At 64.2% G+C, this 53,595-nt stretch carries 47 protein-coding genes and 1 pseudogene (1 of these 48 running past the window's edge); 26 read left to right on the top strand and 22 right to left on the bottom strand.

Features of this window, described 5'->3' with window-relative positions; all coding sequences use genetic code 11:
* On the bottom strand, positions 1–1,372 hold the beginning of the coding sequence (locus PHS32_RS03265) for a YDG domain-containing protein (protein WP_301077368.1). The gene continues 5,375 nt to the left of window position 1, outside the view; only the first 1,372 of its 6,747 coding nucleotides appear in the window; the start codon lies at positions 1,370–1,372; its stop codon lies beyond the left edge, outside the window.
* 55 nt (positions 1,373–1,427) lie between these two features.
* Between PHS32_RS03265 and PHS32_RS03270 the strand changes: the two genes are divergently transcribed.
* Positions 1,428–2,369 (top strand): response regulator transcription factor, encoded by a 942-nt coding sequence (locus PHS32_RS03270; RefSeq protein ID WP_301077369.1) that lies wholly within the window; start codon positions 1,428–1,430, stop codon positions 2,367–2,369.
* A complete protein-coding gene (locus PHS32_RS03275) occupies positions 2,369–4,234 on the top strand; it encodes a sensor histidine kinase (protein WP_301077427.1) in 1,866 nt (621 codons plus the stop codon). The genes PHS32_RS03270 and PHS32_RS03275 overlap by 1 nt, the downstream gene beginning before the upstream one ends.
* Positions 4,235–4,281: 47 nt before the next feature.
* On the opposite strand, the pseudogene PHS32_RS03280 reads toward PHS32_RS03275, so the two are convergent.
* From PHS32_RS03280 to xylA, 9 genes and pseudogenes are all read right to left on the bottom strand, one after another.
* Positions 4,282–4,581 (bottom strand): annotated as a pseudogene (locus tag PHS32_RS03280) (transposase); the annotation flags it as partial.
* A gap of 94 nt (positions 4,582–4,675) precedes the next feature.
* A complete protein-coding gene (locus tag PHS32_RS03285; RefSeq protein ID WP_301077370.1) occupies positions 4,676–5,092 on the bottom strand; it encodes a hypothetical protein in 417 nt (138 codons plus the stop codon).
* Between the two features lie 153 nt (positions 5,093–5,245).
* Entirely contained in the window at positions 5,246–6,718 is a 1,473-nt protein-coding gene (gene xylB, locus PHS32_RS03290; RefSeq protein WP_301077371.1) for a xylulokinase, read from the bottom strand.
* Positions 6,719–6,725: 7 nt separating this feature from the next.
* Positions 6,726–8,789, bottom strand: coding sequence for a TIM-barrel domain-containing protein (locus tag PHS32_RS03295; protein WP_301077372.1), 2,064 nt, complete (start codon positions 8,787–8,789; stop codon positions 6,726–6,728).
* Between the two features lie 25 nt (positions 8,790–8,814).
* Positions 8,815–9,669: a carbohydrate ABC transporter permease gene (locus PHS32_RS03300; protein WP_301077374.1), complete on the bottom strand. Its 855-nt coding sequence runs from the start codon at positions 9,667–9,669 to the stop codon at positions 8,815–8,817.
* A 7-nt stretch (positions 9,670–9,676) separates the two neighbouring features.
* Positions 9,677–10,675: a sugar ABC transporter permease gene (locus tag PHS32_RS03305; protein ID WP_301077375.1), complete on the bottom strand. Its 999-nt coding sequence runs from the start codon at positions 10,673–10,675 to the stop codon at positions 9,677–9,679.
* Between the two features lie 30 nt (positions 10,676–10,705).
* Positions 10,706–11,953 carry an ABC transporter substrate-binding protein gene (locus PHS32_RS03310; protein WP_301077376.1) on the bottom strand — a complete coding sequence of 416 codons (1,248 nt, stop codon included), beginning with the start codon at positions 11,951–11,953 and terminating at the stop codon, positions 10,706–10,708.
* Between the two features lie 50 nt (positions 11,954–12,003).
* Complete coding sequence (ugpC, locus tag PHS32_RS03315) at positions 12,004–13,071, bottom strand: sn-glycerol-3-phosphate ABC transporter ATP-binding protein UgpC (RefSeq protein WP_301077377.1); 1,068 nt, start codon at positions 13,069–13,071, stop codon at positions 12,004–12,006.
* 46 nt (positions 13,072–13,117) lie between these two features.
* Positions 13,118–14,431, bottom strand: a complete 1,314-nt coding sequence (gene xylA, locus PHS32_RS03320) for a xylose isomerase (RefSeq protein WP_301077378.1) — start codon at positions 14,429–14,431, stop codon at positions 13,118–13,120.
* A gap of 185 nt (positions 14,432–14,616) precedes the next feature.
* Between xylA and PHS32_RS03325 the strand changes: the two genes are divergently transcribed.
* Positions 14,617–15,825, top strand: coding sequence for a DNA-binding transcriptional regulator (locus PHS32_RS03325; protein ID WP_301077380.1), 1,209 nt, complete (start codon positions 14,617–14,619; stop codon positions 15,823–15,825).
* 36 nt (positions 15,826–15,861) lie between these two features.
* On the opposite strand, the gene PHS32_RS03330 is transcribed toward PHS32_RS03325, so the two are convergent.
* The gene (locus PHS32_RS03330; protein ID WP_301077381.1) at positions 15,862–16,383 is read right to left on the bottom strand and encodes a GNAT family N-acetyltransferase; all 522 of its coding nucleotides are present in this window, start codon (positions 16,381–16,383) and stop codon (positions 15,862–15,864) included.
* 130 nt (positions 16,384–16,513) lie between these two features.
* On the opposite strand from PHS32_RS03330, the gene PHS32_RS03335 reads away from it, so the two are divergent.
* Positions 16,514–17,992, top strand: coding sequence for an RNB domain-containing ribonuclease (locus PHS32_RS03335; RefSeq protein ID WP_301077383.1), 1,479 nt, complete (start codon positions 16,514–16,516; stop codon positions 17,990–17,992).
* Positions 17,993–18,029: 37 nt separating this feature from the next.
* Here the strand turns inward: PHS32_RS03335 and PHS32_RS03340 are convergent, their stop codons facing one another.
* Entirely contained in the window at positions 18,030–18,932 is a 903-nt protein-coding gene (locus PHS32_RS03340; RefSeq protein ID WP_301077384.1) for a hypothetical protein, read from the bottom strand.
* Between the two features lie 182 nt (positions 18,933–19,114).
* Between PHS32_RS03340 and PHS32_RS03345 the strand changes: the two genes are divergently transcribed.
* Positions 19,115–19,933: a hypothetical protein gene (locus tag PHS32_RS03345; RefSeq protein WP_301077385.1), complete on the top strand. Its 819-nt coding sequence runs from the start codon at positions 19,115–19,117 to the stop codon at positions 19,931–19,933.
* Between the two features lie 42 nt (positions 19,934–19,975).
* Positions 19,976–20,548: a cytochrome b/b6 domain-containing protein gene (locus tag PHS32_RS03350; RefSeq protein WP_301077386.1), complete on the top strand. Its 573-nt coding sequence runs from the start codon at positions 19,976–19,978 to the stop codon at positions 20,546–20,548.
* On the opposite strand, the gene PHS32_RS03355 is transcribed toward PHS32_RS03350, so the two are convergent.
* Together PHS32_RS03355 and PHS32_RS03360 are read right to left on the bottom strand one after the other, a co-directional pair.
* Positions 20,538–21,209, bottom strand: a complete 672-nt coding sequence (locus PHS32_RS03355) for a class I SAM-dependent methyltransferase (RefSeq protein WP_301077387.1) — start codon at positions 21,207–21,209, stop codon at positions 20,538–20,540. The two genes, PHS32_RS03350 and PHS32_RS03355, sit on opposite strands and share 11 nt — an antisense overlap.
* A 103-nt stretch (positions 21,210–21,312) precedes the next feature.
* Positions 21,313–22,767 carry a PLP-dependent aminotransferase family protein gene (locus PHS32_RS03360; protein ID WP_301077388.1) on the bottom strand — a complete coding sequence of 485 codons (1,455 nt, stop codon included), beginning with the start codon at positions 22,765–22,767 and terminating at the stop codon, positions 21,313–21,315.
* A 95-nt stretch (positions 22,768–22,862) separates the two neighbouring features.
* Between PHS32_RS03360 and PHS32_RS03365 the strand changes: the two genes are divergently transcribed.
* From PHS32_RS03365 to PHS32_RS03420, 12 genes are all read left to right on the top strand, one after another.
* Positions 22,863–23,351 carry an OsmC family protein gene (locus tag PHS32_RS03365; protein ID WP_301077389.1) on the top strand — a complete coding sequence of 163 codons (489 nt, stop codon included), beginning with the start codon at positions 22,863–22,865 and terminating at the stop codon, positions 23,349–23,351.
* On the top strand, positions 23,348–23,989 hold the full coding sequence (locus tag PHS32_RS03370) for an FMN-binding negative transcriptional regulator (RefSeq protein WP_301077390.1): 642 nt from the start codon (positions 23,348–23,350) through the stop codon (positions 23,987–23,989). Before PHS32_RS03365 ends, PHS32_RS03370 begins: the two co-directional genes overlap by 4 nt.
* Positions 23,986–24,456 (top strand): GNAT family N-acetyltransferase, encoded by a 471-nt coding sequence (locus PHS32_RS03375; protein WP_366143458.1) that lies wholly within the window; start codon positions 23,986–23,988, stop codon positions 24,454–24,456. Before PHS32_RS03370 ends, PHS32_RS03375 begins: the two co-directional genes overlap by 4 nt.
* A 174-nt stretch (positions 24,457–24,630) precedes the next feature.
* The gene (locus PHS32_RS03380) at positions 24,631–25,050 is read left to right on the top strand and encodes an MAPEG family protein (RefSeq protein ID WP_301077391.1); all 420 of its coding nucleotides are present in this window, start codon (positions 24,631–24,633) and stop codon (positions 25,048–25,050) included.
* 140 nt (positions 25,051–25,190) lie between these two features.
* Positions 25,191–26,198, top strand: a complete 1,008-nt coding sequence (locus tag PHS32_RS03385; RefSeq protein WP_301077392.1) for an AraC family transcriptional regulator — start codon at positions 25,191–25,193, stop codon at positions 26,196–26,198.
* Between the two features lie 210 nt (positions 26,199–26,408).
* A complete protein-coding gene (locus PHS32_RS03390) occupies positions 26,409–27,635 on the top strand; it encodes an ATP-binding protein (protein ID WP_301077394.1) in 1,227 nt (408 codons plus the stop codon).
* 306 nt (positions 27,636–27,941) lie between these two features.
* Positions 27,942–28,550: an HD domain-containing phosphohydrolase gene (locus tag PHS32_RS03395; RefSeq protein WP_301077395.1), complete on the top strand. Its 609-nt coding sequence runs from the start codon at positions 27,942–27,944 to the stop codon at positions 28,548–28,550.
* Between the two features lie 68 nt (positions 28,551–28,618).
* Positions 28,619–29,842, top strand: coding sequence for an efflux RND transporter periplasmic adaptor subunit (locus PHS32_RS03400; RefSeq protein WP_301077397.1), 1,224 nt, complete (start codon positions 28,619–28,621; stop codon positions 29,840–29,842).
* 26 nt (positions 29,843–29,868) lie between these two features.
* Positions 29,869–30,558, top strand: a complete 690-nt coding sequence (locus PHS32_RS03405; protein WP_301077398.1) for an ABC transporter ATP-binding protein — start codon at positions 29,869–29,871, stop codon at positions 30,556–30,558.
* A 21-nt stretch (positions 30,559–30,579) separates the two neighbouring features.
* Positions 30,580–31,746 (top strand): ABC transporter permease, encoded by a 1,167-nt coding sequence (locus tag PHS32_RS03410; protein WP_301077399.1) that lies wholly within the window; start codon positions 30,580–30,582, stop codon positions 31,744–31,746.
* 22 nt (positions 31,747–31,768) lie between these two features.
* On the top strand, positions 31,769–33,085 hold the full coding sequence (locus PHS32_RS03415) for an ABC transporter permease (RefSeq protein WP_301077400.1): 1,317 nt from the start codon (positions 31,769–31,771) through the stop codon (positions 33,083–33,085).
* 23 nt (positions 33,086–33,108) lie between these two features.
* Entirely contained in the window at positions 33,109–33,381 is a 273-nt protein-coding gene (locus PHS32_RS03420; protein WP_301077401.1) for a KTSC domain-containing protein, read from the top strand.
* Here the strand turns inward: PHS32_RS03420 and PHS32_RS03425 are convergent.
* Positions 33,353–34,093: a Crp/Fnr family transcriptional regulator gene (locus PHS32_RS03425; protein WP_301077402.1), complete on the bottom strand. Its 741-nt coding sequence runs from the start codon at positions 34,091–34,093 to the stop codon at positions 33,353–33,355. The two genes, PHS32_RS03420 and PHS32_RS03425, sit on opposite strands and share 29 nt — an antisense overlap.
* A gap of 185 nt (positions 34,094–34,278) precedes the next feature.
* On the opposite strand from PHS32_RS03425, the gene PHS32_RS03430 reads away from it, so the two are divergent.
* Entirely contained in the window at positions 34,279–35,904 is a 1,626-nt protein-coding gene (locus PHS32_RS03430) for an FAD-dependent oxidoreductase (RefSeq protein ID WP_301077403.1), read from the top strand.
* Between the two features lie 40 nt (positions 35,905–35,944).
* Positions 35,945–37,678, top strand: coding sequence for a thiamine pyrophosphate-binding protein (locus PHS32_RS03435; protein ID WP_301077404.1), 1,734 nt, complete (start codon positions 35,945–35,947; stop codon positions 37,676–37,678).
* A gap of 95 nt (positions 37,679–37,773) precedes the next feature.
* On the opposite strand, the gene PHS32_RS03440 is transcribed toward PHS32_RS03435, so the two are convergent.
* The 5 genes from PHS32_RS03440 to PHS32_RS03460 all read right to left on the bottom strand — a co-directional run bounded on the left by PHS32_RS03440 (position 37,774) and on the right by PHS32_RS03460 (position 41,181).
* Positions 37,774–38,640 (bottom strand): alpha/beta fold hydrolase, encoded by an 867-nt coding sequence (locus tag PHS32_RS03440; RefSeq protein ID WP_301077405.1) that lies wholly within the window; start codon positions 38,638–38,640, stop codon positions 37,774–37,776.
* Between the two features lie 137 nt (positions 38,641–38,777).
* Entirely contained in the window at positions 38,778–39,401 is a 624-nt protein-coding gene (locus PHS32_RS03445; protein WP_301077406.1) for a class I SAM-dependent methyltransferase, read from the bottom strand.
* 31 nt (positions 39,402–39,432) lie between these two features.
* Entirely contained in the window at positions 39,433–39,945 is a 513-nt protein-coding gene (locus tag PHS32_RS03450) for a hypothetical protein (RefSeq protein WP_301077407.1), read from the bottom strand.
* 8 nt (positions 39,946–39,953) lie between these two features.
* On the bottom strand, positions 39,954–40,706 hold the full coding sequence (locus PHS32_RS03455; RefSeq protein ID WP_301077408.1) for a hypothetical protein: 753 nt from the start codon (positions 40,704–40,706) through the stop codon (positions 39,954–39,956).
* 145 nt (positions 40,707–40,851) lie between these two features.
* Complete coding sequence (locus tag PHS32_RS03460; protein ID WP_301077409.1) at positions 40,852–41,181, bottom strand: hypothetical protein; 330 nt, start codon at positions 41,179–41,181, stop codon at positions 40,852–40,854.
* A 153-nt stretch (positions 41,182–41,334) separates the two neighbouring features.
* On the opposite strand from PHS32_RS03460, the gene PHS32_RS03465 reads away from it, so the two are divergent.
* The 6 genes from PHS32_RS03465 to PHS32_RS03490 all read left to right on the top strand — a co-directional run bounded on the left by PHS32_RS03465 (position 41,335) and on the right by PHS32_RS03490 (position 50,570).
* A complete protein-coding gene (locus PHS32_RS03465) occupies positions 41,335–43,113 on the top strand; it encodes a winged helix-turn-helix domain-containing protein (RefSeq protein WP_301077410.1) in 1,779 nt (592 codons plus the stop codon).
* Positions 43,114–43,262: 149 nt separating this feature from the next.
* Positions 43,263–43,712, top strand: coding sequence for an RcnB family protein (locus PHS32_RS03470; protein ID WP_301077411.1), 450 nt, complete (start codon positions 43,263–43,265; stop codon positions 43,710–43,712).
* 280 nt (positions 43,713–43,992) lie between these two features.
* Positions 43,993–45,198 (top strand): efflux RND transporter periplasmic adaptor subunit, encoded by a 1,206-nt coding sequence (locus PHS32_RS03475; protein WP_301077412.1) that lies wholly within the window; start codon positions 43,993–43,995, stop codon positions 45,196–45,198.
* 10 nt (positions 45,199–45,208) lie between these two features.
* A complete protein-coding gene (locus PHS32_RS03480; protein ID WP_301077413.1) occupies positions 45,209–48,382 on the top strand; it encodes an efflux RND transporter permease subunit in 3,174 nt (1,057 codons plus the stop codon).
* 8 nt (positions 48,383–48,390) lie between these two features.
* Positions 48,391–49,803 (top strand): efflux transporter outer membrane subunit, encoded by a 1,413-nt coding sequence (locus PHS32_RS03485; RefSeq protein WP_301077414.1) that lies wholly within the window; start codon positions 48,391–48,393, stop codon positions 49,801–49,803.
* A gap of 182 nt (positions 49,804–49,985) precedes the next feature.
* The gene (locus PHS32_RS03490) at positions 49,986–50,570 is read left to right on the top strand and encodes a DUF2087 domain-containing protein (protein WP_301077415.1); all 585 of its coding nucleotides are present in this window, start codon (positions 49,986–49,988) and stop codon (positions 50,568–50,570) included.
* 3 nt (positions 50,571–50,573) lie between these two features.
* On the opposite strand, the gene PHS32_RS03495 is transcribed toward PHS32_RS03490, so the two are convergent.
* Both PHS32_RS03495 and recQ read right to left on the bottom strand, forming a co-directional pair.
* Positions 50,574–51,434 (bottom strand): SDR family oxidoreductase, encoded by an 861-nt coding sequence (locus PHS32_RS03495; RefSeq protein ID WP_301077416.1) that lies wholly within the window; start codon positions 51,432–51,434, stop codon positions 50,574–50,576.
* An 81-nt stretch (positions 51,435–51,515) separates the two neighbouring features.
* A complete protein-coding gene (recQ, locus tag PHS32_RS03500; RefSeq protein WP_301077418.1) occupies positions 51,516–53,360 on the bottom strand; it encodes a DNA helicase RecQ in 1,845 nt (614 codons plus the stop codon).
* Between the last annotated feature and the right edge of the window lie 235 nt (positions 53,361–53,595).

Here is a 53,595-nt window from a genome sequence, read left to right on the forward strand (position 1 = left end):
TGGTGCTGAAGCTGCCGGTGGCGGCGAGGTTCACCGGGGCGTTGACCTTGTAGGTGGCGGTATTGCCGGCGGCCACCGCGCCCTGGCCGTATTCCAGCGCCAGACCGGCGGTGCCGCTGCCCATCATGGCGGTGTTGATGTTGATGTTGTTCTGCGCGTTCAGCGTCAGGGTATTGGCCGACCAGGTGACGACGTCGTTGACGTTCACGTCGCCCGCCGTGCCCGCCGCGCCGGTGGTGCTTTGAATCGTAACGGGGCCGCCGCCGAGGTTGGCGGAGAGGGTGGCTCCCGTCATGTCGCCGCCGCTTGCTGCGATGGTGAAGTCCACCGGGTCGATCAGCCAGGTGCCGGATTTGCCACTGGCCGCGAGGGTGGTGACCTTGGCGCCGTCGGCCACCTTGACGTGAGCCGCAGAGGTTTCGATGAAGCCGCCCTTGCCCGCCGTGGGGGCGGAGGCATCCAGCACCCCGCCCACATGGACCGTGCCGCTTTGCATGTCAGCCAGCAACATGATCTTGCCGTCTTTGCTTGCCAGCGTGCGGGCTTGTATGACCCCGCTGTTGTTGACCGCCGATTGGGTCAATGCATCGGCCGACTTGGCGCTAAGTTGCACCAGACCGCCATCGGCCTGGATGCTGCCGCTGTTCTCGGCCAGGGCGTTGAGTGCGCCTTTGTCCACCGTGATGCCGATCAGGCCGTCGCCCGTGAAATCCAGGCTGACCTTGTCGCCCGCAGCCAGAACCGCAGCGCCGTTGGTGGCCTGGATGCTGCCGCTGTTTTGAACCGCCGGGCCGATCAGGGCGACAACTTTGCCCTTGAGGCTGCCCTGGTTGAGCACAGTGCCAGCGAGACCATTTTGGGCAAACCGGAACTTGCCCGCAAGAAAATCTTCGTTGCTCAAGCTCAGCGAAGAGGCCACCAGCCCCCCCACATCGACCTGCGCGGTTTGGCCAAAAATGATGCCTGCGGAATTGAGCAGCCAGACTTGGCCGTTGGCTTTGAGACGGCCCAGGATTTCGCTGGGGGCGGTGGCGGCAATGCGGTTGAGGGCGATGGCCGAGCTGCCGGGTTGCACGTAGGTCACGCTGGCGTTTTGCCCGATGTTGTAGCTGCTCCAGTCGGCCACCAGGCGTTGGCTGTTCTGGGTGACGGTCATCTGCGTACCGGTGCTGGCAATGCTGGCGCTGCCCGCGTTGATTTTTCCGCCAGTGGGCAGGGCAGTGGCATCCAGCGCGAAGGCCGGGGCGCTCAACAGCGCTGCGGCGGCCACCAGCACGCTGCCACTGCGTTTGCCGTGGGACTTGATGTGTTCGGCCACGGCAACCCAAGCTTGGGTGAGGTGGTTCCAGACGAGGCGGTAGGTGTGGTTCATGGCTGTGTGGTTTGATGGGTAAAGTGGCTAACAGCGGGATTTGTTCGCCTTAGATATGCATGAACTGAACCTGGATGTTGGCAATGACAGTGCTGCGAAGTTTGAGCAGGATCATTGTAAAAATCACCTCAACGCATTTGATTCATTAATTTCTGTCATTTGCTGTCAAATGCTGTCAAGGAGAATGCAAGCTACTAAACTTGATCTGATTGAATTTCATGGCCGCCATATGATTTCCCGTCATCTCTTTCCTTCACCGCCTTCTTTGCCTTTGACCCCTTCCCTCATTGCTGTGGTAGAAGATGATCCGGGGCTGTGCGCCGACTTGGTGGAGTTTTTGCAACTTCGGGGGTTCGAGGCGCAAGGCTTCAGAAGTGCCGAGGCGTTTTATCGGGCCTGGCCGAAGAAGCGGTTTGATCTGCTGCTGTTGGATGTGTCCCTGCCGGGCGACAGTGGCCTGGAGGTGGCACACCGGGTGCGAGAGACGGACACCACCGGTATCGTGATGCTGACCGCGCTGGACACCGATAACGACCAAGTGGCAGGCCTTGGAGCGGGAGCAGATGCCTATTTGTCCAAGCGCAGTTCACTGGAGGTGATTGAAGCGGCTTGCCGCAGTGTGCTGCGCCGACTGGGTATGGCAAAGGTGGCGCACATGGCGGGCATCGGGACACCCACACCACAGCCAAAAACCCGGTGGTGTCTATCCAGCCAGCAGTGGAAGCTGGAAGCCCCCAATGGTCACACCATTGATTTGACACACGCTGAACTGATTTTTCTCGGCGCATTGTTTGGCAAACCCAGCGAAGCAGTTGAGCGCGAACAGTTGCTGGGCCTGTTGGGCAAGCCGGACTCCTTGTCGAACTTGCGCAATCTGGACAATGCAGCGAGCCGGTTGCGGCGCAAGGTGCAGCAGGCCTGCGGCATGGAGTTGCCGGTGCGCCCGAGTTATGGCAAGGGCTATACCTTTGGAGCGGCGTGCGAGGTGAGCGCGTGATGCGACTGCTGCTGACGCTGGTGGTGGCGCTGCTGATGGCATCGACGCCGCACGCAGCGCCCCTGGCGCTGACGGCGGACATGCGCCACGCCTCGCTGGAGGGGCGGCTGGAGCACTTCGCGGATGCCTCCAACACGCTGGCGTTCGAGGCGGTGCGCCAGCGGGAGTTCACCCTGCTGCCCACTTTTCGCGGTCAGGGCTACGACGCGCAGGCCCATTGGTACCGCCTGCGGCTGGATCATGCCGCCGGGGCACCAACCCGGTGGATTCTGGCCATTGGCAGGCCCACGCTGGACGAGCTGGATGTGTGGGTGGAACAACCGGGCGGCGGGTTTCGCGCCTACGCGCTGGGTGACCACCGGCCCTATGAGGCCCGTCCGCTGCAAACCCGCCTGTTCACGGTGCCCGTCGATGTGGGTGGCCCCATCGGCATCTACATGCGGGTGCGGACAACCAGCTCGGTCACGGTCAATGCCGAGGTCTGGCAGCCGGAGGCCTTCGTTGCCGACGAGACCCGCAGCAATCTGTACCACGGCATGTATTTCGGCACCCTGCTGATCGTCGTCGTGTTCTATTTGATGCTGGGCGCATGGCTGCGCGATGCCGCCATGGGGGCGTATACCGGCTACGTGGCCTCGCTGGTGGTGATGCACCTGGGGCTCAACGGTTATCTGCCGGTGCTGTTTGTGTCTGACGGAGGCTGGCTCAACGATGCGCTGTCGCGCATTGGCTTCCTAGCGGGTACGGCGTTTTTCGTGCTGATGTGGGCCCGGCTGCTGGAATTGCAGCGGGGTTTTCCGCGCATCAACCGCCTGTACCAGCTCTTCGGCTGGGTCAACGTGGCGGTGCTGCCGTTTGCTTTCCTGGAGGCGTACCGGACTATCGCGCCGTCGATCAATCTGGTGTCCGTGCTGGCCGGGGTCGCCAACCCGATTCTGCTGGGCATTCTCTGGCGGCGCGACCGCCGGGCCGAGTTGCTGGTGTACTTCATCGCCTTCATCATTCCCATGGTGGGTGGCCTGACCCACATCGCCATGGAGATGGCCTGGCTGCCCCAGAATGGGGTGACATCCAATATCTACCAGGCCGCATCATTGGTGCACGTGCTGGTGATGAGCTTCGGCCTGGCGCTGCGCCTGCGCCAGATGCAGCACGACAAGGCGGCGGCGGAACAGGGGGTGTTGGTCGCCGCGCAACGCACGCAGGAGCAGCGCCGCTTCGTGGCCATGCTGTCGCATGAGTTTCGCAACCCGCTGGCCGCCATTGACCGCTCGGCGCAGATGATAGCGATCAAGACACCGGACATTGCGACACCCGAAGCCAAGCGCCTGGCGCAGATACGCGGCAATGTTGCTACGCTCTCTGGTTTGGTGGACAACTTCTTGCTCACGGAAGCACTTGACCATCAGGCCATGGCATTGACGCGCGAATCGTGCGCCATTCATTCCCTGCTGGATGGCGCGGTAAGCATGCAGAGAGAAACCGTCGGTGAGCGCCTCGTGCTAATCGTGGTTCCGCCCGATGCACGATTCAATCTCGATCCGACTCTGACCGGCATGGCGGTGGGCAACCTTGTGACCAACGCCTTGCGCTATTCCCCATCCGATAGCACCGTAGAAATTGCTGCAACGGTGGACTCCACAGGGCTGTGTATCCGCGTTGCCGACCGGGGGTCAGGTATGCGCGAGGAAGAGTTGGCGTTGCTGGGCCAACCCTACTATCGTGCCGGCTCATCCTTGGGCAAGAAAGGCAGCGGACTGGGCTACTACTTCACCCGGCGCATCGTGGAGGCGCACGGTGGCAGCCTGCACGCCAGCTCCCGACCCGGCGGGGGGATGGAAGTGACCCTGCGCCTGCCAGCCTAAGCCGGACGAGCCGGAGCAGGAGTCAGTTTGGAGTTGTTGGCTTGACACCGGGTATTGCGCGTCACCACCGCAGCGAGCTTGAGCAGCATGCGTAGCTGATTACCTTGGAAATGCTGGCAACTCGTGCGCGTGGCAAACAAGCCTGCTTGCGCCTCCTTGATGCGGTTCTCGGCTTCGCCGCGCTGGCAGTACAGATCTTTGTACAGCTCTTTGGCCTGGCCCGTGAGGTTGGTCACCACGTAGAGCGGGTTGTTACCTTGGGCGCCATGTTCCAGACGTGTGATCACCCGGCGCGATCATGCCCAGGACTCCGCGGCATAGACAAACTCGCCTACCTCTGGCCGCCGCTGGAGCCCGAACTGAAGCAGCAGGCCTTGCAATACCCGCAACTTGTGGCCTACTGTGATCACATGCGCCAGCAGTTTTACCGTTGAGAAGTCCTTAGTAGGAGCGCAGGGCGACACCCCATTTACCGGCAACTCGGGTCACGATCCAGAGGTTCTTGTGCAGGCTCAGCAAGTCGCCATTTTTGTTGCGCCGGGAATAGGTGACGACGAAGTGCACCTTGTCCCGACTCACAAGTACCGCCTGCTTCGCTTCATACCGCGTGTCAAGCCAGCCAGAGGCCCGCAGTATTTCAAAGAAGTCGCCGGGGTGTTGCCCCGGTGCAGGCCAATCGAGGCGCTGTGCGCCGGACAGCATGAGATGGGGAAAGTGAAGTTCCCGGTCCATGCCGTCGGCGTCGCACGCATTGAAGCAGGACGTGAAGCGATCAAGGCAGTCGGACGCAGCGCGGATCAGCTCTGCTTCGGTTTCCTCTGATGGCTGTGGTTTGACGAAGCTGGCAAAGTCGCTCATTTGATTTCACTTGAGGTTGGCAAAGTTTGATGATCGCAGAACTCAAGCACCGAATCCGGGCCGCGGCGCAGGCCAGTACACCGCGGCCCCGCCGCTGCCACCGGCCAGCGTTGCGCGCACGGCTTCAAAACAGGCCACGCTTGGGCAAGCGCTTCAAGTGCTTGAGTACAAGGGCTCCAATTGCCGATAGAGGCGGTGAAAAACCTTCCGGCGCTGCGCATGACGCGCGTGCTGCTCGGGGGCCGGCAGGAACTCGCCCAGTGACGTCGGGACCGGACACGACTCGGCAACCGATCCGCCATCGACGCCCAGCCGCGCCAGCCGTGCGGCGCCGAGCGCCGGGCCAAAATCACCGCCTTCACGCCGGATCAGCGGTCGGTTGACGATGTTGCTCAGCATTTGCGCCCAATAGTCGCTGCGCGAGCCGCCGCCCACCAGCACGATCTGATTGGCGCGCACGCCGCTGGCCTCGACCGCCTCGATACCGTCCAGCAGGCCTTGGCCGACGCCCTCCAGCGTGGCATTGCCGAGGTCGGCTCCTTCGGTAGCGCTATCCAGCCCGAAGAACACGGCCTTGGCCGCCGGGTTGTTGTGCGGGGTGCGCTCGCCACTCAAATAGGGCAGGTAGTAGGGCGTCGCGTCGCTGATGCCACGCCGCTGGGCGGCAGCCAGCAGGCTGGGCACATCGGCCTGGCCGGTGAGGCGCTGCGTATGGTCCAGGCAGGACGCGGCCGACAGCATGACGGACATCAGGTGCCAGGTGCGTGGCAGCGCATGGCAAAAGCTGTGCACGCCTTGCGCCGGGTTGGCCAGAAAACCGTCGGTGGCGACGAAAAACACCCCCGACGTGCCCAGCGACAGCATGGCCTGGCCGGGTTGCACGATGCCCATGCCGATGGCGCCCGCCGCGTTGTCGCCAGCACCCGCCACCACCGGAATGCGGCGCAGGCCAAACTTCTGGGCCACCTCGGCGCGCAAGTGACCGGTGATCTCCGGGCCTTCATGCAGCGTCGGCATCTGTTGCCTGGCCAATCCGGTGGCGGCCAGCAGTTCGTCGCTCCAGTCGCGCCCGGCCATGTCCAGCCACAGCGTGCCGGCGGCGTCGGAGAGGTCGCTGGCATGCTGGCCGGTCAGGCGCAGGCGCAGGTAGTCCTTGGGCAGCAACACCTTGGCGATCCGTTCGAATACCTGCGGCTCATGCCGCGCGACCCACAGCAGCTTGGGTGCCGTGAACCCCGGCATCATCTGGTTGCCGGTGATCTGCCGCGAGGCTGGCACGCGCCGCTCCAGCTCGGCACACTCACCGTGCGAGCGGCCGTCGTTCCACAGGATCGCCGGACGCAACACCTGGTCGCCTGCGTCCAGCAAGGTCGCGCCGTGCATCTGGCCCGACAAGCCGATCGCCTCGATCTGCCGGGCCGCAATGCCCTGGGCCGCCGCGTCGCGCAGCACGCCGGCCAGCGCCTCTTCGCAGGCCTGCCACCAGTCGGCCGGCTGCTGCTCGCGCCACAGCGGCTGTGGCTGCTGCACCGTCAGCGGCGCGGTCGCGCTGGCGCGCACCTGGTGCGCGCGGTCCAGCAGCACGGCCTTCAGGCCGGAGGTGCCCAGATCAATGCCGAGGAACATCGCCGGCTCAGCCCACTACCGGCAGTTTCACGTCGTCCCGGCTGAAGACCGGGATGCGCTCCAGCGGCGCCGCCACCTCGATGCGCTGGCCGCCCGCGTAAGACTGGCCGCTCCAGACATCGGTCCAGCGACTGCCCGCCGGCAGGTAGACCGAGCGCGTGCGTGCCAGGTACTGCAAGACCGGCGCCACCAGCAGGTCGGGGCCGAACAAATGCTGGTCTTCCACCGTCCAGGCTTGCGGGTCGTCGGGGAATTCGAAGAACAGTGGTCGCAACGGCGGCGCGCCGGTCTCGCTGTAGGTCTTCATCTGCTGCATGGCGTAGGGGCGCAGGCGCTCGCGCATGAACATGTAGCTGGTGAGAATCTTGTAGATTTCCTCGCCCCAGGCCCAGACTTCGTTGTCGCCGCCGGTGTCGGTGAAGACCAGCACCGAATCCTTGCCATAGGGTTTGTCGGGCGCGTGCTCCAGTTGGGCCACGTCGTTCGGGATGCGAAAGCCGTGCAACCGGAACACCGGGCAGAACACGGCCCACTGGAACCAGCGCACCAGCAGTTCACGGAATTCGGGCTTGGTGCCGTTGCCGTCGTAAAAACCGCCGATGTCGGTGGTCCACCAGCCAATGCCCGACAAGCCGGCGTTCAGGCCGCCGCGAATCTGGTCGCGAAAAGCCTGGAAGCTGGAGCGGATGTCGCCCGACCACAGCAGGCAGCCGTAGCGCTGGCTGCCGGCCCAGGCCGAGCGGCACAGGAACATGGCCTGGGTCTCGCCAATCTTTTGCATGCCTTCAAAAAAGGCGCGCGTGTGAAACAGCGGGTAGGCGTTCAGCAGTTCCGAGCCGGTGCCCAGGTGCAGACGCATCAGCTCGGGATTGACCGGACGCACCTCTGGCTCGCACGAGTCCAGCCAGTAACCCTTGATGCCGTAAGCGTGGTAGTTCTGGCGCACCTGCTCGAAGACGAACTCGCGCGCCTGCGGATGCGTCGGGTCGTAATAGGTCACCGGCACCTTGTACAGCGGTCCGGTGTCGGTATCGATGAAGGGTTTGAACACCGGCATGCCGCGCGCTGCCTGGATCAGCCAGCCCTCGTCGTTCATCTTGGTGTAGGTGTCGGCATTCGGGTTCACCGTGGGCCAGATCGAGACCATGACTTCGACCCCCATGGCCTTCAGCTCGGCCACCATCGCCGCCGGGTCGGGCCAAGCCACCGGGTCGAACTTCCACTCGCCTTGTTTGGTCCAATGGAAAAAGTCGATCACGATGCAGGCCAGCGGGATCTTGCGCCGCTGGTGCTCGCGCGCCACGGCCAGCAGCTCTTGCTGGTTGCGGTAGCGCAGCCGGCACTGCCAGAAGCCGCTGGCCCAGTAGGGAAAGTCGGGGGCATGGCCGGTGACTTCGGCGTAGTTGCGCAGCAGCTCGGCCGGGTTGCCGGCGCTGATCCAGTAATCGAGTTGCTGCGCCGCGTCAGCCACCCAACGTGTCAGGGAATGGCCGAACTCGACGCGCCCGACCGCCGGGCTGTTCCACAGGAAGCCATAGCCCAGACTGCTGACGGCAAACGGAATGCTGACCTCGGCATTGCGTTGCAGCAGTTCCAGCACGCAGCCCTTCTGGTCGAGCCGGCCATGCTGGCGCTGGCCCATGCCGTAGATGCGCTCATCGGGTGCCGACTTGAAGGTCGCCTCGATGCGCCAGCTTTCATAGGCGTTGGCGCTGAAAGCCCGGGGCCCCGGCCAGGCGAAATGGCTGCGCTGTTCGGACAGCAACTCACGGCCGGTCCGCACATCGATGAAACGCAGATGCAGTTCCTGGCGCGGTTCGCCGTGCGGGTAGACCATGGTGACCTCGGCACGCACCTCGCCTTGTGTGACGCTTGCGTTCAGGCCCACCACTTCGACCACCGGGTTGGCCGCCGGGCGCGGCAGCAGCGCCGACAACTGGTCGTCACGAAACTCACGCGCCGGCGTGGCGCGCACGCGCAGTCCCTGGCCCCAGCCCTGGATCAGCAAAGTCTCGCGGTTCATGCGGCACTCAAGGCCATCGGGCCTGACGGTAAACAGAGGGGTTGTCATGGAATATTGCTCCTGATAGGGTGGGTTACTTCAGCGCGCCCGAGGTCAAGCCGCTGACGATGCGTTTTTGCAGCGCGACGAAAATGATCAAAACCGGCAGCACCATGACTGTGGCGAAGGCCATCGCATTGCCCCAGTCGGAATAATCGGCACCGACGAAACCGTACAGACCGACGGTGGCCGGTTGCATGGACTGCTTGTTCATCAGCGATACCGGGTAGACAAACTCGCCGTAGGCTTGCAGGAACACCAGCGAGCCGACCACGATGTAGCCGACCCGTGCCAGCGGCAGTGTCACGCGCAGAAAAGCCATCAAGCGCGAGCAGCCGTCGACCCGCGCCGCCTCTTCGATCTCGATCGGGATCTGCGCGAAGGTGGTGCGCAACATGATCACGGCAAACGGCAAGGTCTTCGAGGTGGTCGCCAGGATCACGGCGCTGTAGGTGTTGACCAGGTCGAGCTGGCGCAGGATGACGAACATGGGGGTCACCAGCAAGGGCGGCGGCAGCACCTGCGACAGCATCACGCCGACCAGTACGGCATCCATCCAGATCGAGCGCACGCGCGACAAGGCGTAGGCCGATCCGGTGGCCAGCAGCAGCGTCAAGGTGGTCGCGCCGCCGGCAATCAGGAAGCTGTTGGCGAGGTAGCGCCCGACGTTCTCGCGCTCGAAGATCCAGCGGAAGGCGGCCAGCGTCGGTTCGTGCGGAAACAGCGTCGGCGTTGCGGCGTTCACTTCGCCGGCCGTCTTCAGCGCCGAGACCACCATCCAATAGACCGGAAACAGATAGGTCGAGGCGATCAGCAAGCCCAAGCCCAGCAGCAGCCACTGGCGTAGCGGAATGGGATCGCGCTGCGGGGTGGGAAGAATCTTTTCCATGCTCGCCTCAGAACCTGGTTTCGGCGCGCACGCTGCGCACGAACACCAGCGCCACCAGGAAAACGATCGCCAGCATGGCAGTCGAGATCGCGGCGCCGGTGCCGAAATCAAAAACCTCGAACGACAGCCGGTACGACCAAACCGGGAAGATGTTGCTGGCGTCGACCGGGCCACCGTGCGTCATGGTCCAGATCAGGTCGAAGGCGCGCATGGTGTAGACCGTGGTCAGCGCCACCAGTGCGTACAGCGTAGGCGCCAGCAAGGGCAAGGTGATCGAGAAAAAACGGCGCACCGGTCCGGCGCCATCGAGCGCGGCGGCCTCCAGGATGTCCTGGGGAATGCCGGCCAGGCCGGCCGCGATCAGGATCATGTTGAAAGGCAGGCCGAACCAGATGTTGGCCGCCATCACCGAGACCAGCGCCATCTCCGGGTCCGACAGCCAGTAGATCTTGCCGGCCACCAGTCCCAGCGACTGCAGCATGAAATTGACGATGCCGTTGTCGGATATCAGCATCCATTTCCAGACCGCGCCTATCACCAGGGGCGGCAGCATCCAGCCGGCCAGAATGACGCCGCGCAGCCAGCCGGCACCGGGAAAACGCTGCGCGAAGTAGAGGGCCAGTCCGAGTCCACCCAGGCATTGCAGCACGACGTTGCCGATCACGAAGTTGGCCGTGTTGCGGGCGACTACCCAGAACAGCGGGTCGTCCAGCAGCTTGGCGTAGTTGGCCAGGCCGACGAAGGGCCGGTCCATGCTGCGCAGGTTGCCGACGTTGACTTCCTGAAAGCTCATCACCAGGTTGTAGACAACCGGGTAGCCGATAAAGAGCGCCAGGAACGCGACCGTGGCGCCCACCAGTACCGGCCAGATCCAGCGCGAGTCGAGCGCACGGTCGATCCGCCGCCGCAGCGACGCGCGATCAAGCGCTGGAGCAGGTGCGCGGGAAATGGATTGCACGGATGGAGGACGGGTGGGGTTCAGGCCAACGGCCGGCACGCGGCCCATGATGGGCGCGTGCTTGGGCCTACAGAAGCGTTAGTGGGTGGCGGTCGGCAACGGGCTCTTTTGCAGCAAGGGTGCAATCACCTTGGAGGCTTTTTCCAGCGCTTGCGCGGGCTTGGAGCGGCCGGTCAGAGCTTCCTGAATGGCGGTCTGCACGGCGGCCGAAATGGCGGGCCAATCGGGGTGCGGACCACGTGGACGGGCAAACTCCATCTGTTTCTTGAAGGCGGCATAGGCGGCCGGAAATTGCGGGTTGTCAATCACCACGTTGGGCGACGGCGGCAACCGGCCACCGAGCCAGGCCTGCGCCATCTGCGGCTGCATCGACATGAACTCGATCACCTTGAAAGCACCGGCCTTGTTTTTTGCACCCTTCGGAATGCCCCAGACAAAGCCACCCAGTGCCGAGGCCTGGATGTTCTTGCCGTCACGCACCGGCAGCGGCGCGACGCGCCAGTCGAACTTGGCGTCCTTGGTGCGCTGCAGTTCCCACGGACCGCTGATGACCATGGCCGAGCCGCCGCCGATCCAGGCGCTGGTCATCTCGAATTGGCGTTTGATCAAGGCATCTTTCGAGACCTGCTCTTTCGCCACCAGGTCGGTCCACACCTGTAGTGCCGCCACCGCCTCGGGCGAGTTCAGGTTGTTCAGACTGCCGCCGGCCTGTTCCAGCCAGGGCAGCCACTGGAAAGTGCCTTCCTCGCTCTGCACTGCCGAGAACCCCAGGCCATAGACATTCTTGCTCTTGTCGGTCAGCTTGGCCGTGGCGGCCAGCAGCTCGGACCAGGTCTTGGGCGGTTTGTCGGGGTCCAGTCCCTTGGCCTTGAACATGTCGGCGTTGTAGTACAGCGCGATGGTGTTGGCCTCGCCCGGTACCGCCCACTGGCGGCCCTTCCACTGGGACACGCCCCAACTGCCCTTGTAGAAATTGTCGGCTTTGATGACGCTCGACTTGGCCACCAGATCGGTCAGATCTTCCAGCGCGCCCTGGCTGGCGAAGCTTGCCGTCGTCGGATTGTCGATCGTGATCAGGTCAGGCACGTCGCCAGTTGCGATGCCCTTGACCAGCTGCTGCGACAGTTGCCCGAACGGTATGAACTTGTGATCGATCTGGGCGCCCGGGTTGGCGTCGTTCCAGCGCTTGATGTTGATCAGGCCGGTCTCGGTCGGCTGGCCGAAGATGTGCCACATCGTGACGGTCTGTGCGCTGGCTGGCACGGCGACAAAAGCGGCGGTAGCGATACCGAGCCCAAGTGCGGTTCTGCGGGTCCAGGGGGTCATGATCTTGTCTCCTTTGGTTGAACGGTTAACTGGGAACAGGGGTAGGGGCTTCAACGGCGAAGCGCGGCGCCGGTGTCGGCGTCGAAGTAATGCAGGTGGTCCGGGTCCAGCGCCAGGCGCAAGCTGTCGCCCGGGACCGGACGGGCGCGTTCGCGCACACTGACGGTGAGCGGCGTGCCGCTCACTTCACAAACAATGTGGGTGTCCATGCCGGTCGGCTCGACCGACACCACGCGGGCCTCAAAGGCCAGCGCTTCGGCGGCGCCGGCCAGGCGCGCATGCTCGGGCCGTACCCCCAGGGTGATTCGGCGGCCCGGCGCAACCGGACACGGCAGCGGCAGGCGCAGCCCACCATCGACCATCAGGGTGGCGTCCGCTTGCGCGCTGCCGGTCAGGAAATTCATGGCTGGCGAGCCGATGAAGCCGGCCACAAACAGATTGGCCGGCCGGTCGTACAAGTCCTCGGGGCTGCCGACCTGCTCGATACGGCCGGCGTTCATGACAACGATGCGGTCGGCCATGGTCATGGCTTCGATCTGGTCGTGCGTGACATAGATGCTGGTGCTGGCAAGTCGATGGTGCAGCGCCTTGATCTCGGTGCGCATCTGCACCCGCAGCTTGGCGTCCAGATTGGACAGCGGCTCGTCGAACAGAAACACGCGCGGCTGGCGCACCATGGCCCGGCCCATCGCAACACGCTGGCGCTGGCCGCCCGAGAGCTGGCCCGGCAGACGCGCCAGCAAGGCGCCGAGGTTGAGCATGGCGGCTGCCTGCTGCACCTTCTCGGTGATCACGCTGGCGGCCAGACGGTGCAGGCGCAAGCCGAAGCTCATGTTTTGCTGCACGTTCATGTGGGGATAGAGCGCGTAGCTCTGAAACACCATGGCCACATCGCGGTGCATGGGCGGCATGTCGTTGACCCGTTCGCCGCCAATCGCGATATCGCCGGCAGTGACGCTTTCCAGCCCGGCGATCATGCGCAGCAGCGTCGATTTGCCGCAGCCCGACGGTCCCACCAGCGTGACGAACTCGCGGTCGGCAATTTCCAGGTCCACGCCCGGCAACACCGATACGCTGCCGTAGCGTTTGTGGACCCCGCGAATCGAAACTGATGCCATCTGGTCGGATTTCCCGTTGTTTCTTCTTGCGCAATACCGGCGGCACTCAGCCAAACAAGGCCTGATTGACACTGGCCTCCAGCATTTCCTGGCGCCCACTCACCGGTTGCGGTGCCAGACCTCGCTCGGTGGCCAGGCCGGCCAGAGTGGCCAGGGTGTGATCGCCGGCGAGGATCGCACGTCCCAGCTCGGAGCTCCAGTTGGCATAGCGTTGACTGCGGAAGTCGCCAAGAAAGTCGCGCTGGACCAATTGGGCTGCTTTTTCCAGCGCCAGGGCGAGTGTATCGATGGCGCCGATGTGGGCGTGAAAAAGATCCTCCAGGCCCAGACTCTGGCGTCGCACCTTGGCGTCGAAGTTGAAACCGCCCTGACCCAGGCCGCCGCCCTTGAGGATTTCGTAGAGCACCAGGGAAAGTTCCTCGACGCTGTTGGGGAACTGGTCGGTGTCCCAGCCGTTCTGTGGGTCGCCGCGGTTGGCATCGACGCTGCCGAAGATGCCCAGCGCTATCGCGGTTGCCACTTCGTGGTGAAAACTGTGGCCGGCCAGGGTGGCATGATTGGCTTCGATGTTGAGCTTGATCTCGCCCTCCAGTCCGAACTCCTGCAGAAAGCCGTGCACCGTGGCGACGTCGCGGTCGTACTGGTACTTGGTCGGTTCATGCGGTTTGGGCTCGATCAGCAACTGCCCCTGGAAGCCTATGCTGTGCTTGTGTTCAACCACCATCTGCATGAAACGCCCGAGTTGCTTGCGCTCGCGCAGCAGGTCGGTGTTGAGCAGCGTGTCGTAGCCCTCGCGGCCGCCCCACAGCACGTAGTTGGCGCCACCCAGCCTCTGCGTGGCGTTCATGGCACTGAACACCTGCGTTGCCGCGCAGGCAAAGACTTCGGGGTCCGGGTTGGTGGCTGCGCCGGCGGCGTAGCGCGGGTGGCCGAACAGGTTGGCGGTACCCCACAGCAACTTGACGCCGGTGCGTTCCTGGTGCTGGCCCATCAGGTCGACGATTTGGTCCTGGTTACTGCGGTATTCGTTCAAGGTCGCACCGTCCGGCGCGGCGTCGGTATCGTGAAAAGTGTAGTAGGGCAGACCCAGCTTCTGGAAGAATTCGAACGCCGCTTCGGCTTTGCGTTGGGCCTGTAGCATCGGCTCGGCGGCAAACCAGGGCCGCAGGAAGACGGCGTCGCCAAACACATCGGCACCGGGCGAGCAGAAGCTGTGCCAATAGCAAACCGCCATGCGCAAATGTTCCTGCATGGTTTTGCCCAGCAGCACGCGCTGGGCGTCGTAATGACGAAAGGCAAAGGCCGAGCGGCTGGCAGGCCCTTCGTAGCCGACGCGGTCAACGAAATCGAATACGCTCATCGTGAATGTCTCCTGGTCCCCGTTGCCGTTTCCGGCGGCAGCGAGGCGCTGGTGGGTGAAGGCGCCGGAGCACCGGCTGGCACCTCGACAACTTGCCTGATCTTAGGGTTGGCAGGGTCGTCTGCCTATTGTGAAATCCGCCGACTATGGTATCGTTTCTGGCGCAATCCACCTCGGAAAAACCCTTGTCCACCCAGCCTGTCAAGCAAGCCCCATCGGCACGCCGGCCACAACGCCGACCGCACCGCATTGCCCTGCTGTTCAATGCCAACAAGATCTACGATCGCGAGATCATCGCGGGCATAGGCGGCTACTTGCGTTCAACCCGCGAAGAGTGGGATTTGCTGGTCGAGGAGGACTTCCGGGCCCGCTTGGCCGGCATCGCCCAATGGCAGGGAGATGGATTTATCGCCGACTACGATGACCCCAGCATTGGCGAGGCTTTGGCCGGTACCACGCTGCCGGTGGTGGCGGTGGGCGGCTCCTATGCCGATGCTTCCAGCTATCCCAAGGGCATGCCTTACGTGGCCACCGACAACTTCCTGCTGGTGAAGCTGGCGCATGACCATCTGGTCGAAGCCGGTCTGCCGCGGATCGCGCTGTACAGCGTGCCGCCAGCGGCCGGCAACCGCTGGGCCCAGGAGCGGGAAAAAGCCTTCGCCCAGTTGGCGCCGCAAGGTCGCATCTACTGTGGCATACAAACCAGCGTGGTTCAGTGGAACAGCGCGATCAAACATCTGGTCGAATGGATCTTGTCACTGCCCAAACCGGTAGGCATCATCGCCATCACCGACGCGCGTGCTCGGCACCTGATGCATGCCTGCATGGTCGCCGACGTGGCGGTTCCAGAGCAAGTGGCCATTGTCGGTATCGACAACGACCCTCTGACCCAGTCGCTGACCCGCATCGGACTGAGTTCGGTGCGCCAGGGCACCCACGAGATGGGTCGCACGGCGGCTCGGCTCTTGCACCAGATGCTGCATGGCACACCAATGGCCGGCAAGCGTGTGCTGGTGCCGCCCGCGGGCTTGAATGCGCAAGCTTCCAGCCGGCACACCCGGCCGTTCAGCGCCCATGTAATGAAGGCGCGCTATTACATTCGCCAGTACGGTTGCCAGGGCATCAAGAATGAGCAGGTGGCCGAGTATGTGGGTGTCTCGCGCTCGACGCTGGAACAATGCTTCCGCGTGGAGCTCGGGTCGACGGTGCATGCGGCATTGCTGGCGCACCGGCTGGAACTGGCGCAACAGCTGCTGCGCGACACCGACCTGCGCGCCGCCGAGGTGGCTCAACGCGCCGGATTTACGACGCTGCAGTACATGTACGCGGTATTCAAGCGAGAGCTTGGCGTCACTCCCGCCGCCTACCGGCGGGGCGCTTTCCCCCTGCCTTGACACCTGATGAAGGCGCGCGCTTTGCGCGCTAACGAATCAGCCGTCAACCGGATGTTCTGGCGTTGCCAGCACCAGTTGGTAGAAGCCAAGGTCCAGCCAGCGGCCGAACTTGAAGGCGGCTTGTTTGATGGTGCCGGCGTGCTCGAATCCCAGTTTCTGGTGCAGCGCAATGCTGGCGCTGTTGGCGACATCGATGCCGCCCACCATGACATGCAGTTGCTGTTCCCGGGCGCGCGCAATCAGCGCCTTCATCAGCGTTTCCCCGAGGCCCCGGCCGCGCTGGTTCTTGTGCACGTAGACCGAATGTTCCACCGAATACTTGTAGGCCGGCCAGGCCCGAAACGTGCCATAGCTGGCGAAGCCCAGCAGCTCACCGCTGTCGTCAACCAGGCCGATGACCGGGAATCGCCCGGCCTCCTTGGCCTTGAACCAGCCGACCATGCTGTCCGGCGCGCGCGGCTTGTAGTCGTACAAGGCGGTCGAGTTGACGATCGCTTCATTGAAAATTTCAAGCATGGCGCCGGCGTGCGCCGCATGGCTACAGTCGATAAGTTGCATCAGGCTTGCCTTTCAAAGAATGGGTGGCAGCAGGTGGTCGAGGCGACCGAGCATTGTATTTTGGCGCGGCGTGCCGCAGGTGCCAGCGCCGGCAGCGCACCGGCACCCGGCTTGCAGGTATATTGACCCCATGCACAACCCTCATGACAGCCACCACCATCACCGCTCGGACCTGGTCCGCATCGCCATCGGCGCCATGACCGAGCGCGGGCTGGAGCCCGAGTTCTCCCAGCGGGTCGAGCAGCAACTGGCCAGCATCGGCGGCCCCGCCAGCGAGACCGGCGCCCAGATTCACGATCTCACCGACCTGCTCTGGTGCTCTATCGACAACGACGATTCACTGGACCTGGACCAGCTCACCGTCTGCGAGCCGCTGGCGCAGGGCAGCATCCGGCTCTGGGTCGCCATCGCCGATGTCGACGCGCTGGTGAAGAAGGGCAGCGCCATCGACGAGCACGCCCTCATCAACACCAGCTCGGTCTACACCTCGGCGCGCATTTTTCCGATGCTGCCCGAGCGCCTGTCGACCGACCTGAGCTCGCTCAACTTTGGTCAGGACCGCTTGGCGCTGGTGACCGAGATGGTGTTCAATGCCGACGCCTCGCTGGCCGGCGCCACCGTATACCGGGCCCGGGTGCGCAACAAGGCCAAGCTGGCCTATGACGCGGTCAGCGCCTGGATCGACGGTGCCGGCGCGCTGCCTGCGGCCGCTGCAAAGGTGCCCGGCATGGAGGCGCAATTGCGTACGCAGGACAGCCTGGCCCAGCAACTGCGCGCGCGCCGGCATGCCGAAGGCTCGCTGGAACTGGAAACCTTCCAGCCGCGCGCCGTGTTCGACGGCGAGCAGGTGGTGGACATTCGCCAGCAGGTGCAAAACCGCGCCCGCCAGTTGATCGAGGAAGTGATGATCGCCACCAACGGCTGCACCGCGCGCTACCTGGCCGGCCGCGGCGACGCCTCCCTGCGGCGCGTGGTGCGCTCGCCCGAGCGCTGGCTGCGCATCGTGGCGCTGGCCAAGGAATACGGCGAGGCCCTGCCCGAGCTACCCGACTCCAAGGCACTGGAAGCTTTTCTGGCGAAACGCCACAAGGCCGACCCGCTGCGCTTTCCGGACCTGTCGTTGGTCGTCGTCAAGCTGATGGGCCGCGGCGAGTACGTGGTCGAGACGCCCGGCGGTCCGCCGATCGGCCACTTCGGCCTGGCGGTGCGCGACTACACCCACTCCACGGCACCGAACCGGCGCTTCCCCGATCTGGTGACCTCGCGCCTGCTGAAAGCCGCGCTGGCGGGCGAGGCGCCGCCTTACTCCAATGCCGAACTGGGCGAGCTGGCCCAGCATTGCACGCGGCAGGAAGACGCGGCCCAGAAAGTGGAGCGGCGCATGCGCAAGTCGGAAGCGGCGCTGCTGCTGGAGTCGCGCATCGGCCAGCGCTTTGATGGCATCGTCACCGGCAGCGGCGCCGACGGCGTCTGGGTCCGGCTGTTCACCCCGCCGGCCGAGGGCAAGCTGGTGAGCGGCGAGAATCACTTCAAGGTCGGCGCCCAGGTCCGCGTCAAGCTGGTAGCTACCAATGTGGAGCGCGGCTTCATCGACTTCGTGAGCGCCTGAGAAGCGCACGCAACGCGGGGCCGATTCGATTGCAGGATCACTGGACCGTCCGCTGGCGCAGATCCTCGGCACGCTTCATTTCAAGGTAGGCCGCCCGGTCGATCTCGTGCAGCTGGCGCGGATAGCGCTCGGTCGCCGTAAACCAGGCCTGCAGACGTTGCTCCAGCTGGACTGGCGGCGCGGCGCTGGTGGCATCCAGATAGGTATCGATGGCCAGGTAGTAGCGCATCGTATTGCGCTCCAGCAGGCCACGCATGCCACCGATATATTCCGCTTGTCCATCGGGGAGTTGGCCAACCACGGTAAACCCGACCTTGGCGCTGGCCAATGTTGCCAGATAGGTCTGCAGGGCCAACCGGCCGGCAAAATTGAAGGCATAGGAATAGGTCAGATGCAAAAACGTTTTGCCATTCGGTAGCGCCACCGCTTCCAGCTCGATCAGGTAGTCGCTGGTGCCTAGCGGACCGTCCTTGGCCTTCAGCACGATGTCGAGATACTCCGGGCTCAGGCTCGCCAGGCGGTAGCTGAAATCGAAACGCGGCGCAATCGACAGCGCCTCGGGCGTCTTCTTGCCGATGTGGACGTGCAGCGTGGTGCCGGCGGGCGCCACCAGCGCGCGGCAGTATTTGGAATTGATGTGCAGCAGCATCACGTCGCACCAATGGTCCGGACTGTTCAGGCCGCTGCTCACCGCGTCAAACGGGTGGGCGACGACGGCGTAGATGTCGCCGGTCAGGCGGTTGGGCGTCTCAACCGAATCGAGAACCAGCGGCTGCCTGAATTGATTTTGCCGCAGTTGCGGCTCCAGTGCCGTGTACTTGGCGCGCAGAGTTGCCACCGGGTCGACCGTCGCCATGGCCGCGCCGCCGACGGCCACCGCGCAGAGCAGCAACAGCCAGCGCAAGCCGCTCAGCGCGCTGGAGCAGAATGAGGTTTGCAAGGCTGCGCCAGCAAGGCGCTTGCGGCTGGTCAAGCTGCGGGACTCGATTGGTTTCATGGACGTGAAGTGGGGGCGGCTCGCAAGATATCCAGAGCCGGCCAGCCGGACCGTGCGGCAGCGCACGGAACGCGCCAGCGTGAGTTCGGACAATCAAGGACCAACCGTTTTTTGGAGGACAGAAGATGCGCTACCTTTTGATTGTGTTTTGCCTGCTGTGGGGGTCGGTCACTTCGGCCCTGGCTCAGTTGAGCGTCGGTATCGGGCTGCCCGGCGTCAGTATCGGCATCAACCTGCCGGTCTACCCGCAACTGGTCCGGGTACCGGGTTATCCGGTCTACTACGCACCGCAACTGGACTCGAACTTTTTCTTTTACGACGGCATGTACTGGGTCTACCAGGGCGACAACTGGTACGCCAGTTCCTGGTACAACGGACCCTGGGGACTGGTGAACCCCGACTTGGTGCCGCTCTATGTGCTGCGCATCCCGGTGCGCTACTACCGTAACCCGCCGATGTATTTCGGCGGCTGGCGCGCCGATGCGCCGCCGCGCTGGGGCGAGCATTGGGGCAATGACTGGGAGCACCAGCGCAGGGGCTGGGACCAGTGGAACCGGCGCGCCGCGCCGGCGCCGGCCCCGCTGCCGACCTACCAGCGCCGCTATTCGGGCGAGCGCTATCCCGAGGCGCCGCAGCAGCACTCGATTCAAGGCCAGAATTACCGTTACCAGCCGCGTGACGCGGTAGTGCAACAGCATTACCAGGAGCAAGGCCTGCAAAGAGCGCCGGCGCAGCGGGCTCCGCAGGCCGCCCCCGTCGCACCCCGCGCGCAGCCGCCGCAACAACGCAGAGCCGACGAGGCTCAGCGCGCTGCGCCGCCCCAAGCGCCGGCGCAACAGAGAGAACCGGCCGCCCAGGATCAAAGGCAACGACCGCAACAAGGTTCGCAGAAAGATCGCGAGAAAGGCGATGGGCGAGGTGAGGACCGCACCAAGCAGCCTTGAATGGGCGCTACCATTCCCTGAATCAATTTTTGGGGAAATAAATTGGAACAGCGCTCGCTCACCCGCTTCGGCAATGTGGCCCAGGCCTTTCACTGGCTGACGGCGATTCTGGTTTTGCTGGCGTTCGTCTTCGGTCCGGAGGGCTCCGAGCAGCGCGTCTACCTGCCGGCCGGCGATTTCGAACGGCAATTGCACGAGACGCTGGGCTTGTGCGTACTGGCGCTGGCCGTGCTGCGCCTGCTGTGGCGCATGCTGGACAGGCGGCCCGAGCCCGAGCCGCTGGCGCGCTGGATGGAGCTCTCGTCCAAGGCGGTGCAGGTGGCGCTTTATGGGCTGCTTTTTGCCGTCCCCTTGACGGCCATCACCGGCGCCTGGCTCGAAGGCCACCCCTTGACGCTGCTGGGCGGCCTGCAAATTGCATCGCTGATCGGCCTGTCGCACGGCATCGGCGTGACGATTGCCGAGATCCACGCTTGGCTGGGCGACGCCATCTTGTGGCTGGCCGGCCTGCACGCAGCGGCCGCCATCTACCATCACCTGGTGCTCAAAGACGGCGTGCTGCTTTCCATGCTGCCGCGCTGGGTTCCGCTGGGCAAACTGACCGCTACCCGGTAGCGCAGGGCGCTTGCCGCGGCAAGTCCATTTTGCGCCAGACGCTGGCCAGCCAGGGCTGCTGCGCAAGGGGTAAACCGGGGGGACGGTAGAAATGCAGCAGCTCGACAAAGCCGGCCGCCGTCATGTGGCTGCGCCAGCTTGCCAGGTCATGGTAGACGCCGTAGCGCTCCCGACTCCAGCCCTCGTCGTTGTTGCCCCTGGGGTTGGAACTGAACAGCACACCGCCGGGTTTGAGGGTGGCGTGCAGTTCCGACAAGACCCGCGGCAGCGCCTGACCCGGCACGTGAAACAAGGAGGCGTTGGCAAAGATACCGTCGAAGCGACCGGCCGGCAAATCAAGCGCCAGAAAGTCCTGCTGCCATACCTCGCAACCGCTGTAGGCGCGCGCCATGTCGGCAAAACGCGCGGCACCTTCCAGCCCCACGGCAATATGCCCCTGCTGCCGGAAGACCTTGAGATCGCGGCCCGGTCCGCAGCCAAAGTCCAGCAGCGTGAACGGTGCCGCGCCTTCGATAAATTGCAGCAAGGCCGCCATGTTCTGGCTGACGTCGTGCTCGCGGGTACCGGCAAAAAAGTCTTCGGCATGCTGGTTGTAATAGGCCAAAGTGCCATCGGCGATGGCACCCAGCTCCTGCGTCGTCAAATTTGTCGGGCGGGTCATGGCCGGGAGGATAGTCTGCGGCCGGACAACATGACGTCCACACCCTGGAACATCCCGCCCGGGATCAGGGTCGGACAGGCAGGGCCTTGATCCAGGCGGTGTCTCACAGCAAGTTCCCCAGCGTCGCGGCGGCCGCGCGCAGCGCAGCCGTGTCATAGCCGGCGTAGCCGAAGAGCCAGCCGCGGCGCGGCGATTCGATGCAGTAACGTGACAGCGGCGCCACAAAAACACCGGCGGCCTGGGCTCGTGCCGGCAGCGTCAGGTCGTTCCGGCCGATGGGCAGTTCGTGCAGCAAGTGCAGGCCTTGCTCGCTCGGCCGCAGCAGCAGCTTGCCCCGGCTGGCTTTTGCCAGTGCCGCTATCAGCACCGCCTGACGCTGCGGGTACAGCTCGCGCATGCGGCGCAAGTGGCGCAGCAAGTGGCCTTCGGTGATGAAGCGCGCCAGCACCTGCTGGGTGGCGCCGGGGGCGTGGCGGTCGCTCAGTGCGCGGGCCATGGCAAAAGCACTGGCCAGCACCTGCGGCAGCACGATGAAGCCCAGGCGCAGACCCGGATGCAGGGTTTTCGAAAACGTGCCCACGTACAGCACCCGATCCGCCCGCGGCAGGCTGCACAGGGCCGGCAGCCGGTGCGTGCCGTACTGAAACTCGCCGTCGTAGTCGTCCTCCACCAGCCAAGCGCGCCGGCTGTTGGCCCAGTCCAGCAGCGCCAACCGGCGCTTCAGGCTCATGCGCACGCCGGTCGGGAACTGCGAGGTCGGCGTCACCACCGCCAGCCGGGCGGCGCTCCAGCGCGCGGCGGCCTGCTCGACCACGAAGCCCTCGCCGTCCACCGGCACCGGGCGCACGGCGACGCCATGGCCGGTCAGGCTGGCCCGGATGCCGGGGTAGCCGGGGTCTTCCACCAGGGCCTCGTCACCGACGTCCAGCAACAGGCGGCCGATCAGGTCGATGGCTTGTTGCGAACCGGAACACACCAGGACCTGAGCCGCCTCGCAGCGGATGCCACGCGAGGCCCACAGCCACTGGGCAATGGCTTCGCGCAGCGCCGGCGCACCGGCCGGGTCCTGGTACTGCGCCTGCGCCATCTGCTCGGCTTTGGACGACTGGCGCGCCAGCCGGTCCCACACGGCAAAGGGAAAACTGGCAACCTCCGGCACACCGATGCGAAACGGCTGCGCCGGCTCTAACGGCGGGTTCCAGCGCAGCGCGGTGTCGGCAATCAACTGCCCGCGGTGCGACAGACCGGCGACGATGGCCGGACGCAGCGCCGGGCCTTTGCCGGAGCGCTGATTTCGAGTTTTCCCCAGGGTTCCCAGGTCCGGCGCCACGTAGCTGCCGTCGCCGACGCGGGCCACCAGGTAGCCCTCGGCCTGCAGCCGCTCCAGCGCCCACAGCACGGTGTTGCGTGACACGGCCAGGGTGCGGGCCTGCTCGCGCGAGGCCGGCAGGCGCGCGCCGGCCTTGAAGAGGCCTTGTTCGATGGCGCGGCGCAGTTCCAGGTAAACCTGCTGGCGCAAGGTCTCGCCGCGCGGCTTGGCTGCATTGGCTCTTTTCATCGTCGTCAATTGGCCCTTCACAAAACGGTAGAGTTTTATAAACTGAAGAACCATTGTAGAAACCCTTGCCACCGCAAGCCAACTGAAAGTTCACCATGGCCCAGCACCTCTGCACCGTTACCTGGCAGCGCGACGCGCAAGCCTTTGTCGACCAGCGCTACAGCCGCCGCCACACTTGGCACTTCGATGGCGGCGCCCAGGTGCCGGCCTCGGCGTCGCCGCACGTTGTGCCCTTGCCGTATTCCGACCCGGCGGCGGTAGATCCGGAAGAGGCTTTTGTCGCCTCCTTGTCGAGCTGCCACATGCTCTGGTTTCTAGGCTTGGCCGCCAAGGACGGCTGGCTGGTGGACAGCTACCGCGACGAGGCCGTGGGCGTGATGGCGCGCAACGCCGAAGGCCGCCTCGCCATGACCCGCGTCACGCTGCGCCCGGCCGTGCAGTTTGGCGCCGGGCGCAGTCCCACGCCGGACGAGTTACGGGCCTTGCACCACCAGGCCCACGAGGCGTGCTTTATCGCCAACTCGGTCAAGACCGAGGTGCTGTGCGAACCCGTGTTGGAAGCTCAAACCAGGCCTGCGCCATGACTTACCTGCCACCCCACTTTGAAGAGACCGACACGGCCACGCTGCAGGCGCTGGTGCGCGCGTACCCGCTGGCCACCTGGGTGGTGCAGCAGCAAGGTGAGCTGCTGGTCAATCAGATTCCGTTTCTGCTGGACACCCACCGTGGAGAACACGGGACCTTGCTGGGTCACGTGGCGCGCGCCAACCCGGTCTGGCAGGCGCTGGCAGAAGGGGCTTCGTCGGTCGCCCTGTTCACCGGACCGCAAGCCTATGTGTCGCCCAACTGGTACCCCAGCAAGCACGCCCACGGCAAGGCCGTGCCAACCTGGAACTACGCCACCGTGCATGCCCATGGCGTGCCCCAGGCAGTTGACGACCCGGCACGGGTACTCGATATCGTTACCCGCCTGACCCAGGTGCATGAGGCCGGGCAAGCCCTGCCCTGGCAGGTGTCCGACGCGCCGGCCGACTACATCACCAGCCTGCTCAAGGTCATCATTGGCATCGAGATCCCGGTGCAGCGCTGGGTCGGTAAATGGAAAGTCAGCCAGAACCGCCCGGCCGCTGACCAGCAAGGTGTTGCCGCCGGGCTGAGCGGCCAAGGCAGCGAGGCAGCGGCGCAGATGGCGGCCCTGGTACAGCAAAGGAGCAAGCTATGAGCATGAGCACGACAACGCAAGCCGGCGGGCCTATCACGGTGGATACCCTGAGGCCCGAAGACTATGCGGCCTGGCTGCGCCTGGCGCGGGGCTACAAGACTTTCTACGAAACGGAACTACCCGAGTCAAGCTACCAGCAGACCTGGCAGCGCTTGCGGCAGGGGGACGGCGTCTTTGCCTTCGCGGCCCGGGTCGACGGGCAGATGCTGGGCATCACGCACTACCTGTTCCACCCCAGCACCTGGTCGGCCGACGTCTGCTATTTGCAGGATTTGTTCGTCGACCAGGCGGCGCGCGGCCAGGGCGTGGCGCGGGCCTTGATAGAGCAGGTGGCGCGTACGGCCCGCCAGCGCGGTGCACCCCGGCTGTATTGGCTGACGCAGCAAAACAACCAGCGTGCGCGCCGGCTCTACGACCGCGTCGCCAGCCACCACGGTTTTATCCGCTACGACTATCCCGTGGCCTGAGGCCGCCAAGCCGGACCCGGTCGTGCGTCGAACGGATGCGAGAGGCGCCAGGACGCCAAAACATCCAAACATTTCCTTGAAGCGATGGTTTGTGCAAACAAACAAGTTGTTTCAGTGATTTTCACAACTGCGGCAAAGACCTAAATTACCTCCAACTTCCGTGAAAGGTAATCAATGTCCACACCGCTGCTACCCCTGTCCCCCGAGCTGAGTTCTGTCGCCATGTCGGCGCTGTTGACCAGCATCCTCTGGATTCCCATCATCGTCAACCGCCTGCTTGAAATGGGGCCGTGGAAGGCGCTGAAGAACCCCCAGCCCGATGTGCGTCCCCACGCCGACTGGGCCTACCGCCTCGCTTGCGCGCACCGCAATGCGATCGAAAACCTGGCGGTGTTCGCGCCCCTGGCGATCCTGGTTCATTTACTGGGCGCGGGCAACGCCCTGACGGCCACCGCCGCCAGCGTATTCTTCCTGAGCCGCCTGGCGCATGCCTTGATCTATACCTTGGGCATCCCCTTGCTGCGCACCATTGCTTTCGTCCTTGGTTTTGGGGCTCAGGCCGTGATGGCCTGTCGCATCTTCGGCTGGCTCTAGCGCGAACTGTAGCGCCGCCGTTCCTGCAAAACACCGTGACACCGCGCTGATGTTGACCCGGCAACAGCGTTGCGCCTGGACATTTGAACTGGAAGTGCGCCCCTGGGCGGAGAAGTGGTGAGGCAGAATCGAGCCCATTGATGAAAACTGCCGAGTCCTCAGCAAATTCAAGCCCCCTCCATCGCGGCGACGATCTGCTGAGCAATGCCTTGCGCTCGCTGCACATCAGTGGGACGTTGTTGCTGCGCGAGGTCTATTCATCGCCCTGGGCGGTGGCCATTGCCAGCGCTGACGCCTTGATGCCGCTGCTGGACGTCAAACCCGGGACACGCGTCGTCGCCTTTCACCTGGTTGAGTTCGGTCATTGCGAAGTGCAGACCGCCAGCGGGGCCAATGAAGTCCTGCAAGCCGGTGAAATGGTGATTTGCTTTGGCGGCGAAGAGCACCGGATTGGCCAGGGCAAGCCCTCGCGTGTCGATACCGTTCAAGCCCTGCTGGCAGGCGGGCCGAATCTGCAGCACCCCGATGCCACCGGCAGTCCTGCCAGCGCGTCGCTGATCTGCGGCGTCTTCCTGCTCCAGCACACCGCCTTCAACCCCTTGTTTGCCGCATTGCCGGCGCTCATGCGGGCGAGCTTGTCGCGCCCGGGCGAATTGAACAACCTGTCGGGCATTGCCCGCTTGATGCTGGAGGAAATCGAGAGAGGAGGATTGGGCGGCGGCTATGTCATCGAGCGCCTGCTGGAAGTGCTTTGCGCGCAAGCGGTGCGCGCCTATCTGCAAACGGCGCCGCGTCACCCGGCGGGGTGGGTGCGCGCCATCCAGGACCCGGTGGTCGGGCGCGCCATGGCGGCGATTCATTCGCGGCCCGGCAGCGACTGGTCGGTGCCGCGACTGGCCCGCGAGGTCGCCATGTCGCCGTCACGCTTCGCGGCCCGGTTTACCGATTCACTGGGGGACAGTCCCATGGCCTACCTTGCCAAATTGCGCATGAATGTGGCGTGCCGGCTGCTGAGCACATCGCAGACCGGAATCGACCAGATTGCCGCCGACGTCGGGTACGAAAGCGCGGCGGCATTCAACCGCGCTTTCAAGAATCACCTGGGGTTGGCGCCCGGTGCCTGGCGGGCTCACGCGGCTGCGACATAAGCACGCTGGGCAGCGCGGGTGGCGCGGGGTGGCTCGCCAGCACGGCTTCATCCGCTGCGACTGCCCGATGGCTTGGGGGATGGAAGCGTGCATCGTGCCAGTTCAATTTCAATTGGCGAACATAAAAGGTTTCAATTAGCCGAACCCTAAGATTACAATTAGCCGATGCTCACTTTGCCACTCTCACCCGCTGCCCCAGCGCTGCTTCGCATGACGCAAGCGAGCTTGCAAGCCAGTTTGGCGGATACCCCGGTGGTGCTGATTCAAGGCCCTCGGCAATGTGGCAAAACCACTCTGGCGCGTACCGTGGCAGAACCTGCCGGCTACGGATACATCAGTTTTGACGATGACAACCTGGTGCGCGCGGCGCAGGCCGATCCATTGGGCTTTGTGACCGACCTGCCGCCCAGGATGGTGCTGGACGAAGTTCAGCGCGTGCCCGAGATTTTTACGTCCCTCAAGCTGGTTGTCGACCGCGATCGCCAGCCGGGCAGGTTTTTGCTGACCGGTTCGGCAGACGTGCTTTTGCTGCCCAAGCTGGCTGATTCTCTCGCTGGGCGGCTCGAAGTGATCCGCTTGCATCCCTTGGCGCAAGTCGAATTGCGTAAGCAGGAAGCCTGTTTTTTAGGGCAACTCTTTAGTGCGGATTTCAAATCCACTGCGTCCGAACGCATGGGCCTGGCGCTGGCCGAGTTGGTGGTTGCGGGGGGCTTTCCGGCGGCACTGACGCGTCCTGCGGTACGTCGACGGGCTTGGTACCAGGCCTATGTGCAAACTCTGATCCAACGCGACGTGCGCGACCTGGCACGCATAGCAGCGTTGGATGTGATGCCACGTTTGCTGGAATTGGCGGCAGGTCAAACCGCGCACCTGTTCAACGTCAGCGAGTTGGCGGGCCCCTTTGGCCTCAGCCGCCCCACGGTGCGAGATTACCTGACCCTGCTGGAGCGGGTGTTTCTGGTTGATGTCTTGCCGCCTTGGCACGTGCGACACATCAACCGCCTCGTCAAGACGCCGAAATTGCATTTGGGCGATACCGGGATTGCAGCCGCGTTGTTGCGACTCGATGCCGGGGCCTTGCATGTCAACCGGGCGTTGCTGGGGCAGTTGCTGGAGACCTTTGTTTTTCAGGAGTTGCGCCGCCAAGCCAGCGCCCACGCCGAGGTCATTGCCTTCTATCATTTTCGCAATCGCGATGACCATGAAGTGGACATCGTGCTGGAGCAAGGGGCGGTGTTGGCCGGTGTCGAGGTCAAGGCCTCTGGCACGGTGCGAACGGAAGATTTTCGTGGCCTGCGAAAACTCCAGGAAATTGCCGGACAACGTTTCGCCTGTGGCGTGGTGTTGTATGACGGTGAGGCCAGCCTGCGTTTTGGGCCACGTCTGTTTGCACTGCCGATGCGGACTTTGTGGGCGGATCGGTCTGGACATGGGTGAGGATGTCCGGGTTTTGTCAGTCATTTTGGTCCTGGCCCTGGGCGGACTTATGTGCTTCAGCAAGCCCCCCGTGAGGCGGCATACGCAGCATGCCCTGAAGGCCTTGGGCGTGCAGCTTCCGATCGACGACTTCGGGAAATTCGGACGTCGCCCGCAGTCGCAAGCTGTGATGGGGTGCGGCGTCAAAGCGACGTTTCGCCAATAACCCTTGTCGGCAAAGGCTTTTTGGCGCGGGTACAGTCCCGGAGATCAGCCCGCAAGAAGGCCAGGCGATAACAAAATCATATTCTCCTGGAGGTGGATAAATTGGACCAGGAAGACCCTGTCTACGTCGTTCTCCACAAGTACACCAAAGCCTTGACCTCGGCGCTGGGTTACCGCGATACCTTGACACGGCTTCATTCCGAGCGTGTGCTGGGTCTGGCCACTCAAATCGGGCTGGGCTGTGGCCTGCGTGGCGCGGAGCTGGGACGGTTGAAGATTTCCGCCTCGTTTCACGATATCGGCAAGATTGGCATACCGGACCGCATCCTGCTGAAGACGTCGCCGCTCGACGAAGCCGAGTGGGTCATGATGAAACAGCACTCCGAAATGGGTCAGCGAATCCTGGCCGCAACGGAAATCGAAGGAGCGCAAGCAGCCTCGCTGGTCATCCGGCACCACCACGAGCATTACAACGGGGGTGGCTATCCCGACGGCCTGGCCGGAGAGCAAATTTCAATTTGCTCGCGCATCATCAGCATCGCCGATAGCTATGACGCGATGGCTGCCACCAGGTCCTACCATCGCGCGAAGACGCACACCGAGATCATGGCCATCCTGCAGGCCGAAACCGGCGAACGACACGACCCGGAACTGATGCGTGTCTTTTGCGGGATCATCGAATCCAGCGAATTCAGGACGGCCTCAAACTAGAATGACGGTGCCTGCACTCGTCGCGCTGTTGCAGCATCAAGGAGGGAACTGAAATCGACGCAAATTTGTTGAACGACTTGCGCATTGACGGCCGGCAACGCGAAGATGAGGGCGGATCGCCACGCTGGTTGTGGCCGGTCGTGGGCGTTGCCGTGGTCCTGGCGCTGCTGGCCGGCGCGCTCTGGTGGTTCCTGTCGGTGCGATCCATCGCGGTACAGACGGCCACTGCCGTGGCAGCGGGCGCGGGCGGGTCCAACGCCGCGGTGCTGCAAGCCACCGGCTACGTCACGGCGCGGCGTCAGGCGACGGTCTCGACGCAGATCACCGGCACGCTGACCCAGGTCTTGATCGAAGAAGGCGACCACGTTCAGAAGGGCCAGGTGATCGCCCGCCTGGAAGACAGCAGCCTGCGCGCCGGCCTGAACGTGGCGCGGGCCAATATCCTTTCGGCACAAGCCCAGATAAGCCAGGCGCAAGCCCAATTGAGCCAGGCCGAGGCCGATGCGCGCAGGCAGAACGAGCTGGCTGCCAGCGGCATGCTCTCCAGGCAGGCGGCCGAGCAGGCGCGCACCGCGGTCGCCACCTTCGCCGCCCAGCTCGAAGCGCGCCGGCGCGAGGCCGATGCGGCACGCGCACAACTGGCACAGGCACAGGTCAACTTCGATTACACCGTGGTGCGCGCGCCGTTCTCCGGCGTGGTCACCGTGAAAGCGGCGCAGGTCGGCGAGATCGTCTCGCCGCTGTCGGCCGGCGGCGGCTTCACGCGCACCGGCGTTGGCACCATCGTCGACATGGATTCGCTGGAAGTCGACGTCGACGTCAGCGAGGCCTATATCGGCCAGGTGAAACCCGACATGCCGGCCGAATCGGTGCTCGATGCCTACCCCGACTGGAAAGTGCCCTCGCACGTGATTGCCATCGTGCCGACGGCCGACCGCGGCAAGGCGACCATCAAGGTGCGCGTGGCGCTGGAGCAGAAGGACCCGCGGCTGGTGCCCGACATCGGCGTGCGCGTCTCCTTTCTCGGCTCCAAGCCCGCCGCCACGGCAACGCCGGCGCCCAAGGGCGTGCTGGTGCCGCCGCAGGCGCTGGCGCAGCGCGACGGACAGAGCGTCGTCTTCGTGGTGATCGACGGCAAGGCGCAACAACGCATTGTGAAGCCGGCGCCGCGGGACCTCGGCGCCATGAAATTGCTGCCCGACGCGGTGAAACCGGGTGAGCAGGTGGTGCTTTCACCGCCGGCCGCACTGCACGACGGCTCCGACGTTAGAATCGCCGGCGAGACCCGCTGACCACTGTCACATCAAGAGGACGACTCATGGGAAAACTCATCGAAATCCGCGACCTCTCGAAAGTCTACGAACGTAGCAAACAAAAGGTTGAGGTGCTGCACCACATCAACCTCGACGTCGACGAAGGCGACTTCATTGCCCTGATGGGCCCGTCGGGGTCCGGCAAGACCACGCTGCTCAACCTGATCGGCGGGCTGGATCTGCCGTCCGGCGGCAGCATCAGCGTCGGCGGCCAGCGCATCGACCAGCTTGGCGCGGCGGCGCTGGCGAAATGGCGCGCCGCCAAGGTCGGCTTCGTGTTCCAGTTCTACAACCTGATGCCCATGCTGTCGGCGCAGCGCAACGTTGAACTGCCACTGCTGCTGACCAAGCTGTCGGGCGCCGAGCGCAAGAAGCGCGCCGCGATCGCGCTGCAACTGGTGGGCCTGGCGGACCGCGCCGTCCACAAGCCGACCGAGTTGTCGGGTGGCCAGCAACAGCGCGTGTCGATCGCCCGCGCCATCGTCTCCGACCCGTCGCTGCTGGTCTGCGACGAGCCCACCGGCGACCTCGACCGCCAGTCGGCCGAGGACGTTCTGGGCCTGCTGCGCGCCTTGAACCGCGAGCATGGCAAGACCGTCGTGATGGTCACGCACGATCCCAAGGCCGCCGAGTACGCCAACCACACGCTGCATCTGGACAAGGGCAGTCTGGTCGAGTCGGCGACAACGCACTGACACCTCTTCCAGGAGGCCGCGATGAAGTACCTGCACCTGATCTGGGCTTCCCTGTTCCGGCGCAAGACGCGCACCTTGCTGACGCTGGTGTCCATCGTCACCGCTTTCCTGCTGTTCGGCATGCTCGATGCGGTGCGCAGCTCTTTCAGCCAGGCCGGGCAAAGCGCCAACGGCGCGGCGCGGCTGCAGACCGGAGCCAAGCTGTCGTTCATCCAGCCGCTGCCGAAGTCGCTGCTTGGGCAGATCGAACGTGTCGACGGCGTGAAGTCGGTGACGCACGCCAACTGGTTCGGCGGCGCCTATCAAGACCCGCACAACCAGGTTTTCAGCTTCGCGGTGGCGCCCAACTACCTCGACCTTTTCCCCGAGGTGGCAGTCAGCCAGGCCGAGCGAAAAGCCTTCGCCGAGACGCGCACCGGCGCGCTGATCGGCGAGCGGCTGGCGCAGAAGTACGGCTGGAAGGTCGGCGACCACGTGCCGCTGCAGTCGCAGATCTTCCCCGACAAGACCGGCAGCAAGAACTGGCAGTTCGACATCGTCGGCATCCTGCACGCCACCGACAAGAAGACCGGCGGCTTCTTCGACCAGATGTTCCTGCTCAACTGGAAATACTTCGACGACACGACGCCCTACAACCAGGGCAGCGTGGGCTGGTACGTGACGCGCGTGGTCGACGTCAACCAGGCCGACCGGGTGGCGAAAGCGATCGATGCGCTGTCGGCCAACTCCGACCACGAGACACGAACCCAGACCGAACAGGCCGCGACCGCCTCGTGGATGAAGCAGCTCGCCGATATCGGCCTGATCGTCGGTTCCATCATGGGAGCCGTCTTTTTCACGCTGCTGCTGCTGTCGGGCAACACCATGATGCAGGCGGTGCGCGAACGCACCAGCGAGATCGCGGTGCTCAAGACGATTGGCTTTTCCGGCCGCAGCGTGCTGGCCATGGTGCTGGCCGAATCGGTGCTGCTGTTGCTGCTGGGCGGCATCCTGGGGCTGGCCCTGGCGAGCGTTGTCATTCCCGCGGTCAGCGCCGGCAGCGGCGGCATGCTGAACCTGCCGCCGGTGGGCGCCGGCAGCTGGGGCCTGGGCCTGGCGTTGATGCTGCTGATCGGCGTTCTGGTCGGGGCCTTGCCGGCATGGAACGCGATGCGGCTGAACATCGTCGACGCCCTGGCTGGGCGCTAACAGCCATCACAAGGAGAAGCGCGTGGCCTGGTTGATCAACGTCTTGTTGTTCCTGTTCCTGCTGGTCGCGATGGCGGGGTGGGTGATGCTGCCCTGGCCCGGCGCCGTTGCGTTGGCGCTGTTGCTCGCGGCCTGGCTGCTGCTGACGCGGCGCGGGCGCCAGGCGCAGTCGGTCGCCGTGGTGGGCATCAGCACCTTGCGCCAGCGGCTGGGCGCGTCAGCGGTCATCGTCGTCGGCATCGCCGGTGTCGTTGGCGTGCTGGTCGCGCTGCTTGCGATGGCCGAGGGCTACAGCGAGACGCTGCGCAACACCGGCAGCACCGACACCGCGATCGTGATGCGCGGCGCGTCGGCGTCCGAAGTCGCTTCGGTGCTCGACCGCGAGAGCGTGACGCTGATCCAGCAGGCGCCCGGCATTGCGCGCGATGCCAAGGGCGAGCCGATCGCGTCGAACGAAATTGTCGTCGCCGCGAATCTGCCGGTAAAGGGCGGCGGCCCGGACGAGACCGGCAGCGTGCAGCTGCGTGGTGTCAGCGAACAAACCTGGACCGTGCGGCCGCAGGTCAGGATCGTCGCCGGGAAGCGCTTCGCGCCCGGCCTGCGCGAACTCGTCGTCGGGCGCGGCGCGGCGCGGCAGTTCGCCGGCCTGGAGCCCGGCCAGGAGGTGCGCCTGGGTACGCAGAAGTGGACGGTGGTGGGCGTCTTCGCGTCCGGCGATGCGATGGAATCCGAGATCTGGGGTGACGTCAGCGTCGTCGCCGACACCTACCGCCGCGGCAGCAGCCGGGGCTCCGTCACCGTGCGTCTGGCCGGCCCGCAGGCCTTCGCTGTATTCAAGAACGCGCTCGATGCGAACCCGCAGCTCAAGGTGGATGTCAGCACCACGCTCGACTACTTTAGCAAGCAGTCGGAACAGGTGAGCAAGGTGCTGCGCATCATCGGCATCACGGTCGGCGCGATCATGGCCATCGGTGCCATGTTCGGTGCGCTCAATACCATGTTTGCCGCCGTCGCGGCGCGCGCCCGGGAGATCGCAACCCTGCGGGCGATCGGGTTTTCCGGCTTGCCGGTGGTGGTGGCGGTGATGCTGGAGACCATGCTGCTGGCGCTGATCGGCGGCCTCATCGGCGCTCTGGCGGCCTACCTGATCTTCAATGGTTATGGCGCCTCGACCATGGCGGCGGGCTCGGTGGGCAAGCTCAGCTTCGAGCTGCGTGTGACGCCCGGGCTGCTCTGGACCGGCTTGCAATGGGCGCTGGCCATCGGCTTCATCGGTGGTTTGTTTCCGGCCATGCGCGCCGCTCGGGTGCAGGTGGCCACGGCACTGCGCGAGCTTTGAGCGTTGCGGGAAGTCGAAACGCCATGCCGACCAAGACCTTCAGCAACGGCCGCATCAGGAAGGCCGACTACGACGCCGCATCGCAACAGCTGGACCTGCATTGGGACAACCAGACCGTCCTGGCCTACAAGCAGGTTCCGCCAGAGGTCTATCGGCGGCTTTGCAGCGCCCCCAACCCGACCACCTACTGGGAGGACCGAATCGCCGAGGAGTATCCGAAGGGCGCTCCGATGAAGCCCAGTGCCGCTTCGGATGGAGCAAAGAAGCTCAGTGACCTGTTTGGCGGCGCTGACTGAGGGGTGCGAGGAGCGGGCCGGCTGCTTCGAGTTTGCGCAAGTCCAGGATCTCGATCGACCCCCGATTGCGGCGAATCGATCCCGCCTGTTCCAGTTCCTTTAGCGCAAGATTGACGGTCTGGCGCGACAACGACAACATCAGCCCGAGCTGTACCTGCGAGATGGAAACCACGCGGCTGGTACGGTCAGTCCAGGCGCCATAACCCTGGGCCATGCTCAGCAGTCGGCGTGCCAGCCGGGTCGTCGGTGGCAACAGAAAGATGTCCTCCATGGCAACGAAGACGGCACGCAGCTTTTGCGTCAGCAGGCGGCCAAAATGCCGCCAGTAGTCGGGTCGCTGGGCCAGCATCCGCTCCAGTGTGGGTTGTGTCACCCGGAGCAGTTTCGCATCCGACTCGGCCCAGGCATCATGGGTTCGCGCTTCGTGGTCAAACAAGGCAATCTCACCAAACCATTGCGCCGACTCCAGCATCGCCAGGATGGCTTCCCGGCCATCATCGGTGATGCCCGTGACCCGGACCACACCGGTCAGTACGCAGTAAATCCCGTCCGGCGCGTCGCCTCGCGCAAACAGGCGTTGGCCGGCGGCCAGGGTCCGGATTTGGGCGTTCTCCAGCAGCGCGTCGCGCATGGCCTGCGGCAGGGAGGCGAACCAGCCGCCCGGGACGGTCAGGGCGGTCGAATCGGACTTGGGATTGATTTGAGTTGACATGTTTACGTCTTGTGTCGGGCATCCGACATTGCGCTGCACCGGATTGGCGGATCATGGAGAGATTATCAAAGGAGACCCTTGCGCAGGCTGCCAATTGTCAGCCCGGCCACGGCGCAGCGTAGCACCGGGACACCCGGGGTCAACCGCAATCGCATCCCCGCATCATGGAAGGCAAGCAGACAGCGATGAAGAACACCATTCAATCCGACGTGCTGGTGATCGGCGGCGGCCTGGCCGGCCTGGTGACGGCCATCGAGTGCCTGCGCAGCGGCAAGAGCGTGACCCTGGTTGACCGCGATACGCCCGAGCGTCTGGGCGGCCTGGCCTTGTGGGCGTTCGGCGGCATGGCGCTGGTCGATACCCCGGTGCAGCGCCGCATGAAGCTCAAGGATTCACCGGAAATTGCGCTCCGCGACTGGCTGCGTTTTGGTGAACTGGGCGAACACGAGGTGCTGCCCCGCAAGTGGGCGTCCTACTATGTGGAACACTCGCGCGAACAGGTGTACGACTGGCTGATCGAGAGCGGACTCACCTTCCTGCCGGCGGTGAACTGGGTCGAGCGCGGCATGCAAGGCAATGGCAACACATTGCCGCGCTACCACATCGTGTGGGGTACTTCGCAGCGGCTGACGCGGCGCATGATCGAATTGATGCACCAGGCCAACACCGGCAATCGCTTGACGGTCCTGCACCAGCACGAAGTGCTGGCGTTGCAGTCGACCCATGGCGTGGTGGTGGGAGCCCATGCGATCAATCACGCGACCGGTCATGCGGTTCAGCTGGCGGCGCCGGCCGTGGTGCTGGCCATGGGAGGCCTCAATGGCAGCCTGGAAGAAACCCGCGCCAACTGGGTCAAGGGCCGCCCCCTGCCGGCCAGCATGCTCAACGGCGCCCACCCTTACGCCAACGGGAGACTGCATCACCTGGTGGCCGGGCTGGGCGGGCAGATCACCCAGGCTGGCGAAATGTGGAACTACGCCGCCGGGGTGCCCCATCCCAAGCCTCACTTTGAAGGCCACGGCTTGTCGCTTATTCCCTGCAAGTCGGCGCTCTGGCTGAACCACCGGGGGGAACGCATCGGGCCCGAGCCGCTGGTGGTCGGCTTTGACACGCACACACTGTGCCAGCGGGTTGCGGCGCTGGAGAAACCCTATGTCTGGCACTTGCTGAACTGGCGCATCGCGATCAAGGAGCTGGCCCTGTCGGGGGCCGAACACAACCAGCGCATTCGCGACCATCAGACCTTGATGTTCCTGAAGGAAACGCTGCTGGGCAATCACCGGTTGGTGAAACAGATGGTCTCCGAGAGCCGTCACTTTCTGCTGGACGATACGCTGGCCGGATTGGCCGCCAAGATGAACGCGCTGGCCGGAACCAACGATGTGCGCCCCGAGGTGTTGCAAAAAACGGCCGATGCGTTCGACGCCAACTTTGCTCTGGGTGACAAACTCTGCAACGACGAGCAGATCCGCCGCATCGAACACGCACGCCACTGGGGACCGGACAAGTTGCGCACCTGCAAGCCGGCACCGCTGCAAGCGCGGGGGGCCGGTCCGTTCATGGCGATCCAGACGCAACTCATTACGCGCAAAAGTCTGGGCGGCTTGCAGACCGATCTGCAAAGCCGGGTGCTCGATGCCAGAGGCCACGCTTTGGCAGGCCTGTACTGTGTCGGCGAGGCGGCCGGATTCGGCGGCGGCGGCGCTTGCGGAAAACGCTCTCTGGAAGGTACCTTCCTTCCCGGCTGTATCCTGACGGCACGCGCTGCCGCACGGTCCATCGTCGCCGGCCGTGGCTTGGCGCGCGCCTGACGGGGGGCACCTTGGCGAATCACTTTTTGGAGACCGCAGCATGAAAAGAACTGGCGCATGGCTGGCACGTTACGCCCTGGAGCAACTGGGCATCCGTTACACCTTTGGCATCCCGGGAGTGCACAACACCGAGCTTTATGACGAGCTCAACAACTCGGCCTTGATCACCCCCGTGCTGGTCAGCCACGAAGGTGGCGCCGCCTTCATGGCCGATGGCCTGAGCCGCCTGTCGAACTCGGTAGGCACCTTGGTGGTGGTGCCCGCGGCGGGCCTGACGCATGCGGCCAGTGGCATTGGTGAAGCCTTTCTCGACGGTGTGCCGATGCTGGTGATTTGCGGCGGCATTCGCACCGACATTGACTGGAATTTCCAGTTGCATGAAATGGATTTGCACCAGTTCATGAAGGGCATTACCAAAGCCACCTACAAGATCGAACACGCCAGGGAGGTGGTCTCCACGCTGTTTGAAGCCTACCGCGTGGCCACCACGGGGGAACCCGGCCCGGTATTCATCGAGTTGCCGATGAACGTGCAGATGTTTCCCGACGAGGTGGGCGAACTGCCGCGCTGGAGCACCCCGGCCCTGCCGGCAGCGGCGCCAGCGAGCCAGATAGAGGCGGCCGTGGCGCTGCTGAAAAACGCCCGGAAGCCGGGTTTCTTCGTCGGCTGGGGCGCGCGCGACTGTTCAATCGACTTAATGGCCATGGCCGACCACCTGCAGGCCCCGGTGGCCACCACCTTGCAAGGCTTCTCGGTGTTTCCGGCCAGCCACCCACTGCACGCGGGTTTTAGCTTCGGGCCGTCTGCCGTGCCGGCCGCGCGCCATGCTTTTGCCGATTGCGACGTACTGCTGGCCGTTGGCACCCGGTTTGGTGAAATTGCCTCCGGCAGCTTTGGTCTGACGGTGCCCGCGCAGTTGATTCACGTCGATATCTGCCCGCATGTGTTTAACGCCAACTACCCAGCACAGGTGGCGCTGGAAGGTGATGCCAGGGTGCTGCTGCCGCAGCTGTTGGCCGCCTTGCGCAAGGCCCAGCCGGCAGCGCGTGCCGACGGCGGCTTGGCCGGCCGCATTGCGGCCGACAAGAAGGCTTACCGCCAGACCTGGTACGACCACGACAGCCAAGGTCGCGTCAACCCGGCACGCTTTTTCGACGCCCTGCGCGCCGCCACACCGGCCGATGCCATAACGGTTGTGGATGATGGCAACCACACTTACCTGACCGCTGAACTGTGGCCCGTTCTGAGCGCCAAGTCGGGCATCCTGCCCAGCGATTTCAACGCCATGGGCTATTCCATTCCCGCCGCCATCGGTGCCAAGCTGGCGCGCCCCGACCTGGCGGTGAACTGCATCGTCGGCGACGGCTGTTTTCGCATGACCTGCATGGAAATCATCACCGCCACGCAGTACCAGTTGGGCCTGGTGTATTACGTGTTTTGCGATGGCGAGCTGTCGCAGATTTCGCAGGCGCAGGAGATCCCGTACAACCGCAAACCGTGTACCGTGCTGCACACCATCGCTATCGACGGCGTGGCGCGCGCGGTCGGTGCCGGCTACTTCAAGATTGACAGCGATGCCGACCTGAGCAGGCAAATTGCCGCGGCCAACGCCTTGGCCCAAAGGGGTCAGCCGGTGATCGTCGAAGTGAATATCGATTACAGCAAACGCACGGCGTTTACCGAAGGCGTGGTCAAGACCAACTTCCGGCGCTTTACGCTGCAGCAAAAAGCCCGTGCCCTGGGCCGTGCCGTGCTGCGCAAGGTAACGGGTTGAGCTTGGTGTGTGCGTGCCGGCGTCCACCGTTCAGCGCAGCACCCGTTCCACGACCCCGTCCAGGCGACGCCACGAAACATCGTCGACAACACCGCTCATGGCACCGGAGTCTGCGAGACAGCGGAGTTGCGGGAGGTACAGACGCGTCTGGACAACCAGTCGACGAGCGGTGCCATCATGCTCTCGACCGCGCTCGATCCGTGTCCCGCACGGGCTGCGACAAGCCTCCCCTTGTCGGTACTCCTCGCTGCGCCTAGCAGTTCGTCATTGCCTTTCGGATCGACCAGCGCGTCTGTGGCGCCCTGCACCAGCAGCACCGGCGCGTCGGTCACTGCGATGTTCGCGGCACAGCCAGCCATGACTTTCCTCTGAGCCAGAAGATAACGCATGCTGAAGTAGCGCACGACCAGAGGACCCCTTTGCATTGCCAAGGCCTGCGCGCGGTCAAGGTCGTTCTTCACGGCCGACGGCTTGCTGTTCATGTCGACGGTCAGCGCCGCAGGACGGAAAACGTAGTTCGCGCCGTAGACGAGATAATCCCCGAACGAAGGCCCCATTCCTTCGGAGTAGGTCAATTTGTATGCGGGATTCACCAGGATGACCCCGGCCAGTGCGCCCTTCGAGGTCGCTGCAACGTGAAGGGCAAACGCAGCCCCCGCGCTGTGCCCCAGCAGGAACAGCGGCTTGTCCGCGAAGCGCTCGCGCAGCAGGAGGAGAAACGCCTGGTAGTCGCCGAGGAAGAGCGCGTAGTCCTCGATGTCGCCGCGAGCGCCCGAGGAGTAGCCGGTGCCCCGCGGGTGCAGGATGGCGGTCGCAAACCCGGCCTGATGCAACGCCCTGGTGAAGTTGGGGTAGACAGGCGCGGAGGCGATCTCCGGACCGAGCACATACCAGACCACGGCGCGCGGCTGCGGGTCTCCCTCGATCAAGGTATACAGTTGCGCGCTGTCTGCGCCCGCCATGTAGACAGCCGAGGCTGGCGGGGCCACGGGTGGCTTTGTCATGCGGGGATACGAGGCCCATCGGGCACAGAGTTGCCTCACGGCCCGGCTGACCAGCGTGCCTTTCATGGAACACATTATTCTCGGGATAGGCGTCCCTACTGCGCCTTCTTCGCCACAATAAACACGCCCGTGTTTTTGCCGGGTTGCCATTGGTGGGCAATCGCAAAACCGGCTTCGGTCAAGCTGGTAATCAATTCCCTTGTGGTAAAGACCTTGAGCAAGGGCATCAAACCAAAAAATTTCCCCATGGGCGCAACAAACCTGAAATACTTCATCGTGTCTCCCAGGCACGCCGTGCTGGTGACGAAAATTCCTCCCGGTGTGAGCATTTTGTGAACCCTGGCGATGACCTCCTCCTTGCTGTCCAGCAGGTGCAAAATGCTGAGCCCCAACACGGCATCCAGGGTTTGATCGGGCGCGCTGAAGTCATCGATGGCCGAGCGCCTGAAAGTGACATTTTTGATATTTTCTGTGTCCGCTTTGCCTTGGGCGATTTCAATCATTTTCGACGAGATATCAATCGCCTGAATATGTTTCACAAAAGGCGCATGGGCAATGGCGGTCGACCCGGTTCCGCAGCCGAGCTCCAATACCTCCATGTCCGGCCGAAAATACTCGCGCGTGACCTGCAGTTTCTTTTGGTACGCCGCTTCATCGGCAATGGGTTGTTTCGAATAGCGCTCTGCGATGTTGTCCCAAAATTTGACTGACTGATCCATTGCCATCTCCGATGCAGCCGAACGAATTGAGCTAGCCGCCACTGGCATGGGGCAACCTGGTGAAGACGATGGCCGCATGAGCAATGTGTGCGGTAGCAAAGCCAATGGACAGGATGAGGTAGAACCACCAGCGGTAGGGTGACTGCCAATGAAGACGCTGCATTAGAAGAGCCATGCCAAGCAGCCAAACAAGCGGGGTGTAGGCAGGGGCGAGAAAGCCGACCGCCGACCGCGACCAGTGCGAATCTGGAGCGGCGATTAAGGGGAGCCAACTGAGGAAGTAGAGGGTCAGACCGATGCCAAAAACGGCGATACCCACTTTCTGTGACTTGGTGACCAACTGAAACGGTGCGAAGAATGGGAGCGCAAAGACGGCCATTCGAAGGGCGTTTTCTGTTGTAGATAGAAGATCGGGAATGTTGAACCAGAACACCTCTGGCGAGAAGGAATTCGGTAGCCGAGAGGAAAGTACCGCGTTCCAAAGCAGCACCGGAACAAGAAGCCAGCCGACGTTCTTCGCGTAACGGAGCAATTGTGGAGACATGGCGTGGCTTAACGCACGGCAAAGAAAGCAATGGCCGCGGTTTGTGACGGCGTAACGAGCCCGCCAACAAGCTGATTCTTGCCATCGCCCACCGGATAGGTCAAGGCAACGCCGGACGCCGTTTGATTTGGCAGCGCACAAGGGGCGGCGCCGAAAGTGAGCGAAATATTGAACACGTTTTTTCCACTGGGTCGAGCAGCTATTGTTCCCGTAAAAGAACATCCCAGCGACGAACTGCCGGTAACTGTTCCGGCCGCCTGAATATTGACGGTGGCGGTTTCTCCATCCAATAAGCCACCCGACCACCCGCCTGTTATCGACGCAATATCCGCCGCTGTGTTGTAGTTGTAGTTGGTGCTAACCGGCGTCGTCAAGTTCAGGCTTGCGGTGACGCCGTTTTCGTTTAGCGTTCCAATCAGGTTCGACCCGGAATAAGCCCCGCTGCCAGTTCCAGTTACAGGGGAAATACCCGGTGCATAAAAGTCTTTGAAGGAAATGGTGAAAGCGCCGTTGCTGGCGCTCGATGAGCCGGTGGCAACGCCCTGGACGGAAATGGCGCTGCCGGACGAAATGCCGTAAATATTCCAGAACGAGCCGTCCTCCAGGACCAAAGCGTTCAAGGTCTTGCCATTCGAACTTGTGCCTTGGTACGCGCCCTGGATGACCGGTGTGACGGCGGGCGTCGAACTGCCTCCGCCGCAACCCGAAAGACCAAGCAGCAGCCCTAGCGGCAAGGCAAAAATTGCGCGTAACTTGAACATGAGAATCCCTTTCTTCTGTTGCGGCAAAAAAGACGTTGCCGCGCCGCCCTAAGTTTGGCGCTCCGCTTGTGCGAGGGCTTGGCGTCAGCGCTCAGAGCTGGCCAGAAGGGCCTGAGAACTCATTGCATTCGATGTGACTGCCGCTCTACATGGCGTTTGCCGCCCGGTCCACCACGGAACTCGCGGCTTGTTGGTTGACCGACGCAACCTTCCAATCTGAAATTTTGGCCTCCCGGCGCGCGACGATCATGACCGGTTCCAGCGTCAGCAGAGTAGTCGGGCTTGGCGTCGCTTGGGCCGGCCCGGTGGCTGGCGCTGCTGCGCGTGCCGCCAGCTGCGCACTTTGTGCGCCGGAGCTGGCGACTTCGTTCATCTGCCACAACAACACACCCTGCAATCCGACGGCAATGGTCACGGCGGCCAGCAGCGACTTGGCTTTGCTGGCCTTCGACAGGGGGTTCGGCTTGGCGTTCATGATAAAGTCCTTTCGGCCAACGGTTCCGATAGCTTCTCGGTTTCATGAGGCGTATGTTCCGCCTACCGGGCCAGCCAAGTCCTTAAGCGGGCTGAAACCTTGCTGAAACCTTCTGAATCTCCAGCCGCTGGCGCCAATGCGGAGGTTCCAACATTGACGGCCACTCAACGCGCCGCGTCGAATGATCTTTATCGCTTCGGACGCTTTGTTCTGCAGCCCGCCGCGCAGCGCCTGCTGGTCGATGGCGCGGCGGTTAGCGTGGGGCCGCGTGCCTTCGATCTGCTGGTGGCGCTGGTGGAGCGCGCCGGGCAAGTCGTATCCAAGCTGGAGTTGCTGGATCTGGTCTGGCCGGGTCTGGTGGTTGAGGAAAACAATCTGCAGGTGCAGATTTCGACCTTGCGCAAAATCCTGGGACCCAGCGCGATAACGACGCTGGTCGGTCGAGGCTATCGCTTCACCTTGCCGATCGATTCCGGGGACCTGCCGCAAGAGTCATTGGCAGCGCTGGAAACGGGTTCCGCTACGCCGGAAGAAACACCGTCGATCGCGGTGCTCCCGTTCGTCAATTTGAGCGACGACGTGGCGAATGAATACTTTGCCGACGGCCTGTCGGAAGAGCTGATCAACGTCCTGTCGAAGATTCGCGGGCTGCGGGTTGTCTCCCGGACTTCCGCGTTCAGCTTCAAGGGCGCCAAGGTGGACATTCCGACGGTGGCGCGCAAGCTCAACGTGACGGCCGTCCTGGAAGGCAGTGTGCGCAAGGCCGGTTTGCATGTCCGCATCAATGCGCAATTGGTCCAGGTTGCAACGGATTCCTACCTTTGGTCGAAGAACTACGACCGTGAACTTGAGGACATCTTTGCCGTGCAGGATGACATTGCCCGTTCCGTGGTGATGGAATTGCGTGCCACCTTGATGGGCGAATCTTCCGATGCGCTGGCTGGCCGCGAGTTGGCGGCGGAAGTACGGGCCGCGGTGAAAGGGCGCAGCCGGAGCGCCGAAGCCTACCGGCTCTATCTGCAGGGCGCTTTCTTTATGAAACGCTACAACGCGGAGGATATGAGCAAGGCGATAGGGCACTTCAGGAGTGCGCTGGAGCATGATCCCGAGTTCGCTTTGGCCTGGGCCTCGCTCTCGTTTTGCTACATGCACCAGAGCGCCAACGCCTGGGCACCCATCGCCGAGGGTGCCCAGCGCGCCTGGGAAGCCGCCAGACGGGCATTGGAAGCCGGCCCCGAAGTGGCGGAAAGTCTTTGGGCCCAAAGCACCGTGCTGATGTACTACGACTGGAACTGGCAGGCGGCGGAAGCCGCCATTCAGCGTGCCCTGCACTTTGCGCCCGACGACTCCATATTGATTGTCGGTGCGGTCACCCTGATGCTGAACCTGGGTCGGCTGGAGGAGGCGGGCGCCTTGCTGAAGAGAGTCCTGGTACTGGACCCGTTGAACGTCGAGGCGCACATCACCGCGGGGCTGCAACTGACCATCAGCGGGCGTCTGGAGGAAGCGCGGAGCGCCTATCTTGCCGCGCTGGAACTCAGCCCGCAACACGTCAGACTGCATTACTGGCTGGCTCGTCTGCAATTGCTCCAGGGGCATGCGGAGGCTGCGCTGGCCGAGGTTGCCAAGGAAGAGCATGAGACCTTCCGCTGGCTTGGCTGGGTGCTGACGCAGCATGCGCGCGGACAAGCCGGGAAGTCAGAGGACGCGCTACAAAAGCTGATCGCCAAGTATGCCAAAGATGCCGCTTTTCAGATTGCCCAAGCGCATGCCTACCGGGGTGAGTCCGACCCGGCCTTCGAATGGCTGGAGCGGGCCTACCGGCAACGCGACGCCGGAATGGCATCGATGAAGATCGACGTGCTGCTGAAGAACCTGCACGGCGATCCGCGCTGGCAGCCCCTGCTCAACAGAGTGGGGCTTGGCAACTGAGGCAGACGCGCGATTGGCCGGCGATGACCTGGTTTGCGCTTTATCAAGTGCCAACGGCGTCTCGCCACTACACTGAATAGGCGCTGTGCATGGCACGATACGATCTGCCTGCGACGAATCATGAACCTGCCAACCGTAAGGAGTCGAACATGAAAATCAAAGCCGTTGTTTGCGCCATCGTGGCCCTGTCCATGGCCGTTGGCGGGTCCGTCTTCGCTCAAGCCAGTACCTACGAGACGCAAAGAGACGCCGACCTCAAGGAGCGGGCACAGCACCAGCGCCCGCAAGATCGCCGCGACGACCGGGCGCGCCAGCCGAACCAGTATCAAGGCCAGGACCGCGAGCGCAACGATCAGCGTCGCGACCGGCGTGGCAACGACCAGCGCTGGGACGAGCGCGGCGCCGGCCCGGACCACCAATTTCGCCGCGGCGACCGTTTGCCGCCCCAGTACCGGCATAGAAACTATGTGGTCGATGACTGGCACGGCCATGGCCTGAGCGCACCGCCGCGCGGTTACCACTGGGTTCAATCCGGCAGCGACTACCTTCTGGTGGCCATTGCCACCGGCATCATCCTGCAGTTGATCCTGAACAACTGACGACCGTGCCGCAGGCCCCTGCCGGGCCGGCGACCGGAACCCGCGCCGACTGACAATCCCACATCGGCGCCATGGACAAGTAGGCGGGGCTGGCGTCAGGCGCCGGCGGCGCCCGGCAATGGCTGGCCACCAGCAACCCTGCGACAGGCCTATTACACTACGTCCGATTCATTATTGCTGCTGCGCAAGCGCTGTCTTGGCAGCAGTATTTTCCGTGGCCAGGCGCCTGGCCCGGATTTGCCTCTTCGAAAGGTTCTCCATGGTTGCGTGGCAATATGTCATGAAGGGTTTTGCTTTTTCGGCGCGCCGGCGCGCCCTGTTGGCTGGCCCGGTTGCGGCAGCCTGGCTGGCGGCCTGCGGACCGGCGGCTACCCCACCGGCGCCCAGCGCGCCGCCGCCGGTCGAAGTCGGCGTTGTCACGGTCACGGCCACCACGGTGGGCCTGCTGACCGAACTGCCCGGCCGAACCGAGGCTTCCCGCGTGGCCCAGGTGCGGGCCCGGGTGGCGGGCATTTTGCAGCGCCAGTTGTTTCGCGAAGGCAGCGAGGTCAAAGCCGACCAGCCCCTGTTCCAGATCGACGCCGCGCCCTACAGCGCGGCGCTGGCCAGCGCCCAGGCCGCCCTGGCGCGCGCCCAGGCCAACCTGATGCAAGCACAGGCGCAAGCCGAGCGCTACAAGCCGCTGGTCGAAGCCAATGCCATCAGCCAGCAGGATTTCATAGTCGCCGTGGCGGCGCAAAAACAGGCCGAGGCCGATGTCGCGGCCGGCAAGGCGGCGGTGCAGACGGCGCAGATCAACCGGGGCTATGCGGCTGTCAATTCGCCCATAGCCGGGCGCATCGGCCGGGCCTTGGTGACCGAGGGCGCGCTGGTCGGGCAGGGCGAGGTCACGCCGCTGGCGCTGGTGCAGCAAATCGACCCCATGTACGTCAACGTCACGCAACCGGTGGCCGACGTGCTGCGCCTGCGCGCCGCGATCGCCAGCGGCCAGTTGAAGAGCGCCGGCGGCAAGGAGGCCGCCGCGGTGCGCATCGTGCTGGACGATGGCAGTGTCTACCCGCTGCCGGCCAGGCTGTTGTTCTCCGACCTGTCGGTCGACCCGAGCTCCGGGCAGATCAGCTTGCGCGCGGAAGTGCCCAATCCGAAGGGGGTCTTGCTGCCCGGCATGTACGTGCGGGCCCGGCTTGAACAGGCCGCCGCCAGCGCCGCCATGTTGTTGCCGCAGCAGGCGGTGGAACGCTCGTCGCAAGGCGACAGCGTCAAGGTGGTGGCGGCCGACGGCAGCGTCGGCAGCCGCGCCGTGAAAGTCAGTGCCGCCAAGGACGGTCAGTGGGTGGTGCTGGAGGGGCTCAAGGCCGGCGAACAGGTGGTGGTCGACGGCTTCCAGAAGTTGCAGGGCAAGGCGCGCGCCAAGCCGGTGCCGTGGACAGCGGCTGGTCCCGCGTCCGCGCCGGCCTCGGCAGCGGCTTCCGCAGCTCGATCGTAAGGGGCGCGGCATGGCCCAATTTTTTATCGACCGGCCCATTTTTGCCTGGGTCATCGCACTCTTTATCGTGATGCTGGGTGGGGTCTCCATCACGCAATTGCCGGTGGCGCAGTTCCCCTCGGTGGCGCCACCGTCCATCATCGTCTCGGCCGCCTACCCCGGTGCCTCGGCGCAAACCCTGGAAGACAGCGTGCTGAGCGTCATTGAGCGCGAGATGAACGGCTCGCCCGGGCTGATCTACGTCGAATCGGTGGCGCAGGCCGACGGTTCCGGCTCCATCACCCTGAGCTTCGAGCCCGGCACCAGCCCCGACCTGGCGCAGGTCGACGTGCAAAACCGGCTCAGCCGCGCCGCGCCGCGCCTGCCGCAAGCGGTGACGCAACAAGGCGTGCGGGTCGACAAGGCGCGCAGCAATTTCCTGCTGTTCACCATTCTCTCCAGCAGCGACCCGGCGCTGGACCCGGTGGCGCTGGGCGACTATGCCGCGCGCAACGTGCTGCCCGAGATCCAGCGCATCCCCGGCGTCGGCCAGGCGCAACTGTTCGGCACCGAGCGCGCCATGCGCGTCTGGATCGACCCGGCCAAGCTGGTCGGCTACCGCTTGTCCTCGAACGATGTGATTGCGGCCATTGGAGCGCAGAACGCGCAAGTGGCCTCCGGCACCATCGGCGACCTGCCCAACGTGCCGGGGCAGTCCATCTTCGCCACCGTCATCGTCAAGGGCCAGTTGACTTCGTCGCAGCAGTTCGAGAACGTGGTGCTGCGCGCCAACGCCGACGGCTCCACGGTGCGGCTGAAAGATGTGGCACGGGTGGAACTGGGCGCCCAGTCCTACAGCACGCAGTCGCGCCTGAACGGCAAGGCCTCCACCGGCATCGGCGTGCAACTGTCGCCGACCGGCAACGCGGTGGCCACGGCCAAGGCGGTCAAGAAGCGCCTGCAGGAACTGTCGCCTTATTTCCCGCCGGGCGTGACGGCGGTCATCCCGTTCGACAGTTCGCGCTTTGTCGAGATCTCGATCCGCCAGGTGATTGAAACCCTGATCGAAGCGGTGATACTGGTGTTCCTGGTGATGTACCTGTTCCTGCAGGACTTCCGCTACACCCTGATCCCGACGCTGGTGGTGCCGATCGCGCTGATGGGCACCTTCGCGGTGCTGCAGACGCTGGGCTTCTCGATCAATGTGCTGACCATGTTCGGCATGGTGCTGGTGATCGGCATCGTGGTCGACGACGCCATCGTGGTGGTGGAAAACGTCGAGCGCATCATGAGCACCGAGGGCTTGTCGCCGCTGGCCGCCACGCGCAAGGCGATGGGTCAGATTTCCAGCGCCATCATCGGCGTCACGGTGGTGCTGGTGTCGGTGTTCGTGCCGCTGGCCTTCTTCAGCGGCTCGGTCGGCAACATCTACCGCCAGTTCTCGGTGGTGATGCTGAGCTCGATCCTGTTCTCGGCCTTCATGGCGCTGTCGTTCACGCCGGCGCTGTGCGCCACGCTGCTCAAACCGGTGGAGGCCGGCCACCACCATGCCAAGAGCGGCTTCTTCGGCTGGTTCAACCGCGGCTTCTCACGCACTGCCAAGGGTTATGAAAACTGGGTCGCGCGGCTGCTGAAAAAAACCGGGCGCTTCCTGATCCTCTACGTCGCCATCATCGCCGCGGTGATCCTGCTGCTGGGCCGGCTGCCCACGTCGTTCCTGCCCAATGAAGACCAGGGCATCATGCTGGTCAATGTCCAGTTGCCGCCCGGCGCCACCGTGAACCGCACCGGCGGCGTCATGAACCGGGTGGAAGAATTCATGCTCAAGCAGCCCGAAATCGAGAGCATGGTCAGCATCCTGGGCTTCAGTTTTGCCGGCAGCGGCCAGAACACCGGTCTGGCTTTCATCACCCTCAAGGACTGGCATGACCGCGCCGGAGCCGGGCAGTCGGCGCAGGGCCTGGTGGGTCGCGCCTTTGGCGCGCTGTCGCGGATTCGCGACGCCATCATCTTCCCGGTCAGTCCGCCGCCGATCCCCGAGCTGGGCCGCGCCAACGGTTTCGCCCTGCGCCTACAGGACCGCGGCGGCAACGGCCATGCCGCGCTGGTGGCGGCGCGCAACCAGTTGCTGGGTCTGGCGGCGCAAAGCAAGGTGCTGACGGCAGTGCGCCCGGACGGTCTGGAAGACGCCTCGCAACTGCAACTCAACATCGACCGCGACAAGGCCAGCGCTCTGGGTGTCAGTTTCAGCGCCATCAATACCTCGCTCTCGACCGCGCTAGGCTCCTCCTACGTCAACGACTTCCCGAATGCCGGTCGGGTGCAACGCGTGGTGGTGCAGGCCGACGCGCCGTCCCGCATGCAGCCGGAGGATCTGCTGAAAATCAACGCGATGAATGCCGCAGGCCAGCCGGTGCCGTTGTCGGCCTTTGCCAGCACGCAGTGGGTCACCGGTGCCATGCAGACCATCCGCTACAACGGTTACCCGACCATGCGCATCGCCGGCGAGCCGGCACCGGGCAACAGCACCGGCGCGGCGATGGCCGAGATGGAACGGCTGGCGGGCCAGTTGCCGCCCGGTTTCGCGTATGAGTGGACCGGCCAGTCGCGCGAGGAGAAACTCTCCGGCTCCACCGCCATCATCCTGTTTGCCTTCTCGCTGCTGGCGGTGTTCCTGTGCCTGGCGGCGCTCTACGAGAGCTGGTCGATCCCGTTCGCCGTGATTCTGGTGGTGCCGCTGGGCGTGCTGGGCGTGACACTGGCGACCAGCTTGCGCGGGCTGGAAAACGACGTCTACTTCAAGGTCGGTCTGATCACCATCATCGGCCTGTCGGCGAAAAACGCGGTCTTGATCATCGAATTTGCGAAAGACCTGCATGCGCAGGGCCGCAGCCTGGTGGATGCGGTACTGGAGGCGGCGCACATGCGTTTTCGGCCGATCCTGATGACCTCCATGGCCTTCATCCTGGGCGTGTTGCCGCTGGTGGTGGCGTCGGGCGCCGGTTCCGCCAGCCAGCATGCCATCGGCACCGGCGTCATGGGCGGCATGATCTCCGCCACCTCGCTGTCGGTCTTTTTCGTACCCCTGTTCTTCGTCGTGGTGCGGCGCATGTTCAAGGGCAGCGAACGCCAGCGTCGCAAATACGCCCACGAAAGCAATGACGACACGCCGGCGCTGCCGGCCGCGACGGAGGCCAAGCCATGAGCCAGCGCATGTCTCACACCGGAACCTTCCGGCCGCGCCAAGCGGGCGCTTTGCTGCTGGCCTTGACACTGGGCGGCTGTGGTTCCATGGCGCCGACCCTGGAGCGGCCGGCGCCGCCGGTGGCAGCCAGCTTCCCGGGTGTCGTCACGGCCGCGCCGGACCCGGCAGCGGCGTCGTCTGTCGAGTGGCAGAAATTCTTTGCCGATGCCCGCCTCAAAAAACTGATTGCGCTGGCGCTGCAAAACAACCGCGACCTGCGCCTGGCGCTGCTCAACATCGAGCAGGCGCGCGCGCAGTTCGACCTGCGGCGCGCCGACCAGTGGCCCACCGTCAACGCCGGAGTCAGCGGCTCGCGCCTGCCGACAGCGGCCGGCGGCATCGCCAGCAGCTACAGCGCCGGCGTGCTGGTCACGGCCTATGAAGTGGATCTGTTCGGGCGCGTGCGCAGCCTGACCGATGCCGCCCTGGCGCAGTACCTGGCGACCGAGGAAGCGCGCAAGGCGGTGCAGATCAGCTTGCTGGCGGCCGTTGCCAACGGCTACTTTGCGCTGCAGGGCGACGAAGAACTGCTGCGCGTGACGAAGCAGACGCTGCTTACGCGCGAGGATTCCTACCGCCTGATCAAACTGCGTTTTGACAATGGCGCGAGTTCGCAGATCGACCTGCGCCAAGCCCAGTCGCTGCTGGAATCGGCGCGCGTCACGCTGGCGCAGGCAACGCGTCAACGTGCGCTCGACGAGAACGCGCTGGTGCTGTTGCTGGGGCAGTCCTTGCCCAATGAATTGCCGCCGGGACTGCCGATCACGGTGGCCGCCGGCATGCCGGAACTGCCCATCGGCCTGCCGTCCCAGGTGCTGGTGCGCCGCCCCGACGTGCGCCAGGCCGAGCAGCAGCTGATTGCCGCCAACGCCAGCATCGGCGCCGCGCGCGCCGCCTTCTTCCCCCGGATCACGCTGACCGGCAGCCTGGGTGGCGCCAGCAGCGAGCTTAGCGCCTTGTTCAGCAATGGTCTGGCCTGGAGTTTTGCGCCGCAGTTGCTGCAACCGATCTTCGACGCCGGCCGCAATCAGGCCAACCTGAAGCTCTCCGAGGTCAATCGCGACATCGCCGTGGCGCAATATGAGCGTGCCATCCAGTCGGCGTTCCGGGAAGTTGCCGATGCCCTGGCGGGCCGCGCCACGCTGGGCGAGCAATTGCGCGCCCAGCAGGCCCAGTTGCTGGCCGAGCAGGACCGCTACCGGCTGGCCGAGCTGCGCTACCGCAACGGCGCTGCCAGCTATCTGGACGTGCTGGATGCCCAGCGCTCCTTGTTCAGCGCGCAGCAGGCTCAGGTGCAGACGCAAACCCAGTACCTGCAAAACCAGGTCACGCTGTACCGCGTGCTGGGCGGCGGCTGGACGGACGGCGGCGCGGCACCTTAAGCCACGCCAAAGGCTGCCGTTATACTCTCGCCCGGGTCAACAGTTCACCCAGGCGTTGCCGGAGCCCTGTGCTCACGCTAAACCTGCCTACCTTCGCAAGCACTTGACATGTTCTGTGTACCTACGCTGCAAGCGGCAACCCCAGCACTCATCCTTGAGCCCAAGGCACATGAGGAATGTTGATGACACGATTGCTTGTTCCCTTGGCCACGCCCGACGTATCGGCGTTTGGCAAAACCCTGAAGAACCTTCTGGACCAGCGCCATGCGGCCGGCAAGGCGCCGCCCTCGCACGTTGAGTTGCTCAACCTGCTGGCACGCGCGGTCGGTCTGCGCAACTTCGCCACCCTGAAAAAGACGGCGTTGGCGGCACCGGCGGCGGCCGTCCCGGGCGATGTGCCGGTGGCGGCGCAGAAAGGCGATGCGCTGGACTTGTCCACCCTGTCAACGACGGCGCGCAAAGCCTTGCTGCAATTCGACGCCGCCGGCCGGCTGGTTCGCTTGCCCAACAAGCTCTCGGTGCAGCAAATGACCATGTGGGCCTTGTGGACACAGTTTGTCGCCCACCGGCGCTACACCGAGAAGGAAGTCAACGCCATCAGCAACGCTTTTCACACTTTTGGTGACCAGGCCACCTTGCGCCGCGAGCTGGTCAACATGAAGCTGTTAGGCCGCAAGAGCGATTGCAGCGAATACTGGAAGGAGCCGCAGCGCCCCGCGCCAGAGGTGCAGGCCTTCCTGCGGGCCTGGCGCGCCGGACTGCGCTAGGGCCTAAACCGCTTCGCGTACCCAGTCCTGGCTGACTTTCCACAGCTCGGCGGCCAGGGCCGGGTCCTGCGCCAGCTTGCTGGGCACTTTGACACGGCAGGCGTCGTAGTAAAGCCCGCTCTCGGCAGCGAGGCTGTCGCTGTTGGCGCAGTGGAGCGTGGTGGCGGCGCCTTGTTCCGGCGAGAGCATGAATAGTTTGATGACAGTGCGCAGCGGCCACGGCACGCTGCGCCAGACATCCGACGCCACCACCCCGGGATGCAGCGAATAGGTCGTCACGCCGCTGCCCTGGAGCCGGCGCGCTAGCTCGGCGCTGAACAGGATGTTGGCCAGCTTGGAGACGCCGTACTCGGCAATGGCGGAAGCGGTCCTGGTCGGCTGGCGCAGCGCTTGCCAGTCAATACCCGGCGCCTGGCGGTGCGCCCGGCTGGCCACCGTGACGATGCGTGCCGGGGCCGAGCTTTGGATACGCTCCAGCAGCAATTTTGTGAGCAAAAAATGACCCAGATGATTGACGCCGAAGGCCAACTCGAAACCGTCCTGGGTCAGGCCTTTGGCGCCGGCCAGACCGGCGTTGTTGATCAACAGGTGCAGCGGCAGGCCGCGCGCCAGAAAAGTCTGGGCGCAGCGCCGGATCGACTCGAAGCGGGTCAGGTCCAGCGCCAGCCATTCGACTTTGGCGCCCGGCGCCACGGCGCGGACCTCGTCCAGCAGCGGCTGCGTGCGCTCTTTCGAGCGGCAGGCGACGAAGACGTGCACGCCTTGTTTGGCCAGCTCACGTGCGGTGACGCGCCCGATGCCGGTGTTGGCGCCGGTAATCAGTGCCACGCGCTGCCCTTTTGCCGGGTCCTGGATCTTTGCCATGAAGGCTGCCTTTTCTGCGTTCAAACCGTCATGTTACCGATCCGGCAATGCCCTTGCCGGCGCCGGTTGACCGGCAGCTTGCTACTCAGCAGCCATCACCCGCAGCACCTGCTGCCCATAAGCTTCCAGCTTTTTCGCACCGATGCCGCTGATGCCTTGCAGGTCGTCCAGCGACTGCGGCGCGCGCTGGGCGATGGCCGCCAGCGTGGCGTCGTGAAAAATCACATAGGCCGGCAGGTTGTGTTCTTTCGCGACCTCGGCGCGCCAGGCTTTCAGCGCCAGGTAGCGCTCCTGCGCCGGAAGATCCAGCGCGGCCGGCAGCTTGACCGCAGCGCTGGTGCCGGCGCGTTTGGCTTTGCGCGCGGCGGGGGTCGAGACCGATTGGCGCAACTGCACCGCCACCTCGCCCTTGAGTACGGCGCGCGAGGCATCGGTCAGTTGCAAGGTGTTGAAGGCCTGGGCATCGACCGTGACGGCGCCGATGGCGATCAACTGGCGCAGCACGCCGCGCAACTGCTGTTCGCTGAAATCCGCGCCAAGACCGAAAGTGCTGAGGCTCTGATGGCCACGCTGCAAAATCTTCTCGGTGTTTTTGCCGCGCAGAATATCGCTGATGTGAACCGCGCCATAACTGATGCCGTCCCTCTGCTGCACCCGGTAGATGGTGCTGAGCAGCTTGCGCGCCGCATCGGTGCCGTCCCACACCGCCGGCGGGCTGAAGCAGTTATCACAGTTTCCGCAAGGCCGACTGGCTTCGCCAAAATAGGCCAGCAGACGCACCCGGCGGCAATCGGTGGCCTCACTCAGGCCCAGCAAGGCGTCGAGCTTGCCGCGCAAGCCCTGTTTGAATGCTTCCTCGGCCGGGCTCTCGTCGATCATGCGGCGCTGGTTCACCACGTCTTGCAGGCCGTAGCACATCCAGGCGTCGGCCGGCTCGCCGTCGCGCCCGGCACGGCCGGTCTCCTGGTAATAGCCCTCGATGTTTTTCGGCATGTCCAGGTGCGCCACAAAACGCACGTCGGGCTTGTCTATGCCCATGCCGAAAGCGATGGTGGCGACCATCACGATGCCCTCGCTGCGCAGAAACTGGTCCTGATTGGCTTGCCGGACCTTGTTGTCGAGGCCGGCGTGGTAGGGCAGGGCGGCAATGCCCTCATCGCACAGCAGATTGGCCACTTCCTCCACCCGCTTGCGCGACTGGCAGTAGACGATGCCGGCGTCGCCCAGGTGCTCGCCGGAAATGAAGCGCAGCAATTGCTGCGTGGCGTCGCGCTTTTCGACGATGGTGTAGCTGATGTTGGGCCGGTCAAAGCTGCTGACAAACTGGCGTGCGTCTTGCAACTGCAGGCGCTCCAGGATGTCGGCGCGGGTCAGGGTGTCGGCGGTGGCGGTCAGCGCCATCCGCGGCACGCTGGCGTAGCGCTCATGCAAGACCGTGAGGGCCCGGTATTCGGGCCGGAAGTCGTGGCCCCACTGGCTGACGCAATGCGCCTCGTCGATGGCGAACAGGCTCAATTGCCCGCGCTGGTGCAGGGAGTCGAGCTGCGCCAGAAAACGCGGCGTGGTGACCCGCTCGGGCGCCGCGTAGAGCAAGGTCAGGTCGCCGCGCAGCAGACGCTGTTCCACCTGGTAGGCCTCGTCGCCGCTCAGGGTGGAGTTGAGAAAAGCGGCACTGACGCCGGCTTCCAGCAAAGCCCCCACCTGGTCGTGCATCAAGGCGATCAGCGGCGAAATCACCAGCGTGATGCCCAGGCCCCGGCGCTGGCGCGCAATGGCCGGAATCTGGTAACACAGCGATTTGCCGCCGCCGGTGGGCATCAGCACCAGTGCATCGCCGCCGGCCACCGTGTGCTCGATGATCGATTGCTGCGGCCCACGGAACTCACGGTAACCAAAGATTTCCTGAAGAATGTGCTGGATAGACAAAATCTGCTGTTCTAAATTGAGGGGCAACTGCTGCCTGAATACCCCGGCGGCAAAACCCCAATTGTCCCATCCGGCGGCGCCCGCAGGTCCGGCTTTCTACAATACGGTCCATGGTGCGTCGTGAAGCGAAGGAACAATTGATCCCCGATGGGGGAGGGTGTACCTTGGCCAGCTGCGCCACTCCAACGGGTGAAAGTCCCGTCTCGCAAAGCGTCGGTGCGGCGAGTAGCAGACC

Source organism: Rhodoferax sp. (assembly GCF_028714215.1).
Lineage (GTDB): Bacteria > Pseudomonadota > Gammaproteobacteria > Burkholderiales > Burkholderiaceae_C > Rhodoferax.

What these genes read in the sequence shown, in the direction of transcription:
- PHS32_RS03270 (WP_301077369.1), top strand. Translation starts at nt 1,428, where the DNA reads ATGCATGAACTGAACCTGGATGTTGGCAATGACAGTGCTGCGAAGTTT.
- PHS32_RS03275 (WP_301077427.1), top strand. Translation starts at nt 2,369, where the DNA reads ATGCGACTGCTGCTGACGCTGGTGGTGGCGCTGCTGATGGCATCGACG.
- PHS32_RS03285 (WP_301077370.1), bottom strand. Translation starts at nt 5,092, where the DNA reads ATGAGCGACTTTGCCAGCTTCGTCAAACCACAGCCATCAGAGGAAACC.
- xylB (WP_301077371.1), bottom strand. Translation starts at nt 6,718, where the DNA reads ATGTTCCTCGGCATTGATCTGGGCACCTCCGGCCTGAAGGCCGTGCTG.
- PHS32_RS03295 (WP_301077372.1), bottom strand. Translation starts at nt 8,789, where the DNA reads ATGACAACCCCTCTGTTTACCGTCAGGCCCGATGGCCTTGAGTGCCGC.
- PHS32_RS03300 (WP_301077374.1), bottom strand. Translation starts at nt 9,669, where the DNA reads ATGGAAAAGATTCTTCCCACCCCGCAGCGCGATCCCATTCCGCTACGC.
- PHS32_RS03305 (WP_301077375.1), bottom strand. Translation starts at nt 10,675, where the DNA reads ATGGGCCGCGTGCCGGCCGTTGGCCTGAACCCCACCCGTCCTCCATCC.
- PHS32_RS03310 (WP_301077376.1), bottom strand. Translation starts at nt 11,953, where the DNA reads ATGACCCCCTGGACCCGCAGAACCGCACTTGGGCTCGGTATCGCTACC.
- ugpC (WP_301077377.1), bottom strand. Translation starts at nt 13,071, where the DNA reads ATGGCATCAGTTTCGATTCGCGGGGTCCACAAACGCTACGGCAGCGTA.
- xylA (WP_301077378.1), bottom strand. Translation starts at nt 14,431, where the DNA reads ATGAGCGTATTCGATTTCGTTGACCGCGTCGGCTACGAAGGGCCTGCC.
- PHS32_RS03330 (WP_301077381.1), bottom strand. Translation starts at nt 16,383, where the DNA reads ATGCAACTTATCGACTGTAGCCATGCGGCGCACGCCGGCGCCATGCTT.
- PHS32_RS03335 (WP_301077383.1), top strand. Translation starts at nt 16,514, where the DNA reads ATGCACAACCCTCATGACAGCCACCACCATCACCGCTCGGACCTGGTC.
- PHS32_RS03345 (WP_301077385.1), top strand. Translation starts at nt 19,115, where the DNA reads ATGCGCTACCTTTTGATTGTGTTTTGCCTGCTGTGGGGGTCGGTCACT.
- PHS32_RS03355 (WP_301077387.1), bottom strand. Translation starts at nt 21,209, where the DNA reads ATGACCCGCCCGACAAATTTGACGACGCAGGAGCTGGGTGCCATCGCC.
- PHS32_RS03360 (WP_301077388.1), bottom strand. Translation starts at nt 22,767, where the DNA reads ATGAAAAGAGCCAATGCAGCCAAGCCGCGCGGCGAGACCTTGCGCCAG.
- PHS32_RS03365 (WP_301077389.1), top strand. Translation starts at nt 22,863, where the DNA reads ATGGCCCAGCACCTCTGCACCGTTACCTGGCAGCGCGACGCGCAAGCC.
- PHS32_RS03370 (WP_301077390.1), top strand. Translation starts at nt 23,348, where the DNA reads ATGACTTACCTGCCACCCCACTTTGAAGAGACCGACACGGCCACGCTG.
- PHS32_RS03375 (WP_366143458.1), top strand. Translation starts at nt 23,986, where the DNA reads ATGAGCATGAGCACGACAACGCAAGCCGGCGGGCCTATCACGGTGGAT.
- PHS32_RS03380 (WP_301077391.1), top strand. Translation starts at nt 24,631, where the DNA reads ATGTCCACACCGCTGCTACCCCTGTCCCCCGAGCTGAGTTCTGTCGCC.
- PHS32_RS03385 (WP_301077392.1), top strand. Translation starts at nt 25,191, where the DNA reads ATGAAAACTGCCGAGTCCTCAGCAAATTCAAGCCCCCTCCATCGCGGC.
- PHS32_RS03390 (WP_301077394.1), top strand. Translation starts at nt 26,409, where the DNA reads ATGACGCAAGCGAGCTTGCAAGCCAGTTTGGCGGATACCCCGGTGGTG.
- PHS32_RS03405 (WP_301077398.1), top strand. Translation starts at nt 29,869, where the DNA reads ATGGGAAAACTCATCGAAATCCGCGACCTCTCGAAAGTCTACGAACGT.
- PHS32_RS03410 (WP_301077399.1), top strand. Translation starts at nt 30,580, where the DNA reads ATGAAGTACCTGCACCTGATCTGGGCTTCCCTGTTCCGGCGCAAGACG.
- PHS32_RS03420 (WP_301077401.1), top strand. Translation starts at nt 33,109, where the DNA reads ATGCCGACCAAGACCTTCAGCAACGGCCGCATCAGGAAGGCCGACTAC.
- PHS32_RS03425 (WP_301077402.1), bottom strand. Translation starts at nt 34,093, where the DNA reads ATGTCAACTCAAATCAATCCCAAGTCCGATTCGACCGCCCTGACCGTC.
- PHS32_RS03430 (WP_301077403.1), top strand. Translation starts at nt 34,279, where the DNA reads ATGAAGAACACCATTCAATCCGACGTGCTGGTGATCGGCGGCGGCCTG.
- PHS32_RS03435 (WP_301077404.1), top strand. Translation starts at nt 35,945, where the DNA reads ATGAAAAGAACTGGCGCATGGCTGGCACGTTACGCCCTGGAGCAACTG.
- PHS32_RS03440 (WP_301077405.1), bottom strand. Translation starts at nt 38,640, where the DNA reads ATGGCGGGCGCAGACAGCGCGCAACTGTATACCTTGATCGAGGGAGAC.
- PHS32_RS03445 (WP_301077406.1), bottom strand. Translation starts at nt 39,401, where the DNA reads ATGGATCAGTCAGTCAAATTTTGGGACAACATCGCAGAGCGCTATTCG.
- PHS32_RS03450 (WP_301077407.1), bottom strand. Translation starts at nt 39,945, where the DNA reads ATGTCTCCACAATTGCTCCGTTACGCGAAGAACGTCGGCTGGCTTCTT.
- PHS32_RS03455 (WP_301077408.1), bottom strand. Translation starts at nt 40,706, where the DNA reads ATGTTCAAGTTACGCGCAATTTTTGCCTTGCCGCTAGGGCTGCTGCTT.
- PHS32_RS03460 (WP_301077409.1), bottom strand. Translation starts at nt 41,181, where the DNA reads ATGAACGCCAAGCCGAACCCCCTGTCGAAGGCCAGCAAAGCCAAGTCG.
- PHS32_RS03470 (WP_301077411.1), top strand. Translation starts at nt 43,263, where the DNA reads ATGAAAATCAAAGCCGTTGTTTGCGCCATCGTGGCCCTGTCCATGGCC.
- PHS32_RS03475 (WP_301077412.1), top strand. Translation starts at nt 43,993, where the DNA reads ATGAAGGGTTTTGCTTTTTCGGCGCGCCGGCGCGCCCTGTTGGCTGGC.
- PHS32_RS03480 (WP_301077413.1), top strand. Translation starts at nt 45,209, where the DNA reads ATGGCCCAATTTTTTATCGACCGGCCCATTTTTGCCTGGGTCATCGCA.
- PHS32_RS03485 (WP_301077414.1), top strand. Translation starts at nt 48,391, where the DNA reads ATGTCTCACACCGGAACCTTCCGGCCGCGCCAAGCGGGCGCTTTGCTG.
- PHS32_RS03490 (WP_301077415.1), top strand. Translation starts at nt 49,986, where the DNA reads ATGACACGATTGCTTGTTCCCTTGGCCACGCCCGACGTATCGGCGTTT.
- PHS32_RS03495 (WP_301077416.1), bottom strand. Translation starts at nt 51,434, where the DNA reads ATGGCAAAGATCCAGGACCCGGCAAAAGGGCAGCGCGTGGCACTGATT.